Genomic DNA, 57,250 nt, shown 5'->3' with positions numbered 1-57,250 from the left:
GATGCGTCACAAAGACCTCGTGCGCGACGCCGTCGCGGCTGCCCTCGGCCTCGACACACTGAGGTTCGACTACGCGATGGTCGTGCACGAATGGCCGCTGGTGGAGGCCGCGATCCTTGCCCGCATCGACCGTGGACTTCATCTCGATCGGCGAGTCGGCGGAAGATCTCGCTGACACGCCGACTGCGCTCGGCGAGTCGCACGGTGCATCCGCCGACCCGCAGCGCGGCCCGCGCTGCGGGGCCGACCCGATACGCTGGAGGGCGTGACTTCAGAGAATCCCTTCGGACAAGTGCTCGTCGCGCTCGTCACGCCGATGACGGCGGACGGCGAAGTGGATTGGCCCGGGGTCGAGAAGCACATCGATCACCTCATCGAGGGCGGCGCCGACGGCATCGTCGTCACGGGCACCACCGGCGAGACGAGCACGCTCACCGACCCCGAGAAGATCCGCCTGGTCGAGGTCGGCAAGGATGTCGCCGCGGGCCGCGCCAAGATCATCACGGGCGGTGGGTCGAACGAGACCGCCCACGCGATCGAGCTCTACAAGCACTCCGAGCGCGTCGGCGCCGACGGCATCATGATCGTCACGCCGTACTACAACAAGCCCACGCAGGCGGGCATCCTGACGCACTTCCGCATGGTCGCCGACGCCACCGACCTGCCCGTCATCCTCTACGACATCCCCGGTCGCACCGGCGTGCCCATCAAGTACGAGACGATCCTGCGCCTCGCCAAGCACCCGAACATCCTCGCCGTGAAAGACGCCAAGGGCGACTTCTCCGAGGTGAGCCGGGTGCTGAACCAGACCGACCTCATGTACTTCTCCGGCGACGACGCCAACGTGCTGCCGCATCTCGCGATCGGCGCGACGGGCCTCATCGGCGTCACTGCGAACATCGCGCCGGCGCCGTACCGCACGATCGTCGACGCCGTGAACCGCGGCGACCTCGCCACGGCGACAGCCGCCCACCAGCAGCTCGAGCCGCTCGTGCGCGCCACGATGACCCACGTGCCGGGCACGGTCGCGGCGAAGTACATCCTGCACGGCCTCGGTCGCATCTCGAGCCCGCGCGTGCGCCTGCCGCTCGTCGGCCCCGAAGAGTGGGAGGCCGCCCTCATCGAGGACGAGATCGATCACGTGCAGGGCATCCCGGGCGTCGACTTCCACAACTTCCGCCCCGACCGCAACGCCGCTGCCGGCGGCGCGCTGCCGAAGGTCGCGGGAACCACCCGCTGAACGAGCGGATGCCGCGGCGGGCACCTGCCCGCATCGACCTCCGCCCCGAGACATCCGCCGGTCACAGGGCCGGCACCGAACTGAACACCGCAACAGAAGGAGGGCACATGCCCGACGTCGTCATCGATCCCGCCCCGCTCGAGGCCGGAACGCTCCGCATCATCCCCATCGGCGGCCTGGGGGAGGTCGGCCGCAACATGACCAGCTACGAGATCGACGGCAAGATCCTCATCGTCGACTGCGGCGTGCTGTTCCCCGAAGAGCACCAGCCGGGCGTCGACCTGATCCTGCCCGACTTCGGCTTCCTGAAGTCCCGCCTCGACGACATCGTCGGCGTCGTGCTCACGCACGGCCACGAGGACCACATCGGCGCGGTGCCGTACCTCCTGAAGCTCCGCGGCGACATCCCCCTGATCGGTTCGCAGCTGACGCTCGCGCTCATCGAGGCGAAGCTCAAAGAGCACCGCATCAAGCCCTACACGCTCACGGTGAAAGAGGGCGGGCGCGAGACGATCGGCCCGTTCCGCCTCGAGTTCATCGCCGTCAACCACTCGATCCCCGATGCGCTGGCCGTGGCGATCAAGACGGACGCGGGCACCGTGCTCGCGACCGGCGACTTCAAGATGGACCAGTTGCCGCTCGACGGCCGCCTCACCGACCTGCGCGAGTTCGCGCGTCTCGGTGAAGAGGGCGTCGACGTCTTCATGGTCGACTCCACGAACGCGGATGTCCCGGGCTTCACGCCGCTCGAGCGATCGATCGGTCCCGTGCTCGACGAGGTCATCAACCGCGCCCCGCGCCGGGTCATCGTGGCCAGCTTCTCGAGCCACGTGCACCGCGTGCAGCAGGTGCTCGACGCCGCGTGGGCGAACCACCGTCGCGTGGCGCTCCTCGGCCGCAGCATGGTGCGCAACATGACGATCGCCGCCGACCTCGGCTACCTGAAGGTGCCCGAGGGCGTGCTCATCGACTACAAGAAGGCCGGCAACGTTCCCGACGACGAGATCGTCTACATGTCGACCGGTTCGCAGGGCGAGCCGATGGCCGTGCTCTCGCGCATGGCCAACCGCGACCACCAGATCGAGATCGGCGAGGGCGACACGGTGATCCTCGCGTCGAGCCTCATCCCGGGCAACGAGAACGCGGTCTACCGCGTCATCGACGGCCTCACGAAGCTCGGCGCGAACGTCGTGCACAAGGCGAACGCGAAGGTGCACGTGTCGGGCCACGCGGCCGCCGGCGAGCTGCTCTACTGCTACAACATCCTGAAGCCGAAGAACGTGCTGCCGATCCACGGCGAGTACCGGCACCTCTTCGCGAACGCGAAGCTCGCGCAAGACACCGGCATCCCCGAGAAGAACACCTTCATCGGCGAGAACGGCACCGTCTACGATCTGCGCGGCGGCGTGCTCAGCCCGGTCGGCCAGCTCGACCTCGGCTTCGTCTACGTCGACGGCTCGACGGTCGGCGAGATCACCGACGCCGATCTGAAGGACCGCCGCATCCTCGCTGAAGAGGGCTTCATCTCGGTCATCGTCGTGGTCGACGCCTCGACGGGCCGTGTCATCACCGGTCCCGAGATCCACGCGCGCGGATTCGCCGAAGACGACTCGGTGTTCGACGACGTCAAGCCGAAGATCATCGACGCCCTCGCCGAGGCGGCTCGCAACGGCGTGCGCGACTCGCACGCGCTGTCGCAGATCGTGCGCCGTGTGCTCGGCGGCTGGGTCAACCGCCGGCTGCGTCGTCGCCCGATGCTCGTGCCGCTCGTCATCGAGGCGTAGCCCGCGCTCTGCACGCTACGAACGGCCCGTCCTCGGACGGTCCGTTCGCCGTTTCTGCGCGCGCGGACGCCGGGTGTCGGGGATGACCCCGAATCCTCCCTGAGAAGGATTCCGCCGCCGTCGCCGACTCCATAGGGTGGGTGAGATGCCCGGCGGCCCCTACGCCCGGGCGACCCGATGAAGGAGTGCCGTGGGCGTCTGGCGCAAGTGGATCTTCCCGACGATTCGAATCGTGCTGGTGGCGGTGATCGCGATCGCACTCGCGAAACTCGCGTTCTTCCCCGATCGCGCCGAGGCCGACGCTGAGACGCTCTCGCCGACGGGGAGCGTGTCCGAGCCGCAGGTTCCGGTCGCGCGCGGTTCGATCGCCAACGACGTCGTGCTGACCGGCACGGTCAACGCGGATGCCGCGGCGCCCGTGAAGGCGACCGGCACCGGGGCCGTCGACGAGGTGTTCGCCGCTGCCGGACAGCAGGTCGCCGCCGGGCAGAAGCTCTACGACATCAAGGTGACCGACGAGGTGGAACCGACCGAGACGGTCGGGCCCGACGGCATGCCGACGATGACGGCGCCGAAGCCCTCGTTCCACTTCGAGAAGGTGCTCGCCCCCACGGCAGGCGTGCTCTCGTCGCTCGATGTCATCACTGGACAGCCCGTCGCGACGGGAGACGTGACCGGGCAGGTGGCGCCGCCGAGCTTCAACGTCACAGCGACCCTCAGCCCCGAGCAGCAGTACCGGCTGACGAGCGCGCCGACCGAGGCCCTCGTGACGATCGCAGGCGGGCCCGCCCCGTTCACGTGCGGTGGCCTCGTGATCTCGACGCCGTTGTCCGGCGCCGGGGCCGGTGGCGGCGCGGGAGGAGCGGGCGCCGGAGCGGGCGCCGGTGCGGCGGGTGCGGGCGCTGAGGCATCCGGTGGCACGACGGTTCGCTGCATCGTGCCTGGTGACGTCCGCGTCTTCCCGGGGCTCTCCGCCCAGGTGAAGATCTCGGCGGGCAGTGCCGCCGACGTGCTCGTCGTGCCGATCACCGCGGTCGAGGGCGGAGCTGAGACGGGTGTCGTCTGGCTCGTGACCCCTGACGGCGAGCGCGTCGAGCAGCCGGTGAAACTCGGGCTGAGCGACGGCACGCAGGTCGAGGTCGTCGAGGGCGTCGGCGAGGGCGACCAGGTGCTCCAGTTCGTGCCGGGTGCCCCGGGCGAGGCCGGCCAGGAGGGCTGCGTCCAGTCGCCCGACGGCATGATGATGTGCGGGACGCTCACGAAATGACGCTCGTCGAGGCACGCGGCGTCGGCCGCACCGTCGAGCTGCCCGACGGGCGGCCGCTCACGATCCTGTCGGGGGTCGACCTCACCGTCTCCGAGGGCGATCGGGTCTCGATCGTCGGCCGCTCGGGTTCGGGCAAGTCGACGCTCCTGAACCTCCTCGGCCTGCTCGATGCGCCGACCGAGGGCGAGCTCGCCTTCCTCGGCCACGATGTGCGCCGCATCGGGAGCGGTGCCCGCGACCGCCTGCGCGGCAGCGAGGTGGGCTTCGTCTTCCAGCAGTTCAACCTGCTCCCGGGCCGCACCGCGCTCGAGAACGTGCAGACGCCGCTGCTCTACTCGGGCGGCCGCGAGTTCTGGCGGCGCGAGCGCATCGCGCGCGACATGCTCGAGCGCGTCGGGCTGGGGGAGCGGCTCACGACGAAGCCCGAGCGGTTGTCGGGCGGCGAGCAGCAGCGCGTGGCGATCGCCCGCGCGCTCGTGCGCAAGCCACGACTCATCCTCGCGGACGAACCGACCGGCGCGCTCGACCTCGAGACGGGCGCCGAGGTCATGGCGCTCATCGAGGCCGTCGCCGCCGAGACCGGCGCCGCGCTCGTGACGATCACGCACGATCCGACGATCGCGGCGCGATCGAACCGCCACTTCCTGCTCCGCGACGGCAGGCTCGAGTCGGCGGATGCCGCAGGCGACGTGCAGAGCGACGGCAACGCGAACGTCGCTGATGCTGATGCTGATGCCGATATCGACGCCCAGGTCGAGGCCGTGGCATGACCGGCTGGCTGACCCGCACGGCGACGGGCATCGTGAGCACGATCGTCGAGGCGCTCGAAGAACTGCGCATCCACCGCGGTCGGGTACTGCTGTCGCTCATCGGAGTGGCCGTCGCCGTCTGCGCCCTCACGACGGTGGTGGGCGCCGGGGCCATCGCCGAGCAGGCGGGCCGGGAGATGTCGGAGCGGTTCGGCGGCCGGCCGGCGACCGTCTCGATGAACGTCGGCACCGGCAGCGGTGCGACCGACAACGAGGCGGTGGCCGCGGCGTGGCAGACCACGCTCGAGCGGCACGGCATCGACTATGCGAGCCGGTCCGGCTACGGCACTCTCACGGTGCAGTTCGTCGACGGCGCGGTGCCGGTCGCGATGCAGGTCGTCGACCCCGACTACGGGGTGATGCACCGCGTGCGGGTGATGGAGGGTGCTTGGTTCACCGACCGCGACGGCGATCGCCTGGCGCCGGCGCTCATCGTCAACGAGGCCTTCTGGGAGCGCATCGGAAGCCCCTCGCTCGCGACGCACCCGACGGTCGAGCTGGTCGGCAACGGGCAGGTCACCGGCGTCATCACGGGCGTCACGCCCGCGCAGAGCGAGTGGGAGACCGAACCCGCCGCATTCATCCTGACCGACTCGTTCCTCCCGCGGCAGCCCGAGACCGCCGATCCGATGATGGGCGCGTACGCGCCGTCATACGAGATGTGGGTCCCCGACGGGTCGGCCGACGAGCTCACCGAATCGGTGAAACGTGCGTTCGAGTCGGAACTCGGCGACGGCGCCACGGTCGACGGATGGCGCAGTGACTACGCCGCTCAGGAGGGCGACCCGTTCCTGCCGATCAAGCTCATGATCGTCGGCGTCGCCGTCGTCATCCTGCTGCTCGGCGCGCTCGGACTCCTCACGATCGCGCTCGTCACCGTGCGCGGGCGCATCCGCGAGATCGGCATCCGGAGGTCGTTCGGGGCCACTGCCGGGCGCGTCTTCTTCTCGGTGCTCATGGAGACCGTCGTCGGCACGTTCGTCGCGGGCGTCGTCGGCGTCGGTGCAGCGATCGCGCTCGTGCGCAGCCCGCTCATGGGCATGGCCCTCGGCGGCGCCGAGGTGCAGGACATGCCCGGATTCCCGGTCGAGGCGGCACTGATCGGCATCGGCGCCGCCGTCGCGGTGGGCGCACTCGCCGGGCTCCTGCCGGCCCTCGGCGCAGTGCGGGTGAAGGTGATCGACGCGATCCGGTTCTGAGCCGCCGCCGACGAGCGCCACGGATGTCGCGCCGCCGATGTCGCAGCTCGGGCGCGCGCAACACGAAACACCGACGTAACACCCGGCCCGTAGCATCCGGGCATGGCGGCATTCACCGTGCGCCCGGCCACCCCCGACGACGGCTCGTTCCTCGCCGACATGGTGGTCGAGGCCGCGAACTGGCGATCGGGCGGCACCCGGCCGCGACCGACGGTGCTCGCCGACCCCGCCTCGCGCGGCTACATCTCGGGATGGCAGCGCCCGGCCGACCGCGGCGTCGTCGCCCTCGACGGTGATGGCCGACCGGTCGGTGCCGCCTGGTACCGGCTCTTCGCGGCCGACGCGGCGGCCCACGGCTTCGTCGCGGTCGGGGTGCCCGAACTGATCATCGGCGTGCGGCCGCTGTGGCGCGCGCAAGGCGTCGGCCGCGCCCTGATGCAGTCGCTGGCGGAGACCGCGCGTGCGGCGGGATTCGCCCGACTCGCCCTGAGCGTCGAGCACGGCAACTTCGCCGTCTCCCTCTACCGGTCGGAGGGTTTCACCGTCGTCGCCTCCGATGCCGGGCGGGACACCATGGTGCGTTCGCTGGCCTGAGCTCAGCCGCTCGTTCCCGCTGATTTCGAGGGTCGAATCGCACATCGGATCGCGAACACTCGCGCCGGGCTGTCGCCCAGTGCGGGCGGCCGGCCGTAGCCTTGTCGACATGGCTACGAGCACCAGGTCGAACGGGCGTGCCTCGGGCGCGTCCTCGCGTGCTTCGAGTTCCCGAACCGCGCCCACGAAGAAGCTGCCGGCCGCGAGCACGCGCGCCGCCGCGACGAAGAAGGCGCCCGCCGCACCCGAGGGGCCGAACCTCTTCGTGCGCGCATGGATGGGTCTCGCGCACCTGACCGGCGGAGCCGCCCGCGCGCTCGGGCCCGAGACGCTCTCGAAGGAGGAGCGTCGCGACGGCCTGCCGTTCTTCATCGTCGTGCTCGCCATCGTCGGCGCCGTCGTCGAGTGGTTCCTCATCAACGAGCCCGTCGCCCAGACGCTCGACTCGTGGACCTTCGGCCTCCTCTTCGGCCGGGTGGCCTTCGCGCTGCCCGTCGTCATGCTGATCTTCGCCGTCTGGTTGTTCCGGCACCCGAGCTCCGTGCACGACAACACCCGCATCGGCATCGGGCTCGGCCTCCTGCTCCTGACCGTCTCGGCGCTCTGCAACATCTTCGGCGGCCAGCCCGAGCCGCGCGAGGGCATGGCCGTGCTCGCGCGGGCCGGAGGCATCCTCGGCTGGATGGTCGCCGCGCCGCTCACGGCGCTCATCACCGAGGCCGGCGCGACCGCCGTCGTGATCGTGCTGCTGCTCCTGTCGCTGCTCATCATCACGAAGACGCCGCCGAACCGCATTCCTGCGCGGTTCCGTGAACTCTACGAATGGCTCTTCGGCGCGACCCACGACGAGCCCGTCACCGAGGTCGGCCCGAAGCCCACGAAGCGCGAGCGCAAGAAGTCGGTGCAGACCGAACTCGACGGCATCGACGCCCTCGGCGACGGCGACGACGAGGAGCCGAAGGGCGGCATGCTGCCGTGGTGGCGCCGCAACGACTCCAACCGCGAAGAGGACCCCGCGTTCGAGGCCAACGGCGTCGAGGGGCTCACCGAGGTGTTCGGGGCGGGATCCGCGGCCGGCAGCTTCGAGACGCCGCTCGAGGGCGTCGGCCAGCCCAGCTACAACACCGAGGTGATCGGCGACCTCGAGCGCGCCGAATCGGCGCTGCAGCAGTTCACGGGCGACGTGCCGCGCGGCGGCACCGGGCTCCGGGGCGACGATGCAGGGGCCACGAACGTGCTCGCGGCCTTCGATCTCGCGGGCGACGCGGGCGATGCCGCCGGCCTGCCGGGCTCCGGCGCACCCGAGGCGTCGGAGTTCGATGCGGAAGCGGCATCCGAACCCGATCGCCCCTACAGTCTGCCCGCAGCGTCGACGCTCGCCGCCGGCGCCCCCGCGAAGAAGCGCTCGCAGGCCAACGACGACGTCGTGCGCCAGATCACCGGCGTGCTCGAGCAGTTCGGCGTCGACGCGAAGGTCACGGGCTTCTCGCGCGGCCCGACGGTCACGCAGTACGAGATCGAGCTCGGCCCGGGCGTGAAGGTCGAGCGCGTCACCGCACTGTCGAAGAACCTCGCCTATGCCGTCGCCTCGAACGAGGTGCGCATCCTCTCGCCGATCCCGGGCAAGAGCGCGATCGGCATCGAGATCCCGAACGCCGACCGCGAGATCGTGACCCTCGGCGACGTGCTCCGCTCGGGCAACGCCGCGAACGCGACGCACTCCATGACGATCGGCGTCGGAAAGGACGTCGGCGGCGGCTACGTCGTCGCGAACCTCGCGAAGATGCCGCACCTGCTCGTGGCCGGCTCCACCGGCTCGGGCAAGTCGAGCTTCGTGAACTCGATGATCACCTCGCTCCTGATGCGCGCGAAGCCGTCGGACGTGCGCATGGTGCTCATCGACCCGAAGCGCGTCGAGCTCGCCCCGTACGCGGGCGTGCCCCACCTCATCACGCCCATCATCACGAACCCGAAGAAGGCCGCCGAGGCGCTCTCATGGGTCGTGAAGGAGATGGACATGCGGTACGACGACCTCGCGTCGTTCGGGTTCCGCCACATCGACGACTTCAACAAGGCCGTCGTGGGCGGCGAGATCGTGCTGCCCGCCGGCTCCGAGCGGAAGCTCAAGCCCTACCCGTACCTGCTCGTCGTCGTCGACGAGCTCGCCGACCTCATGATGGTCGCCCCGCGCGACGTCGAGGACTCGATCGTGCGCATCACGCAGCTCGCCCGCGCCTCCGGCATCCACCTCGTGCTCGCGACGCAGCGGCCGTCGGTCGACGTCGTCACGGGGCTCATCAAGGCCAACGTGCCGTCGCGACTCGCGTTCGCGGTCACGAGCGTCACCGACTCGCGCGTCATCCTCGACCAGCCGGGCGCCGACAAGCTCATCGGGCAGGGCGACGCGCTCTTCCTGCCGATGGGCGCCTCGAAGCCGCTCCGCGTGCAGGGCGCGTGGGTCAGCGAAGACGAGATCGAGCGGGTCGTCAAGCACGTCACCCGGCAGGCTCGTCCCGAGTACCGGCAGGATGTCGCGGAATCCGCCCCCCGCAAAGAGATCGACTCCGACATCGGCGACGACCTCGAGCTGCTGCTCGCCGCCGCCGAACTCGTCGTCTCGACCCAGTTCGGTTCGACGTCGATGCTGCAGCGCAAGCTCCGCGTGGGCTTCGCGAAGGCCGGGCGCCTCATGGACCTGCTCGAGTCGCGAGAGATCGTCGGCCCGTCCGAGGGCTCGAAGGCGCGCGACGTGCTCGTGACCGCCGAGCAGCTGCCCGGGGTGCTCGCACGTCTCCGCGGCGAGGAGCCGGCCGCCGCCCCCGCAGCGCGGCCACCGGCTGGCGTCGCCCCGGCGCTGGCACCTGCTCCGGCGCAGACCGGTCCGCTCGGAGGCGGCATCGCGCCCACCGAGGCGTACGACGCCCCCGACGCCCGCTACGACGATCCTGTGGCTCGAATGAGCGAGGGCCTGCCCGAGGTCGAGGGCGACACCGACGAGGACGCCTGGGGCCTCACCGGGCGCGACTGAACCCGGGACGGTTCCACGCCGGCCGAGACGATCGTGGGCCGTTCCGTGGAGCCGCGCGGCCGGTAGTCTGGCCGTATGACCTCTTCCGCCGGCACGCCCGCGCGATCGGCGAACTGGAACCTTCCGAACGCGATCACCGTCGTCCGCATCCTCATGGCTCCGCTGGTCTTCTGGCTGCTCCTCGCCGACGCGGGAGCCGACGGCCCGATGCGCTGGTGGGGCGCCGTGATCTTCATCGTCGCGATCTCGACCGACTGGGTCGACGGGTGGCTCGCTCGTTCCCGCGGTCTGGTCACCGACCTCGGCAAGATCCTCGACCCGATCGCCGACAAGCTCCTCACGAGCGGTGCCCTGATCTGCCTCTCGATCCTCGGCGAGCTGTGGTGGTGGGTCACCATCGTCATCGTGGTGCGCGAGGTGGGCATCACCGTGTGGCGCCTCGTCGAGCTGCGCCGCGGCAACGTGGTGCCCGCGTCGTCCGGCGGCAAGCTCAAGACCCTCGCGCAGTCCGTCGCGATCTCGCTCGCCCTCGTGCCGCTGTGGACGATCGTCGGCGACTGGATCCTCTGGCTCAATTGGGCGACGATGGCGGCCGCCCTCGTACTCACCCTCTGGTCGGGACTGCTCTACGTGCGCGACGCCGTGCGCCTCGCACGCGCGCCTCGCGAGGCGAGCTGAGACGAGCGAGCGGATGCCTCGTGCCACCGGTGACCCGGCAGCCCGGCTCATCGCCGAGCTCACCGAGCGCGGCCTGCGGGTGGCCGTCGCGGAGTCGCTGACGGGCGGGCTCGTCGTCGCCGAACTGACGAGCGTGCCCGGGGCATCCGTCGTGGTCAGCGGCGGCGTCGTCGCCTACGACACCTCGGTGAAGCGGTCGGTGCTGGGCGTCGACGCCGGGCTGCTCGGAGCCGTGGGCGCCGTGCACCCCGAGGTCGCCCGGCAGATGGCCGACCGCGTGCGCACGACGCTCGCGGTCGACGGCCGCGCCGCCGATCTCGGCATCGCGACGACCGGAGTCGCGGGGCCGACCGGTCAAGACGGCAAGCCGCCGGGCACGGTCTTCATCGGCGTCGCATTCGGTGGTGACGTCGAGGCGATCGAACTCGCGCTCCGCGGCAGCCGCGCGGAGATCCGCACCGCGACCGTGCACGCCGCCATCGCGGCGGCGCTCGCGCGAGTCGGAGGAACTTCTCCGAAGTCGGCGGAATAGTCTTCGTGAACACCCTGTTACATGTGGCAGGTTCACACGAAAGCCCCAGTGTGCAACGCTAGATTGGTATCACGGAGAGTCGGCTAGACTGACGCTCCCGTTTCCGGCTCCGGGGGAGCCGCAGGCAGAGAGAAGGAGGTTCCCGATGGTCCTGGTTCGACAGGAGATCGGCGATGTGCTGAGGGACTTCCGCCTGCAGAAGGGTCGTACCCTTCGTCAGGTCGCGTCCAAGGCCAGCGTCGCGCTCGGCTATCTGAGCGAGGTGGAGCGCGGCCAGAAAGAGGCGTCCTCCGAGATTCTCGCCTCCGTCGCCGACGCACTCGACACGCCCATCTCGGTGATCATGCACGAGGTCGGCGACCGCATCGCAGTGCTCGAGGGCCTCTCCGTGGTGCCCGACAGCCTGCCCGACGAGCTCGTGGCGGAGTTCGACGCCGACCTGATGGTCCGCTGAAGACTCCACGCACGCAACGCAGATCGGCCGGTCCTCGGACCGGCCGATCGTCTGTCCAGAGGTGATCGGGTGAAGCAGAGCGAGTTCCAGGCGGCGGTCGCGGAGGAGTTCGGCGTCGGCTACGGCGGCGCGATCGTCGGCGATCTCGTGCTCACCGCGCTCGGCGGCCGCACGGCCCGTGAGGCGCTCGCCACCGGGGTGCGGCCGCGCGAGGTCTGGCTCGCGCTCTGCGAGGCGACGGATGTCCCGGAGGAGCGCCGCCACGGCGCCGGTCGCCCGGTGCCCGGGGAGACGCGCGCGCCGCGACAGCCGTAGACGACGGCCTGCCGTCGCGCCGCGATCCGGATCGACGCTCGCATCCGCGTCCGAAGGCGTGTTCGACACGCGGGCGTTTCTTCGAACATGCGTTCGGGAGCTGGGGTAGGCTCCTCAACAGCAGGAGCTCCAGTGCAGCTGTCCACATCCAGGTCGAGATCGGCGTCGGATGTCGGTGGCCGACCATACGGTCGATGCAACGGAACACACCGCAAACGCCTTGTCGCAAGACACCGCGAGCCAGCACCCGCCGGTCAGTGCCCGCAACGTGGAACGACAGCCTAGAGGCAGCCGCAATCGAGCAAGAAGGAGCCCCACCCATGGCATCAGCAGCAGACCGCGAGAAGTCACTCGAGACCGCCCTCGCGCAGATCGACCGCCAGTTCGGCAAGGGCTCGGTCATGCGCCTCGGCAGCGAAGATCGCGCCCCCGTCGAGGTCATCCCCACCGGCTCGATCGCGCTCGACGTCGCGCTCGGCATCGGCGGGCTTCCGCGCGGCCGCATCATCGAGATCTACGGTCCCGAGTCGTCGGGTAAGACGACGCTGACCCTCCACGCCATCGCCAACGCGCAGCGCAACGGCGGCATCGCCGCGTTCATCGACGCCGAGCACGCGCTCGACCCCGAGTACGCGAAGAAGCTCGGCGTCGACATCGACGCGCTCCTCGTCTCCCAGCCCGACACGGGTGAGCAGGCGCTCGAGATCGCCGACATGCTCGTGCGCTCCGGCTCCATCGACCTCATCGTCATCGACTCGGTCGCGGCGCTCGTGCCCCGTGCCGAGATCGAGGGCGAGATGGGCGACTCGCACGTCGGCCTCCAGGCCCGCCTCATGTCGCAGGCGCTCCGCAAGCTCACGGGTGGTCTCAGCCAGACGAACACCACGATGATCTTCATCAACCAGTTGCGCGAGAAGATCGGCGTGTTCTTCGGCAGCCCCGAGACGACGGCCGGCGGCAAGGCGCTGAAGTTCTACGCGTCGGTGCGTCTCGACATCCGCCGTATCGAGACCCTGAAAGACGGCACCGACGCCGTCGGCAACCGCACGCGCGTCAAGGTCGTGAAGAACAAGATGGCGCCGCCCTTCAAGCAGGCCGAGTTCGACATCCTGTACGGCGTCGGCATCTCGCGCGAGGGCAGCCTCATCGACTACGGCGTCGACCAGGCCATCGTGAAGAAGTCGGGTGCGTGGTACACGTACGACGGCGACCAGTTGGGTCAGGGCAAAGAGAACGCCCGCAACTTCCTGCTCCAGAACCCCGACATCGCGGCCGACATCGAGCAGAAGATCCTCGTGAAGCTCAACATCGGCCAGCCGGCAGGTACTGCGGCGCCGGCGAACGTCGAGCCCATCGCACCGAAGCTCGGGCGCAAGGGCGCCTGAGTCCGAACCACGACATGACCGGGGTGAGTCAGACATGAGCGACGCATCATCAGAACGACTCGCCCCGGTCACGTACCTGCCGTGGGCGAAGGCCGAGGCGACGCAGCCCGCTGCGGCATCGCGTAGCCGTCCCACGACCGAACCCGATGAGACCGAGGCACCCGTTGCTGCGGCGAGGAGTCGCCCGAAGGCCGACGGAGCGCGTGGTCGCCTTCGTTCGGTCTCGCGCGGCGAGACCTGGGCGGAGTCAGCCGGGTCGGCGGAGTCCGAAGAGCCGGAAGAGACCGGCGCGGAGCGCGATGAGCGCATCGACCGGCTCGTCATCTCACGGCTTCGCCGCTCGGCGCTCTCGGTGTCAGAGGTGCGCGCGGTGCTCGTCGAGCACGGGCTCGACGACATCGAGGTCGAGGAGTGGATCGAGCGCTACGAACGGCTCGGCTACCTCGATGACGCGAAGCTCGCCGAACAGGTGGTGCACAGCCACGGCGTACGTCGGGGCCGGGGCAGCGGCGCGATCATGCAGGAGCTCGGTCGTCGCGGCGTCGACAACGCGCTCGCACGGGCAGCGGTCGAAGATCTCGACCCCGAGACAGAACTCGAGAACGCGCGTGCCGTCGCCGAGCGCCGGGCTCGTCAGTTGCGCGGACTCGACCGTCAGACGGCCGAACGCCGGCTGTCGGCGTTCCTCCAGCGACGGGGGTATCCCGGCGACGTCGTACGTGAGGCGGTGTCGGCGGCACTCGCAGCCGAAGGCTCGTAAACTGGTGCGATCATGAGCACCATTCACGACGTCTCCAGCGATGAGATGGCCGGCGACCAGCTCGCCGAAGCGGCAACGACGCCGCGAACGTACGAGGTCCGCACCTTCGGGTGCCAGATGAACGTGCACGACTCCGAGCGGCTCTCAGGCTCGCTCGAGGCCGCGGGCTACGTGCCCGCCGATGGCGCCGAGCCTGACATCGTGGTCATCAACACCTGCGCGGTTCGCGAGAACGCCGACAACAAGCTCTACGGCAATCTCGGCCACCTCGCGTCGGTCAAGCGCCGCCACGAGGGCATGCAGATCGCCGTCGGGGGATGCCTCGCGCAGAAGGACAAGAACGTCATCCTCGAGAAGGCGCCGTGGGTCGACGTCGTCTTCGGCACCCACAACATGGGTGCCCTCCCGAGCCTGCTCGAGCGTGCCCGTCACAACGCCGAGGCGCAGCTCGAGATCCTCGACTCGCTCGAGGTCTTCCCGTCGACGCTGCCCACGAAGCGCGACTCCAGCTACAGCGGCTGGGTGTCCATCTCGGTCGGCTGCAACAACACCTGCACGTTCTGCATCGTGCCGGCGCTCCGCGGCAAGGAGAAGGACCGCAGGCCGGGCGACATCCTCGCCGAGATCCAGGCGCTCGTCGACGACGGAGTGGTCGAGATCACCCTGCTCGGCCAGAACGTGAACTCCTACGGCGTCGAGTTCGGCGACCGGCAGGCGTTCGGCAAGCTGCTCCGGGCGGCGGGACGGATCGAGGGGCTCGAGCGCATCCGCTTCACGAGCCCGCACCCGGCGGCGTTCACCGACGACGTCATCGACGCGATGGCCGAGACGCCGAGCGTCATGCCGCAGTTGCACATGCCGCTGCAGTCGGGGTCCGACCGCATCCTCAAGGCGATGCGCCGCTCCTACCGTTCCGAGAAGTTCCTCGGCATCCTCGACCGCGTGCGCGCACGCATCCCGAACGCCGCGATCTCGACCGACATCATCGTGGGCTTCCCCGGTGAGACCGAAGAGGACTTCCAAGAGACGCTCCGCGTCGTCGAGGCGGCCCGTTTCGCGTCGGCGTTCACCTTCCAGTACTCCATTCGCCCCGGCACGCCCGCGGCCACCATGGACGAGCAGGTGCCCAAAGAGGTCGTGCAGGAGCGATACGAACGGCTCCTCGCGCTGCAGGACCGCATCTCCTGGGAGGAGAACCAGCGCCTCATCGGCCGGCCCGTCGAGGTGCTCGTCGCCACCGGCGAGGGTAAGAAAGACGCAGAGACGCACCGCCTGAGCGGTCGCGCCGAAGACAGCCGCCTCGTGCACTTCGAGGTTCCCGCCGGATCCGAGCTGCCGCGCCCGGGCGATGTCGTCTCCGTGACCATCACGCAGGCTGCGCCGTTCCACCTCATCGCCGACTCGCTCGACGACGCGCCGCTCCGCATCCGCCGCACTCGTGCGGGCGACGCATGGGATCGCGCACAGGCCGAGAGCTGCGGCGTGCCCGCGGCGCCCGGAGCATCCGCTGCCGGTCGCGTCTCGCTCGGCCTGCCGGCCATGCCTGCGCGCGGCACCGAGCCGCTCGTCGCGCCCGGCGTCGGCACGATGCCGATCTACGACCCCGCCGACGGCCAACGCTGACGTGACGCTCATCGCGATCGTCGGTGCGACCGGCACGGGGAAGTCCGCGTTCGCACTCGACCTGGCCGAGGCCTACAGCAGGGTCGGACGCACGGCCGAGGTCGTGAACGCCGACGCGATGCAGCTCTACCGGGGCATGGACATCGGCACGGCCAAGCTCCCGCTCGCCGAACGGCGCGGCGTGCCGCACCACCTGCTCGATGTGCTCGACGTGGTCGACGAGGCATCCGTCGCCGAATACCAGTCGGCTGCGCGCGCCGCGGTCGACGACGTGATCGCGCGCGACGACGTCGCGCTGCTCGTCGGCGGCTCCGGCCTGTACGTCTCCTCGGTCATCCACGACTTCCGCTTCCCTGGCACGGATGCCGCAGTGCGCGCACGGCTCGAGGCGGAACTCGCCGAACGTGGACCGGGCATGCTCCACGCGCGGCTCCGCGAGATCGACCCCGAGACGGCGGCGAGCGTCGACGCGCAGAACGGTCGGCGGCTCGTTCGCGCGCTCGAGGTGATCGAGGTGACGGGCGAGCCGAAGGCCGCTCGGCTGCCCGACGAACCCGTGCCGTGGCGTCGCCACGGCATCGTGCACCTCCGCAGCGATCGCTCGACGCTCGTCGAGCGCCTCGACGCGCGCGTCGAGGGCATGTGGCGCGACGGCCTCGTCGACGAGGTTCGCGGGCTCGTCCCAGCCGGCATCGAGCGGGGGGTGACCGCGAGCAAGGCCATCGGCTACGCCCAGGCGCTCGGCGAGATCACGGGTCGACTCTCACGCGCCGAAGCCGTCGCCGAGACGCAGCAGCTCACCCGCACCTATGCGCGCCGGCAGGTGAGCTGGTTCAAGCGCTATCGTGATGCGGTCACGATCGACGCCGACGACGCGGTGGCACGTGGCACCGAACTCGCGCGGATCGTAGCGGTCGACTGATCGGATGGCATTCCGTTGCGGGCTGGCCGAGGGCGCGCCGGATCGCAGCCATAGACTGATCGGATGGCATTCGATCTGCGGTTCACCAAGGGCCAGGGCACCGGTAACGACTTCGTGCTCTTCAGCGACCCCGAGGGCGAGTCGGAACTCACCCCCACCCAGATCGCAGCGGTCTGCGACCGGCGGTTCGGTGTCGGCGCCGACGGCGTCATCCGCGCCGTGCGCTCGGCGAACCTCGACGCGGGCGCCGCGTCGCTCGCCGAAGACCCGCGGGCCGTGTGGTTCATGGACTACTGGAATGCCGACGGCACCGTCTCCGAGATGTGCGGCAACGGCATCCGCGTCTTCACGAGCTACCTGATCGATCAGGGTCTCACCGACCTCGGTGTCGACGACTCGATCGCGATCGGCACCCGCGCCGGCGTTCGCACCGTGCGCCGCACGGTCGCGGGGTTCGAAGCCGATCTCGGCGTCTGGCGCCTCGACGGCGGCGAGCCGCTCGTGCGCGGCAAGAGCCTGCCCGTCGCCCGGCCGGGCCTCGGCATCGACGTCGGCAACCCGCACGTCGTCGTCGCCCTCGCCGATGACGACGAACTCGACGGACTCGATCTCGCCTACCAGCCGGTCATCGAACCCGAGCCCGAGGCGGGCGCCAACATCGAGTTCGTCGTACCTGCCGAGCCCCTCGTCGAAGACGGCGTCGGCCGCATCCGCATGCGCGTGCACGAGCGCGGCTCGGGCGAGACGCTCTCATGCGGCACCGGCGCTGTGGCATCTGCCCTCGCCGTGCGGTATTGGGCCGGAGCGGCCGCTCCCGACCGTTGGCGCGTGCAGGTGCCGGGCGGGGTGCTCGGCGTGCGCATGTTCCACGCGGCCGATGGGGAGCACGCGGCACTCTCGGGCCCGGCGGAGCTCGTCTTCGACGGCGTCCTCAGCCTCGCCTGAGTCGCCAGCCCGGTAGGTCGGGCAGCGCGTTCGACGAGCACCCGCCGTCAGCGAGCGGATGCCGCGGCGCTCACCTCGAGCACCCGGAAGCCCTTGTCCTGCGCCGCCCGGTCGATGTCGAGCCCGAGCTCGTCGCCGATCCACTTCTGCAGCGACTCCGCGCCGAGGTGCTTCGCGACGACGAGCCACGCGCTCGCATCGTCTTCGAGGCGGGGGAGCCAGTGCTCGAGCATGGCGTGCAGCTCGGCCTTGCCCACCCGGATCGGCGGGTTCGACAAGATGCCGGCGAAACGGACGTCGGCGGGAACATCGCTCGGCAGCACCGCGTTGACATTGGTGATGCCGACGCGTGCGGTGTTGCGCCGCACGAGGTCGAGGGCGCGTTCGTTCACGTCGACGGCCCACACCGTGGCATCCGGTGATCGGAGCGCGAGTGAGATCGCGATCGGTCCCCAACCGCAGCCGAGGTCGAGCAGGTCACCGCTCGCCGGCGGTGCGGGCGCGCGGTCGAGCAGGATGCGCGTGCCGGTGTCGAGGTGCTCGGGACTGAAGACGCCGCCCGAGGTCGAGAGCGACAGCTCGCGGCCGGCGAGCGTCACGGAAATGGTGCGGAGAGTGGCCTCGCCGCCCGGACGAGAGGAGAAGTAATGGTCGGAGGCCATACAGGGGAACCTATCGCAGCGATGGGAACTAGGGTTAACGCGATGAATGACGCCGAACAGAACTCCGCAGACGACGCCGTCGAGCGGGTGCTCAAGGGTGCAGAGACCAAAGCCGGCGTGACCCGCTTCGGGTCCGATTCCGCCGAGGCGCTCATGTCGCCCGACTCGGTCGACCTGTTCGGCTCCGACACCGACGGCGAGCAGTACGACCGCGAGGCACGGGCCGGTCTGCGCCGCGTCGGAGGACTCTCCACCGAACTCGAAGACGTCACCGAGGTTGAGTATCGGCAGCTGCGTCTCGAGAACGTCGTGCTCATCGGCGTGTACTCGCAGGGCTCGCAAGACGAAGCCGAGAACTCCATGCGAGAACTCGCCGCCCTCGCCGAGACCGCGGGCGCGCGCGTGCTCGACGGCGTGCTGCAGCGCCGCCCGCACCCCGACCCCAGCACCTACCTCGGCCGCGGCAAGGTCGACGAGCTGCGGCACATCGTCGCCTCGCTCGGCGCCGACACGGTCGTCGCCGACACCGAGCTCGCGCCGAGCCAGCGGCGTGCCCTCGAAGACGCCATCAAGGTCAAGGTCATCGACCGCACGGCCGTCATCCTCGACATCTTCAGCCAGCATGCGAAGAGCCGTGAAGGCAAGGCCCAGGTCGAGCTCGCACAGCTCGAGTACCTGCTGCCGCGACTGCGCGGCTGGGGCGAGTCGATGTCCCGCCAGGCCGGTGGCCAGGTCGGCGGGGCCGGGGCGGGCATGGGTTCCCGCGGCCCCGGTGAGACGAAGATCGAGCTCGACCGCCGCCGCATCCACTCACGCATGGCGAAGCTCCGCAAGCAGATCGCGAACATGAAGCCGGCCCGTGAGGCTAAGCGGGCCAACCGCAAGCGAAACGCCGTGCCGTCGGTCGCGATCGCGGGTTACACGAACGCGGGCAAGTCGAGCATCCTGAACCGCATCACCGGCGCCGGGGTGCTCGTCGAGAACGCACTGTTCGCCACGCTCGACGCGACCGTGCGACGCAACACCACGGCCGACGGCCGCGTCTACACGATCGCCGACACCGTCGGCTTCGTCCGCAACCTCCCGCACCAGCTCGTCGAGGCGTTCCGCTCGACGCTCGAGGAGGTCGGCGACTCCGACCTCATCGTGCACGTCGTCGACGCCGCCCATCCCGACCCCGCCGGACAGATCGCCACGGTGCGAGACGTCATCGGCGAGGTCGGCGCGCGTGACATCCCCGAGCTCATCGTCTTCAACAAGGCCGACCTCGTGACGCCCGAAGACCGCCTCGTGCTGCGCGGGCTCGAGCCCGGCGCGATCTTCGCCTCCGCTCGCACCGGCGAGGGCATCCCCGAGGTGCTCGAGGCCATCGCGCGCATGATGCCCGACCCGGCCGTCGAGATCGACCTGCTCGTGCCGTACGACCGCGGCGACGTCGTGTCGACGCTGCACGAGACCGGTCGCGTGCTCTCGATCGAGTACGACGAGGACGGCACCCGCGTGCGAGCGCTCGCGTCACCCGAGCTGGCCGGCCAGCTCGAGGAGTTCTCGGCGACCTCCGCAGGTCGCTGACCCTTCTCGCGTCACTGTGCGTCACAGTCGTGACATCACCGTGCACCCCGCGTATCGTCGCTCCTGATCGATCAGTGACCGGCCGAAGCAGGTCACTTGGAGCGACCGCCGAGCCCGGCACCCGCCCGCGACATCCACCCGCCGTTCCGGCCGGGGGAACGCGGCCTGCCGTGTTCTTCCCGTTGCCGCTCGCCACGCAGGAGCACCATGGCATCGACCGCAACCGACGGCTCTTCCCGTGGGAGCTCGCCGCGGGCACGCGCCGTTGCATCGACCGCAACCGACGGCTCTTCCCGTGGGAGCTCGCCGCGGGCACGCGCCGTTGCATCGACCGCAACCGACGCATCGGGCGCAGACTGTACGCCCCGACTGCCGGTCTCCTTCGAACTCTTCCCGCCGCGCACCGATGCGGCAGCGCTCGCCCTCGGCCGCACGATCGACCGGCTCGCCGAGGTCGACCCCGCATTCATCTCGGTCACGTTCGGCGCCGGGGGAAGCTCGCGTGCCCGATCCCTGACGGTGCTCCGCTACATGCTCGAGCACACCCATGTCGAGCCGATGGCCCACCTGACCTGCGTGGGCTCCTCGCACCTCGAGGCCAACCGCCTCGTACGCGAGTTCCTCGACGCCGGCATCACGAGCTTCCTTGCCCTGCGCGGCGACCCGCCCGCTGATGCCGACCCCGATGCGGGCATCGGCGACCTCGGCAGCGCAGCAGAACTCGTCCAGCTCATCCATCGGGTGCAGGAGGAGCGGGAGCCGTTCGCGCAGGTCGGGGTTCCCGGTAACCCCGGCGCCTCGCGCATCAGGGCCCGGCCCCGGCCCGAGCGCGTCGCGGTCGCGGCGTTCCCGACGGGACATCCGCGGTCGCGGAACCTCGGGCACGACGTCGACACGCTCCTCGCGAAGGAGATCGCCGGCGCCAACCTCGCGATCACGCAGCTCTTCTGGCGGGCCGACGACTACTTGGGCTTCGTCGAGCGCGCTCGAGCGGGCGGCGTCACGATCCCGATCCTTCCGGGCATCATGCCCGTCACGACGCCCTCGCGTCTCGCCAGGCTGACGGAGCTGACGGGCGTCGAACCGCCCGCATCGCTCTCCATCGACCTCGAGATCGAACCGGATGCCGCCGGGCAGACGGAGCTCGGCATCGCCTTCGCCACCCGGCTCGCCGCCGAGGTGATCGCGGGCGGTGCACCCGGCCTGCATCTCTACACCTTCAACCGCCATGAAGCCGTGCTCGACGTCGTCGACCGGCTCGGACTTCGAACCGACCGGTTCGCCGATGAGAGGAACACCGCACGATGACCACCCCCGCACCCGCCTTCCCCGACGCGACCATCCTGGGCTACCCTCGAATCGGTCGCCGCCGCGAGCTCAAGCGGGCCGTCGAGGCGTTCTGGGCCGGCTCGATCACCGCCGAGGAACTCGAGAACCAGGCCGCCGAACTGCGCGCGGCGACCCGGGAGCGCCTGGCCGCCCTGGGCCTCGCCCGCACCGGCTCTGCGATCCCCGAGACGTTCTCGTTCTACGACCAGGTGCTCGACGCCGCCGTCGCCGTCGGCGCGGTTCCGGCGCGCTTCGCCGCCCTGGCGGACGAGCAGGGGCGACTCGACCTCGCCGCCTACTTCACGATCGCCCGCGGTGTCGGCGACGACGCCCCGCTCGAGATGACGAAGTGGTTCGACTCGAACTACCACTACCTCGTGCCCGAGATCGGCCCCGACACCGTGTTCTCGCTGCACGCCGAGCGCATCCTCGCCGAGTTCGCCGAGGCGAAGGCGGCTGGGTTCACGACTCGGCCCGTGATCGTCGGTCCCGCGACCTTCCTGCTCCTCGCGAAGGCAGCCGACGGCGCCCCGGCCGGCTTCGCACCGATCGACCGCCTCGCCGATCTCGTGCCCGTCTACGCAGCGCTGCTCGAGCAGCTCGCCGCCGCCGGTGCGGAGTGGGTGCAGCTCGACGAGCCCGCTCTCGTGAGCGAGAGCATCGATGTCGATCGCGCTCGGGTGATCGAGTCCGTCGGCATCGCCTACGACGCGCTCGGCGCACTCGATGCCCGCCCGTCGATCTTCGTCGCGGCACCGTACGGCTCGCTCGATGACGCCCTGCCCGCGCTCGCTGCGACCCCGGTCGAGGCGATCGGCCTCGACCTCGTGCGCGGCTCGCTGCCCGAGGGCCTCGACCCCGTCACGGCCGAGTCGCTCGCGGCGAAGACCCTCGTCGCGGGCGTCATCGACGGCCACAATATCTGGCGCGGCGACCTCGCCGCAGCCTTCGATCGGGTCGCGGCCGTGCAGCACCTCTCCGCGGCCGTGTCCGTCTCGACCTCGACGTCGCTCCTGCACGTGCCGCACGACGTCGCCGATGAAGACGAACTCGACGCCCGACTCGTCTCGTGGCTCGCGTTCGCCGACCAGAAGGTCGGCCAGGTGGCCGTGCTCGGTCGCGGTCTCGTCGAGGGACGCGACGCGATCGAGGGCGAGCTCGCCGCGGCATCCGCAGCTCTCGCCGACCGCGACGCCGCACCCGGCGTGCGCGAGCCGTCGGTGCGCGACCGTCTCGCGGGCCTCGCCGAGCAGGACTTCGCCCGCGTGAGCTACGACGAGCGCGTCGCGGCGCAGGAGTCGCTGGGGCTGCCCGAGCTGCCGACCACCACGATCGGGTCCTTCCCGCAGACGGCCGAGATCCGCCGGGCGCGCGCCCGGCTCGTGAGGGGCGATCTGTCGGCTGCCGACTACACGGCGCTCATGCGCGCCGAGATCGAGCGCGTCGTGCGGCTCCAGGAGGAGCTGGGCCTCGACGTGCTCGTGCACGGCGAGCCCGAACGCAACGACATGGTGCAGTACTTCGCCGAGCTGCTCGACGGCTTCGCGGTCACGAAGCACGGCTGGGTCCAGTCGTACGGCTCCCGCTGCACGCGACCGTCGATCCTCTGGGGCGACGTCTCACGGCCCGCGCCGATGACGGTCGAGTGGTCGAGCTACGCCCAATCGCTGACCGAGCTGCCGATGAAGGGCATGCTCACCGGCCCGGTGACGATCCTCGCCTGGTCGTTCGTGCGCGACGACCAGCCGCTCGGCGACACCGCGCGCCAGGTGGCGCTCGCGCTCCGCGATGAGATCACCGACCTCGAGACCGCGGGCATCCGCATCATCCAGGTCGACGAGCCCGCCCTTCGCGAGCTGCTGCCGCTGAAGCTCGCCGATCAGCCCGCCTACCTCGACTGGTCGGTCGGCTCGTTCCGCCTCGCGACCGGCGGTGCCGTACCCGGCACGCAGGTGCACACCCACCTCTGCTACTCGGAGTTCGGCGTCGTCATCGACGCGATCAAGAACCTCGACGCCGACGTCACCTCGATCGAGGCGGCGCGAAGCCGCATGGAGGTCGTCGACGACCTCGAGTCGAGCGGCTTCGACCACGGCATCGGCCCGGGCGTGTACGACATCCACTCGCCGCGCGTGCCCGGCGTCGCCGAGGTGCAGGCGCTCCTCGAGCGTGCCGCGGGCGCGATCCCGGCGAACCGGCTCTGGGTCAACCCCGACTGCGGCCTGAAGACCCGCGGGTACGACGAGACCGTCGAGTCGCTGCGGCACATCGTCGAGGCGACGGTCGCGGTGCGCGCCGAGCTCGCCGCTCCGGTGCTCGCCGGCTAGCACGATCAGAGCGGATGTCGCGGCTCGCGGCATCCGCTCCACGATCCGAGCGGATGTCGCGGCTCGCGGCATCCGCTCGGCTCATGCCGGGGTGATGCACAGGAGCGACGCGTACCGTCGAGGCATGCAACTCGCGGTCCACGAATCCGGCGGGGGTGCGCGCACCGCGATCCTCATCCACGGCATCATGTCGGACTCGCGCGCCTGGCATCGCGTCACCGCGGAGCTCGAAGCGCAGGGATTCCGCGTGCTCGCGGTCGACCTCGCCGGCCACGGCCGCAGCCCGCGGGCGGTGCACTACTCGCCCGCCGGTTGGGCCGGCGACGTCGTCGAGACGCTCGAGCCGCTCCTCGACGGTCCGCCCGACATCGTCATGGGCCACTCGCTCGGCGGGCTCGTCGCGAGCCTCGTGGCCGACCGGCTCGCTCCGCGAGCGGCGATCTACATCGATCCGGCCTTCTCGTTCCCGAAGGGCGTCAAGGGCTGGGCCTTCAAGGCCTTCTTCGCCGTCGCGCCGCGGCCCAAGCGGTCGGCACTCGTGCGGATGAACCCGAAGTGGAGCGCCGTCGACGTCGACATCGAACTCGCGACGCTGCGCGACTGGGACAAGCGCACGATCCTCGGCTTCACCGACACCCGGCCGCTCGTGCCGCCGGCCCGGCTCGTGGCGCCGACGCTCGTCGTGCTCGCCGAGAAGAGCCTGCTCATCACGGCGAAGGTCGCCCGCCAGCTGCGTCATCAGGGCATGACGGTCGAGACGGTGCAGGGCACCGGGCACACCGTGTTCCGCGACGATCACGCCGGGTTCATGGACGCCGTGCTCGGGTGGCTGCGCGAACTCGCGCCGGCGACGCCGGAACCCGTGCCGGTCGGCATCCGTTCCGCCGTATAGCGGGAGTCATCCGCTCGGTCGTCAGACGGAGCGCAGCACCGCGACGATCTTGCCGAGCACCTCTGCGTGGTCACCGACGATCGGCTCGAACGCACTGTTGCGGGGGAGCAGCCAGGTGTGCCCGTCGCGCTGGCGGAACACCTTGACGGTGGCCTCGCCGTCGAGCATCGCGGCGACGATCTCGCCGTTCTCGGCGGTGCGCTGCGACCGCACGACGACCCAGTCGCCGTCGCAGATCGCGGCGTCGATCATGGAGTCGCCGACGACCTTCAGCATGAACAGCTCGCCCTTGCCGACCAACTGCCGGGGGAGGGGGAAGACCTCGTCGACCTGCTGCTCGGCGGTGATGGGGACGCCCGCGGCGATGCGCCCGACGAGTGGCACCATCGCCGCATCGCCCACCGGCGTGGGGTCGGACTGCGTGGCAGGCCGATCGGTCACGCCGGGCAGCTCGATGAGCACCTCGAGCGCGCGAGGCCGGTTGGGATCGCGTCGGAGGTAACCGGCGAGCTCGAGCTGGTTCAGCTGGTGGGTCACGCTCGACAACGAGGAGAGCCCGACGGCGTCGCCGATCTCGCGCATGCTCGGCGGGTAGCCGCGGCTCGACACCGAGCGCTGGATCATCTCGAGGATGGCGATCTGCTTCGCGCTCAGACTCTTGCGGCGGCGAGGCCTGCCTGCTGCCTGCACGTCGTCGATGTCGGTGCTCAACGTCTCCGCCCCTCGTAGCGGCCGCGAGGCCGGATGTCGGTGGTGTCTGGTCGACTGTCTTCCAGACATTCGAAACTGTATCCGTCTCGCGTGCGTGCGGCAAACATCTGTTCGAGTGTGTCGGAGATCCGGTTCCCCGGGTTTCCGGAGTTCGATCCTTGCATTGTTCGAAATTCGAATGTATGTTCGGAACAGAGTTTCGCATCCGGTCCTCCCGGCCGAGGGCCGGATGCGACTCCTACAGGAGGTGTGACATGAGCGCAGCGATCGCAACGACCGGCTTCCAGGCCTCGCGGGCCCTCCCGCGCGACTTCGACACGAGTGTGCGAGCTCAGGGCGTGTACACGCAGACCGGCGTGGCGCAGGCGCCGAGCGCCGTGGTGCGCACCCGCCTTCGCCTGACCCGCCGCGGTCGCGTCGTCTTCACCGTGCTCGCAGCGCTTCCGCTCGTGGTCTGGGTCCTCGTGCTCGTCCTCGGCTCGGGCGCCGCCGCCGCCGACGTCGACTCCGCGGGAGCGACCTTCGAATACGTCACGGTCGGTCAGGGGGATTCGCTCTGGGCGATCGCCGAGGCGATCGACCCGAGCGGCGACGTGCGCGAGGTCATCGCCGAGATCGTCCGGCTCAACGGCCTCGACGACGCGGTCGTCGAACCCGGGCAGCGTCTTGCGCTGCCGCTCGCTCCGTGACGATCGTCTGAAACACGGCGCCGGGCCTCGTTAGGCTTGCAGGGTGACGAGTCTCGAAGACCTCCCCATCCGCGACGACCTCCGTGGTCGAGCCCCCTACGGGGCTCCCCAGAAGGCCGTTCCGGTCGCACTCAATGTCAACGAGAACACGCATCCGATTCCCGAGAATGTCGCGCACGACGTCGTGGCCCGCGTCGCGGCGGCGATCATGACGCTCAACCGGTACCCCGACCGCGAGTTCTCCGCACTGCGCCAGGCCCTCGCGGATTACCTCGGGCACGGCCTCGACCCTGCGCAGATCTGGGCGGCGAACGGCTCCAACGAGGTGCTGCAGCACATCATGCAGGCCTACGGCGGGCCGGGTCGTTCAGCGCTGGGATTCGCGCCGACGTACTCGATGTACGGCCTGCTCGCCTCGGGCACCGGCACCGAGTGGATCACCGCCGGCCGCGACGACGAGTTCGAGCTCAGCCCCGCGACGGCCGTCGCGGCAGTGCGAGAGCACGACCCCGACATCGTGCTGCTCTGCGCGCCGAACAACCCCACGGGCACTCCGCTCTCGATCGAGACGATCGAGGCGGTCGCCGACGCCGCCCGCGGCATCGTCGTCGTCGACGAGGCGTACTTCGAGTTCGCCGAACCCGGCACCCCGAGCGCACTCACCCTGCTCGCTGGGCGGCCGCGACTCCTCGTCTCGCGTACCATGAGCAAGGCCTTCGCATTCGCCGGCGCGCGCGTCGGCTATCTCGCCGGAGACCCTGCGGCGATCGATGCGCTGCGCCTCGTGCGCCTGCCGTACCACCTGTCTGCCCTGACGCAGGCGGCGGCCCTCGGTGCCCTCGCCCACTCCGACGAGATGCTGGCGATGGTCGACGAGATCCGCGCGCAGCGCGAGCGCATCTCGGCCGAGCTCGCCCGGCTCGGATTCCTCCCGTACCGCAGCGGTTCGAACTTCGTGCTGTTCGGCGGCGTCGACGACCCGCATGCGGTGTTCGAGCAGCTGCTCGCGCGCGGCATCCTGATCCGCGAAATCGGCATTCCCGGCCACCTGAGGGTCACCGCGGGAACGGAGGCCGAGACCACGGCCTTCCTCGAAGCGATCGCCGTATCGGCCCCGAATAGGATTGCCTCATGACCGCATCGAGCCCTTCGCGCACTGCCCGGGTGCAGCGCGAGACGAGCGAATCCAGCATCGACCTCTCGATCGACCTCGACGGCACGGGGTCGAGCGACATCGAGACCGGTGTCCCGTTCTACGACCACCTGCTCACGGCGTTCGCGAAGCACTCGCTGACCGACCTCACGGTGCGGGCGAGCGGCGACCTCGAGATCGATGTGCACCACACGGTCGAAGACGTCGGCATCGTGCTCGGGCAGGCCATCAGGCAGGCGCTCGGCGACAAGCGGGGCATCTCGCGCTACGGCGACGCACTCGTGCCGCTCGACGAGGCGCTCGCGCAGGCGGTCGTCGACATCTCGGGCCGCCCATTCCTCGTGCACACGGGCGAACCGGTCGGTTTCGAGTACCACCTCATCGGCGGCCACTTCACCGGCTCCATGGTGCGGCACGTCTTCGAGGCGATCGCGTACAACGCGGCGCTCACCGTGCACGTGACCGTGCTCGGGGGCCGCGACCCGCACCACATCGCCGAAGCGGAGTTCAAGGCGTTCGCGCGTGCCTTCCGTCAGGCCAAGGCGTTCGACCCGCTGGTGTCGGGCGTGCCGTCGACCAAGGGTGCGCTGTGACGCGCAGCCGTCGCGTCGTCGTGCTCGACTACGGTTCGGGCAACGTGCACTCGGCCGCGAAGGCGCTCGAGCATGCGGGTGCAGAGGTCACCGTCACCGCCGATCGTGCGGCGGCGCTCGAGGCCGATGGACTGCTCGTGCCCGGCGTCGGCGCCTTCAAGGCGGTCATGGACCAGTTGCAGGCGGTGCGCGGCGGCGAGATCATCGACCGCCGGCTGGCGGGCGGTCGCCCCGTGCTGGGCATCTGCGTCGGCATGCAGGTGCTCTTCGAGCACGGCGTGGAGCGTGGAGTGGACACCGAAGGCCTCGGCGAGTGGCCCGGATCCGTCACCGAGCTCCCGGCCCCGGTGCTGCCGCACATGGGCTGGAACACCGTCGAGGCCGGCGAGGGCTCCGCGCTCTTCGCCGGCATCGAAGACGAGCGGTTCTACTTCGTGCACTCGTTCGCGGCGCAGGAGTGGTTGCTCGACGTCGAACCGCCGTTCCCCGCGCCGACGCTGACGTGGGCCGAGCACGGCAGCCGGTTCCTCGCCGCCGTCGAGAACGGCCCCCTGACGGCGACCCAGTTCCACCCCGAGAAGTCGGCGGAGGCGGGCATCCGCCTGCTCTCCAATTGGCTCGGCACCCTCGGCTGAGCCGTTCGACCGTCACATGCACTCGGCTCCGACACGGTCGGACTAGGATGCTGTGACTGTGCCGACTCGCAAGGCGCGACCGCGATGACTAGGACAGTGAATGAGTGAATTCAACAAGACCCCCCGCCTCGTGCTGCTTCCGGCGGTGGACGTCGCCGGCGGCAAGGCGGTTCGCCTGACCAAGGGCGAGGCCGGCACCGAGACCAGCTACGGCGACCCCGTCGACGCTGCCGTCGATTGGGCCGATCAGGGTGCGGAGTGGATCCACCTCGTCGACCTCGATGCCGCGTTCGGACGCGGCTCGAACGCGAGCGTGCTGAAGAAGACCATCCGTCAGGTGCGCGGCGTCAACGTCGAGCTCTCGGGCGGCATCCGCGACGACGAGTCGCTCGAGCACGCGCTCGAGATCGGCGCGAAGCGCATCAACCTCGGCACGGCGGCCCTCGAGAACCCCGAGTGGGCGGCATCCGTCATCGCGCAGTACGGCGAGGCGATCGCGGTCGGCCTCGACGTGCGCGGCACCACCCTCGCGGCTCGCGGCTGGACCCAGGACGGCGGCGACCTCTGGCAGGTCATGGAACGCCTCGAGGAAGCCGGTGCCGCTCGCTACGTCGTGACCGACGTCACGAAGGACGGCACCTTGCAGGGCCCGAACATCGACCTGCTCCGTCAGGTCATGGAGCGCACGCACCGTCCGGTGGTCGCATCGGGCGGCATCTCGAGCCTCGACGACATCGTCGCGCTCCGCGAACTCGTGCCGCTCGGCCTCGAGGGCGCGATCGTCGGCAAGGCGCTCTATGCGGGTGCGTTCACGCTCGTCGAGGCATTGGACGTCGCTTCGCAGTGAGCGCCGATGCGGGTGGGGGCCAGGCCGACTCCGCCGGCGTGCCGTGGGCCGGGCGTTCGTTCCAGCCCAACACGCACGCCGCCGACGACGGTCGTGCGCCCGAGGCTCTCGTCGCCGCGCTCGACGCCTTCCGTACCGGCGGCGCCGGGCAGGCGCCCGTGGTCGCGGAGTTCGCGCGATCGCGCCTCCTGATCCCGCTGCTCGCCGATCTCGGCGACGGTGGGTCCGAGGTCGGCGCCCACGGCCTCGCGGTCGACAAGAGCCAGGAGCTCTCGATCGTGACGGTCGAGGGCCCCGACGGTCGCAAGGTGCTGCCGGTCTTCGCGTCGGTCGAGGCGATGTCGCGGTGGAATCCGATCGCGAGGCCCGTGCCTGCAGACGGTGTGCGGGTCGCGCTCGCCGCCGCCGACGACGGCACCGAACTCGTCGTGCTCGATCCGGGTTCGGCGACCGAGTTCGTGCTCCGCCGGCCGGCGGTCTGGTCCGTCGCGCAGGGCAACGAGTGGCTGCCGCCGTTCGAGTCGCCCGTCGTCGGCGAGGCCTTCCGGAACTCGATCGGGCGCGAACTCGCCGTGCTCGGCGTGACCCTGTTGCCGGGTGATCCGACCGGGCGTCTCCTCGGGCCCGAGCTCATCGTCCGCCTCGAACTCGTCGCCGGCCTGAGCCGTGACGAGCTCGACGCCATCACGGCGCGGCTCGCACGGCGGTGGGCGGCCGACGACGTCATCGCGACCTCCGTCGACTCCCTGACCGTGAAGCTCGTCGGCACGCCCGTCGGCTGAGCACGACGCGGGCTGCCAAGCGGTGTCCTGCGCGACCGGCCGTTGACCGCGCCCGCGAAGCGGCGCACAATCGGTGGTGTGCGCTCGGCGCACGGAATCCAGGTGCGCCATGACCGATGCGAACACGAGGAGCGACAGCGGCTCCGACGACCGGGCAGCGGATGCCTCGTACGACGCGATCATCGAGGCATCGGGTCGCCATGCGCGCGCCTGGCTGTCGGGTGTCCGCGAGCGACCGATCCCGCCGCAGGCGAGTGCGGACGACATCAAGGACCGCCTCGGCCGCGAGTTGCCCGAGGCGGGGGAGCCCGAACTCGAAGTCATCGCGCGCCTGGCCGAGGGCGTCGAGCCCGGTCTCATCGCGATCGGCTCGCCGCGCTTCTACGGCTGGGTGATCGGCGGCACGCAGCCCGTCGCGCTCGGCGCCGACTGGCTGGTGTCGGCGTGGGACCAGAACACGGGACTCCGCGCGATCACGCCAGGGGCTGTCGCCGTCGAGGAGCTCGCCGGCGAGTGGCTCCTCGACGTGCTGGGCCTGCCGCCGCAGAGCGATGTCGGCTTCACAACGGGCGCCACCATGGCCCAGTTCTCGTGCATGGCGGCCGCGCGGAACGAGGTGCTGCGCAGGGCCGGATGGGGCGTCGAGGCCGACGGGCTGACCGGCGGGCCGGCCATCAGGTTCATCGCGGGCGAGGAGCGGCACGGCACCATGGACCTCGCGGCGCGGTACCTGGGACTCGGCGCGCCGATCACGGTGCCGTCCGACGAACAGGGCCGCATCCGCGTCGACGAGTTGTCGAGGGCGCTCGCCGACGGCGAGGGGCCGGCGATCGTGGCACTGCAGGCCGGCAACATCCACTCGGGTGCGTTCGACGACTTCACCGGGGCGATCGCGGCCGCCCACGCGGCGGGAGCATGGGTGCACGTCGACGGTGCGTTCGGGCTGTGGGCGGCCGCGTCGCCGTCGCTCCGCCACCTCACCACGGGGTACGAGGCCGCCGATTCATGGTCGACCGATGCCCACAAGACGCTCAACGTGCCATACGACTGCGGCATCGCGATCGTGCGCGACCCGGCCGCGATGCGGCGCGCGCTCGGCATGCATGCGAGCTACCTGCAGGCCACGGAGGTCGGCGCCGATCCGCACGAGAAGGCGCCCGAGCTCTCGCGTCGGGCCCGCGGCGTGCCGACCTGGGCGGTGCTCCGCTCGCTCGGCCGAGCGGGTGTCGCGCAGCTGATCGACGGCCTCGCCGAGGCGGCGCGCGGCATCGCCGACGGCGTCGGCGCCCTTCCCGGCGTGGAGGTGCTGAACGACGTCGTCTTCACCCAGGTCTGCATCGCGCTCGACACTGACGCGGCGACCGAGGCGCTCAGCGAGCGCCTCTGGAACGAGGGTGAGGTGCTCGCCATGACGTCGCGCTGGCAGGACCGTGCCGTCGTGCGCTTCTCGGTGAGCAACTGGCGAACGGATGCCGCAGAGGTGCGCCGAACGGTCGACGCCGTCGCCCGTGCGCTCGAGGCGCTCGAGGCCGAGCGCCCGCCGGTCGAGTAGCGCCCGACGAAGGAGGACGCGTATCGAGACCCTGCTGTCGGCGGCATCCGCTTGAATGGAGACATGACGGAGGCGCTCGATGCGTTCTCGCCCGCGACGCGAGCGTGGTTCACCGAGTCCTTCAGCGCGCCCACCACCGTGCAGAACGGTGCGTGGCAGGCCATCTCGCGAGGCGAGCACTCGCTCGTCGTCGCCCCGACCGGTTCGGGCAAGACCCTCGCGGCCTTCCTATGGGCGATCGACCGGTTGCATCATGAGGGCGCCGATGCCGAGTCGACGGGCACGCGCGTCATCTACCTGTCGCCACTGAAGGCCCTCGGTGTCGATGTCGAGCGCAACCTCCGCGCGCCCCTCGTCGGCATCGCCCGCACCGCTGCGGCGCACGGCATCGAGGTGCCCGAGGTCTCGGTGGGGGTGCGTTCGGGCGACACCCCGCCCGCTGAGCGGCGACGGCTCGCGACGCACCCGCCGGAGATCCTCATCACGACGCCCGAGTCGCTGTTCCTCATGCTCACGTCGGCGGCGCGTGAGACGCTCCGCGGGGTCCAGACGGTGATCGTCGACGAGATCCACGCGCTCGCCGGCACGAAGCGCGGCTCGCACCTCGCGCTGTCGCTCGAGCGGCTCGACGAGCTCACCGCCGCGCCGGTGCAGCGCATCGGGCTCTCGGCGACCGTGCGGCCGCATGAAGAGGTCGCACGGTTCCTCGGAGGCACCCGAGCGGTGACGATCGTGGCACCGGCCTCGGGCAAGAAGTTCGACCTGCGGGTGACGGTGCCGGTCGACGACCTCTCCGACCTCGCCGGCGAGACGAGCGCGGGTTCGGTGTGGCCGCATGTCGAGGAGGCGATCCTCGACGAGGTGCTCGCGCACCGTTCGACGATCGTCTTCGCGAACTCCCGGCGCCTCGCCGAGCGGTTGACGGCACGGCTCAACGAACTGTGGGCCGAACGCACCGCGATGGCAGTCGAGGCACCGCGCGACGTGACGGTCGAGGGACCGTCGGCAACGATCCCAGTGTCGGCGACGGTGTCGGCGCCGGCAACGGCGAGACGGACGCCGGCAGAGGCCGTCGGCGCCTCGGGCACCACGGCCGGCGCGGGGCCCGTGATCGCCCGATCGCACCACGGCTCGGTGAGCAAAGAGGAGCGCGCCCTCGTCGAAGACGACCTCAAGTCGGGCCGCCTGCGCTGCGTCGTGGCGACGTCGAGCCTCGAGCTCGGCATCGACATGGGTGCGGTCGATCTCGTCATGCAGGTGGAGTCCCCGCCCTCGGTGGCGAGTGGTCTGCAGCGGCTCGGCCGCGCCGGGCACCAGGTCGGCGAGGTCTCGAAGGGACTCATCTTCCCGAAGCACCGCGCCGACGTGCTGCACTCGGCGGTCGTCGCGGAGCGCATGATCAGCGGGGCGATCGAAGAACTCCGCATCCCGGCGAACCCGCTCGACGTGCTCGCCCAGCAGACGATCGCGGCCACGGCGCTCGACGAGTGGGACGTCGAGGCGTGGTTCGAGCTCGTGCGCCGTGCCGCGCCCTACGCCGCGTTGCCCCGCTCGGCGTTCGACGCGACCCTCGACCTGCTCGCCGGACGCTACCCCTCCGACCGCTTCGGCGAGCTGCGCGCCCGCATCGTATGGGATCGCGACTCCGGCACGATCGTCGGACGGCGGGGCGCCCAGCGCCTCGCGGTCACGAGCGGCGGCACGATCCCCGACCGGGGACTGTTCGGCGTGTTCATGATCGGCGAGGCCGGGCCTGGCCGCCGCGTCGGCGAGCTCGACGAGGAGATGGTCTACGAGTCGCGGGTCGGCGACGTGTTCGCCCTCGGGGCCACGAGCTGGCGTATTCAAGAGATCACGCACGATCGGGTGCTCGTCGCCCCGGCGTTCGGCGAGCCGGGGCGCCTGCCCTTCTGGAGGGGCGACGGCATCGGCCGCCCCGCCGAACTCGGGGCGGCGATCGGCGGGTTCATCGCTGAACTGTCGGGCGCACCGACATCCGACGCCCTTGCTCGCAGCCGTGCCGCCGGGCTCGACGAGCGCGCCGCCACGAACCTCGTGAAGTTCATCGACGACCAGCGCGCGGCGACCCGCGTGGTGCCCGACGCGACGAACCTCGTGGTCGAGCGCTTCCGCGACGAGCTCGGCGACTGGCGCATCGTGCTGCACTCGCCGTACGGCATGCGCGTGCACGCGCCGTGGGCGCTCGCGATCGGCGCTCGCGTGCGCGAGCAGAGCGGCGTCGACTCCAACGCCGTCGCGAGCGATGACGGCATCGTGCTCCGCATGCCCGACACGGGCGACGATCCGCCGGGTGCCGAGATCTTCGCGTTCGAGCCCGCCGAGCTCACCGAGCTCGTCACGGCGAACGTCGGGGGGTCCGCCCTGTTCGCGGCGCGGTTCCGAGAGTGCGCGGCTCGTGCGCTCATCCTGCCGCGGTCGAACCCGGGCAAGCGTTCGCCGCTCTGGCAGCAGCGGCAGCGGGCGTCGCAACTGCTCGAGGTCGCACGCGACTTCCCCGAGTTCCCGATCGTGCTCGAAGCCGTGCGCGAGTGCCTCCAAGACGTGTACGACCTGCCGGCGCTGACCCGGCTCGCCGAGCGCATCGAGCGACGTGAGCTGCGATTCGTCGACGTCACGACCGAGTCGCCGAGCCCCTTCGCCTCGAGCCTGCTGTTCGGCTACGTCGGCGCCTTCATGTACGAGGGAGACGCCCCGCTCGCCGAGCGGCGGGCCGCGGCGCTCTCGCTCGACCCGGCGCTCCTCGCCGAGCTGCTCGGCACGGTCGAGCTGCGAGAGCTGCTCGATCCCGAGGTGGTCGACGAGGTCGAGCGCATGCTCCAGCGCGTCCACCCCGATCGCCTCGCGCGCGGCGCGGAAGGCGTCGCCGACTTGCTCGGCGACCTCGGTCCGCTCACCGCCGACGAGGTCGCGGCGCGGCTCGACGACGAGACGGATGCCGCGGCGGCCCTCGCGGCACTCGTCGAGGCACGCCGTGCGGCGCCGGTGAGCTTCGGCGGCCAGTCGTGGTTCGTCGCCGTCGAAGACGTCAGTCGACTGCGCGACGCACTCGGCGTCCCGATCCCGCCCGGCCTGCCCGAGGTGTTCGGCGAGGGGGTGCGCGACCCCCTCGGGGATCTCGTCGCGCGCTACGCCCGCACGCACGGGCCGTTCACGGTGGCGGCGGTGGCGGCGCGGTTCGGCATCGGACAGGCCGTGGCATCCGCTGCCCTCGCCCGGCTCGGCGGTGAGCGCCGTGTCGTCGAAGGCGAGTTCCTGCCGCACGGCTCCGGACTCGAGTGGTGCGACAGCGGCGTGCTGCGTCGAATCCGGCGGCGCTCGCTCGCGGTGCTCCGCAACGAGGTCGAGCCGGTCGAGCCGCGCGAGTTCGCGCGCTTCCTGCCGGCGTGGCAGCACGTGGGCGGCAAGCTCAGCGGCGTCGACGGCGTCGCCGCGGTGATCGAGCAGCTCGAGGGCGCGCGCATTCCCGCGTCCGCGTGGGAGGCGTACGTGCTGCCCGCCAGGGTCGCCGACTACCGGGCGGGCATGCTCGACGAGCTGACCGCATCGGGCGAGGTGCTCTGGGCCGGCACCGGGTCGCTGGGCGGCGACGACGGGTGGATCAGCCTGCATCTCGCCGAGACCGCCGAGCTCACCCTGCCGCCCCCGGCGGAGGCGCCCCTCGATCCGCTCGAGTCCGAACTCATCGCGGTGCTCGGGGGCGGCGGAGGGTTCTTCTTCCGACAGTTGGCCGAGGCCGTGGGCTCCGAAGACGACCGCGCGCTCGCCGACGCGCTCTGGCGCCTCGTCTGGGCGGGCCTCGTGACCAACGACACCTTCGCCCCGGTGCGCGGCATGCTCGCCGTCGGCGGAGCGCACAAGACCACCGCGCCCACCCCTCGCGCCCGCCTCCGGGCGGGTTCGCTCTCGCGACGCTCGCTCGCGGCCACCGTGCAGGCCGGACGCACGGCGGCGGCGCGGGCGAACCCGGCGAGGGCCGCCGGCCGTTGGTCGGTGCTGCCGCTCGCGAGCGCGGCGGCGACGCCCCGCGCGCACGCCCTCGGCGAGGCCCTGCTCGAGCGGTACGGCATCGTCACGCGTGGTTCGGTCATGGCGGAGGCGCATGTCGGCGGATTCGCGCTCGCCTACCGCACGCTCTCGGGCTTCGAGGACTCGGGCCGAGTACGGCGCGGCTACTTCATCGACGGCCAGGGCGGGGCGCAGTTCGCGACCGGTGCCGCGGTCGACCGGCTCCGTGCTGCGCCGAAGGGCGACGCGGTCGCACTCGCGGCGACCGACCCGGCGAACCCGTTCGGCGCCGCCCTCGACTGGCCGGAGCTCTCCGGTGACAATGCGCACCGCCCCGGTCGCAAGGCCGGCGCCTTCGTCGCGATCGTCGACGGCGAGGCGGTGCTCTACCTCGAACGCGGTGGGCGCACCACCCTCGTCTTCACCGACGACGAGACGGCGCTCGTCGCGGCGACCGCGGCGCTCGCCGCCGCGCTCACCCGAGGGCGCACCGAGCGACTGCGGGTCGAGACGGTCAACGGCGGCGTCGTCTTCGGCTCGGTGCTCGATCGCCCGCTCCGGGCGGCGGGGTTCCGCGAGACGCCGAGAGGGCTCCGCTTCGATGCCAGGAGCTGACGATGCCAGGAGCTGACGATGCCAGAGGGTGACACCGTGTACCGGGCCGCTCGCCGGCTCGATGAGGCGCTCGCCGGTCGCACGGTGACCCGCACCGACTTCCGCGTGCCCGCGCTCGCCGAGGTCGACCTGGCCGGCGAGCCCGTGCATTCCGTCGCGAGCCGCGGCAAGCACCTCCTGATGCGCATCGGCGAGGTCGTCGTGCACTCGCACCTGAAGATGGAGGGGGAGTGGCGCGTGTTCCGCCCGGGTGAACCGTGGCGACGGCCCGTCTGGCAGGCGCGCGCGATCATCGACGTGCCGGATGCCTCGGCCATCGGCTTCGACCTCGGCACCCTCGAGCTGTTCGGCACCGCCGACGAGACCGAGCGGCTCGCCTATCTCGGCCCCGACCTGCTCGGTCCCGACTGGGATGCCGAGGAAGCCGTGCGCCGGCTCGCGAGTTCGCCCGAGACGCCCGTCGCCGTGGCCCTCGCCGAGCAGCGCAATCTCGCGGGGCTCGGCAACGTCTACGTCAACGAGCTGTGCTTCCTCCGCGGCATCCTGCCGGCCCGGCCCGTCGGCGACGTCGAGCTCGTACCACTCGTGGCGCTCGCGAACCGGGTCATCCGTGCCAACCGCGATCGTGCGGTGCGCACGACGACCGGCGACACGCATCGCGGCCGGCAGCTCTGGGTCTACGGCCGAGGCGGCGAGGCCTGTCGGCGTTGCGGCACGCTCATCGAGCACGGGCGCCTCGGGCGCACCGAGCTCGAACTGCGCGAGACCTGGTGGTGCCCGAACTGCCAGCGCTAGCGCGCAGTCAGCCAGCCGCCTGGTCGGTCTCGATGCTCGGACCCGTTCAGGTCAGCGGCCGGTCGATCAGCTGACCGGGCCCGTCCACTTCTCGCCGGGACCCTTGCCGATGGGATCGGGAATGACGGAGGCCTCGCGGAACGCGAGCTGCAGTGAACGCAGGCCGTCGCGCAGCGAGCGCGCGTGCATGTCGCTGATCTCGGGAGCGCCGGCCGTGATGAGCCCCGCGAGCGCGTTGATGAGCTTGCGCGCCTCGTCGAGGTCGATCTGATCTTCGGGGTCTTCGGCCAGCCCGACCTTCACGGCGGCGGCGCTCATGAGGTGCACGGCGGCGGTCGTGATGATCTCGACTGCGGGGACCTCGGCGATGTCGCGGGTGGCGCCCTCGACCGTGGTCTCGTCTGAACTACTGTTCACGGATTTCCTCTGCTAGACTACTTCGGGCTCCGGGGCTTCACCCCGGTACGAAAGTGGAGATTCTCCCACCCGCGCATACCGCTTCATCAAGGTTACCGGGTCATTGCACTCCGCTCCCACGTCGCAAGACGGGGGAGTAGGTAGGGTGCCGCATGAAAAAGCACGGTGGGATTCCGTGCACGCATGCGTGGATTTCTCCTTTCGTCGTCGGGCGGCATCCGCCTTCCGACCGAGCGAAACAGCTTGAGTAGAGGAGAACACGCATCAGCGATCCCCGTACAAACGACCGTATCCGCGTCCCCGAGGTTCGACTCGTGGGGCCTGCCGGAGAGCAGGTCGGCGTCGTGAAGATCGAGGTGGCCCTGCGGCTCGCGCAGGAGGCCGATCTCGATCTCGTCGAGGTCGCTCCGAACTCGAAGCCGCCGGTCGCGAAGATCATGGACTACGGCAAGTTCAAGTACGAGGCTGCGCAGAAGGCGAAAGAGGCCCGGCGCAACCAGGCGAACACCATCCTCAAAGAGGTCCGGTTCCGTCTCAAGATCGACAAGCACGACTACGAGACCAAGATGAAGCGCGCCATCGGCTTCCTCAAGGCCGGCGACAAGGTCAAGGCGATGATCCTCTTCCGCGGTCGCGAGCAGTCGCGCCCCGAGATGGGCGTCCGTCTGCTCCAGCGCTTCGCGGAAGACGTGGCCGAGTTCGGCACGGTCGAGCACAACCCGACGATCGATGGCCGCAACATGGTCATGGTGATCGGACCCCTCAAGAACAAGGCCGAGGCCAAGGCCGAAGCCAATGCACAGCGTGCTGCAGCGAAGGCGCGACCGGCGGCTGACGCCCCGGCCGACGGCGACGCGCAGACGGCCGAGCCCGTCGAGGGCTGAGCCAAACATCCCCGTCCGTCACTCGCGTGACGGCAGAACCAAGGAGAAATACGAGATGCCGAAGCAGAAGACCCACTCCGGGTCCAAGAAGCGCTTCAAGATCACCGGCAGCGGCAAGATCAAGAAGCAGCAGGCCGGTATGCGCCACAACCTCGAGGTCAAGTCCTCGAAGCGCAAGGCCCGTCTGAACCAGGACAAGATCGTGTCGGCTCCCGACGCCAAGGTCATCAAGAAGCTTCTCGGCCACTGAGCCGGCAGCATAGACAGCCGATTCAGGCCCATTAAGGAAGAAACAGAGTCATGGCAAGAGTGAAGCGGGCGGTCAACGCCCACAAGAAGCGCCGGGTCATTCTCGAGCGCGCCAGTGGTTACCGCGGCCAGCGTTCGCGTCTCTACCGCAAGGCCAAGGAGCAGGTCACCCACTCCCTCGTCTACGCGTACCGCGACCGCCGCCAGAAGAAGGGCGACTTCCGTCGCCTCTGGATCCAGCGCATCAACGCCGCGTCGCGTGCGAACGGCCTCACGTACAACCGCCTGATCCAGGGCCTCGGCCTCGCAGGCATCCAGGTCGACCGTCGCATCCTCGCCGACCTCGCGGTCAACGAGCCCGCGACGTTCGCCGCGCTGGTCGAGTCGGCCAAGCAGGCGCTCCCGGCCGACACGTCGGCCCCGAAGACCGCCGCGTAAGCAGCGACTTCACCTTCGAACGGCCCGGCACCTCTGCTGCACAAGCAGGGTGCCGGGCCGTTCCGCGTTCCCCCAATAGAATTGGAGGCATGCTCGAGAATCCCCGATCGCCGCGCGTGCGCGCAGTAGCGAAGCTCGCCCGCAAGGCAGCACGTGCCGACAGCGGGATGTTCCTGCTCGAGGGCCCCCAGGCGGTCGCCGAGGCGCTCACCTTCCGTTCCGAACTGGTCGTCGAGCTCTTCGCGACGCCGAGCGCGCTCGAACGCCACCCCGAGATCGCCGAGGCCGCGGTTTCCTCCGACGTGGAGATCGAGTTCGTCACCGAAGAGGTGCTCGACTCGATGGCCGACACGGTGACGCCGCAGGGCTTCGTGGCGATCTGCCGCCAGTTCCCGACCGCGGTGAAAGACGTGTTCGCGGCGAAGCCGAAGCTCGTCGCGATCCTCGAAGAGGTGCGCGATCCCGGCAACGCCGGCACCATCGTGCGCGCGGCCGATGCCGCGGGCGCCGACGCCGTCATCTTCACCGGTCGCACCGTCGACCTCTACAACCCGAAGGTCGTCCGATCCTCGACGGGGTCGATCTTCCACCTCCCCGTCGCCATCGGCACCGAGCTCGCCGACGTGCTCGTGCGGGCACGGGCCGCCGGCCTCACGGTGCTCGCCGCGGACGTCAAGGGCGACGACCTGCTCTCCGCCCGCAACGACGGAGTGCTCGCCGGGCCGACCGCCTGGGTGTTCGGCAACGAGGCCAGAGGACTGCCCGACGAGCAGCTCGAGCTCGCCGATCGAGTGGTCACCGTGCCGATCTACGGGCACGCGGAGTCGATGAACCTCGCGACCGCGGCATCCGTCTGCCTCTACGAGAGCGCCTTCGCGCAGCGCAGCGCTGATCACGGTTAGGTAACCACTGCTCGGCAGCTTGTCGCGACACCGCCGCTGGCCGTAACTTGGGGACATGGAGCCCACGCAGCCTGCCCCGCCGACCTCCAACATCTCGGTGCGTCGCGGTGAGCCGCTCGTCGTCGTCGACCACGTCGACAAGCACTTCGGCGAGTTGCACGTGCTCAACGACATCAACACGGTCGTCAACCGCGGCGAGGTCGTCGTCGTGATCGGCCCGAGCGGGTCGGGCAAGTCGACGCTCTGCCGTGCCATCAACCGCCTCGAGACCATCGACTCGGGCTCGATCGCGATCGACGGCGTGAAGCTGCCCGAAGAGGGCGCGGCGCTCGCGAAGCTGCGTGCCGACGTCGGCATGGTGTTCCAGTCGTTCAACCTGTTCGCACACAAGACGGTCCTCGAGAACGTCACCCTCGCGCCCATCAAGGTGAAGCGGATGTCGCGCAAGGCCGCCGAGGCGGAGGCGATGAAGCTCCTCGAGCGGGTGGGCGTGGCGAACCAGGCCAAGAAGCTCCCGGCCCAGCTCTCCGGCGGCCAGCAGCAGCGTGTCGCCATCGCCCGTTCGCTCGCGATGAACCCCAAGCTCATCCTCATGGACGAGCCGACGAGCGCGCTCGACCCCGAGATGATCAACGAGGTCCTCGACGTCATGATCGGTCTGGCCAAAGACGGCATGACCATGATCGTCGTCACGCACGAGATGGGCTTCGCCCGGAAGGCCGCCGACCGGGTGCTCTTCATGGCCGACGGCAAGATCGTCGAAGAGGCGACGCCCGCCGAGTTCTTCGACAATCCCCAGTCCGAGCGTGCACAGGACTTCCTGTCGAAGATCCTCGAGCACTAGACCTGCGCTGCCACGAGCGGCGAGGAACCACCACACAGGAGAAGAGGCAGAGACATGAAACGCATGAGATTCGCACTCGTCGCAGCAGCTGCGGTGTCGGCGCTCGCGCTTGCCGGCTGCGCCGGCGGCGGCGGGGAGGCCACCGAGGAGCCGACGGCTGAGCCCGCGCCCACGTTCGCGGCCGGCAGCACCATGGAGAAGCTGTCCGAGGCCGGCAAGGTGACGATCGGCACGAAGTTCGACCAGCCGTTGTTCGGTCTCGTCGGCCCCGACGGCGTGCCCGTCGGATTCGACGTCGAGATCGCCAAGATCATCGCGAGCGAGCTCGGCATCGACGAAGAGAACATCACCTGGACCGAGACGGTCTCGGCGAACCGCGAGCCGTTCATCGAGAACGGCCAGGTCGACTTCGTCGTCGCCACGTACACGATCAACGACAAGCGCAAGGAAGTCATCTCCTTCGCCGGGCCGTACTACATGGCCGGCCAGTCGATCCTCGTGCTCGCCGACAACGACGACATCAAGAGCGAAGACGACCTCGTCGGTCAGCCGGTCTGCTCCGTCACGGGTTCCACCCCGGCCGCGAAGCTCGCCGAGATCGGCGCCGAGCCCGTGCTCACCGACACGTACTCCAACTGCCTCGAGCCGCTCCGCAGCGGCGCCGTCGTCGCAGTGTCGACCGACAACGTCATCCTCGCGGGTCTCGCGGCCCAGAACGAGGGCGAGTTCAAGGTCGTCGGCGAGCCGTTCACCGAAGAGCCCTACGGCATCGGCCTGACGAAGGACGACACCGACTTCCGCATGTGGATCAACGACGTGCTCGAAGAGGCCTACGCAGACGGCCGCTACGAAGAGGCGTGGAACTCCACCGCCGGAACCGTGCTGCCGTACGTCGAGCCGCCGGCTCCCGACCGCTACTGATCGGAACGCGGCCCGGGGCGAGCATCGTCCGGGCCGCGTGCCCTCCCCACTGACCGGAACGGAGACGCGTGGACGCCGTCATCGAGAACCTGCCGACGTACTGGCGCGGCTTCAGCATGACCTTGCTGCTGCTCGGCGTGAGCGGCCTCTCGGCGCTCGTGCTCGGCACGATCATCGCGGCGATGCGCATCTCGCCGGTGGCCTCACTGCGCGGCTTCGCAACGGTCTACACCGAGCTCGTGCGGAACACCCCGCTGACCCTCGTGCTCTTCTTCTGCGCGGTCGTGCTGCCCATCCTCGGATCGCGGCTCGAATTCGCAACGGCGGCGATGATCGGCCTCGCGGTCTACACCTCACCGTTCGTGGCCGAGGCGCTGCGGTCGGGCATCAACGGCGTGCCGATCGGGCAGGCGGAGGCCGCGCGGAGCGTGGGCCTCGGTTTCGGACAGACCGTGGGCCTCATCGTGCTGCCGCAGGCCTTCCGCATGACGATCCCGCCGCTCATCAACGTCTTCATCGCCCTCACGAAGAACACCTCAGTCGCGGGCGCCTTCTTCGTCTTCGAGCTGTTCGCCGGCACGCGTGAACTCGCGAACGCGAACGGCGATGCCGTCATCGCGATCCTCCTCGGTGCAGCGACCTTCTATCTTGCGATCACCATCCCGCTCGGTGCGGTCGCAGCCCAACTCGAGCGCAAATGGGTGGTGCAGCGATGAGCGGAACGAGCGTCCTCTTCGACGCCCCGGGCCCGAAGGCGCGTCGTCGGTCGCTGATCTCGTCGATCGTCGCCGGCGTCCTCATCCTCGCCGGCCTCGCCTGGATCGTGATGACCCTCGCGGCGCCGCGCGAGAGCGGCGGCATCACGCTTCCCGGCTACTTCGACCCGAGTCGATGGGACATCTTCGCCGACCCCGCCTTGTGGAGCCGCATCCTCACCGCCGGCGTCTGGGCCACGCTCAGTGCGGCGCTCACGGCATCGGTGTTCGCGATCGCACTCGGCATCCTGCTGTCGCTCATGCGGAGCTCCGCCATCGCGTGGATCAGGATCCCCACCGCGGTCGTGCTCGAGTTCGTGCGCGGCATGCCCGTGCTGCTCATGATGCTCTTCATCCTCCTCGTGCTGAACACCGGTGCCTTCTGGGCGGTCGTCGCGGCGCTCTCGCTCTACAACGGCGCGATCATCGGAGAGGCGCTCCGAGCAGGGCTCGCCGCACTGCCGCGCGGGCAGCGCGAAGCCGGACTCAGCCTCGGCATGCGTCCGTTGCAGTCGAAGATGCTCGTCGAGTTCCCGCAGGCGTTCCGCCAGATGCTGCCGATCATCGTCGCCCAGCTCGTCGTGCTCCTGAAGGACACCTCGCTCGGAGCGATCGTCGGCTACGTCGAGCTGCTGCGGTTGAACATGTACCAGCTCGCGACCTTCTACGGCAACCGATACCTGTTCTCGTTCTTCATCGTCACCCTCGTGCTGTACCTGATCATGAACCTCTCACTGTCGTGGTTCGCACGCTGGCTCTCGAAGCGCACGGCATCGAAGTCGAGCGGGACGAAGCTCGATCCCGACAACCCGAATCAGGCGATCCTGGTCGCCGAGGCGTCGGCGGCGGCGCGGCAGATGGGGAACGCTCCCGGCAGGATCTGACACGGGGCGTCGCATCGCGCCGGTAGACTCGGTTCTCGTGTCCGAGCCCCGTGAAATCACCGAGAGCGCCGTCCAGACGGCGGTCGATGCAGCCCTCGCGGCCATCGCATCGGCCGGCGACTCCGCCGCGCTGAAGCAGGTCCGCACCGAGCACACGGGCGAGAAGTCCGCCCTCGCGCTCCTGAACGCCGAACTCCGCAACGTCCCGAACGAGCAGAAGGCCGCACTCGGCAAGCTCGTCGGGGGTGCCCGCGGCCGGGTGAACCAGGCGTTCGCCGCCCGCGAGTCCGAGATCGTCGAGGCCGAGGCGGCCGCACAGCTCGCGGCCGAGACGGTGGATGTCACGGCGCTCGCGTCGCGATACCGGCCGGGCGCGCGGCATCCGCTCTCGCTGCTGCAAGACCGGGTCTGCGACGTGTTCACCGGCATGGGCTGGGAGGTCGCCGAGGGTCCAGAGGTCGAGAGCGAGTGGTTCAACTTCGACGCGCTCAACTTCGACGCCGACCACCCGGCGCGCGCCATGCAGGACACCTTCTTCGTCGACCCGCCCGAGTCGCACCTCGTGCTCCGCACCCACACGAGCCCGGTGCAGATCCGCTCGATGCTCGAGCGCGAGCTGCCGCTCTACGTGCTGGCACCGGGCCGCGTGTACCGAACCGACGAGTTCGACGCCACGCACCTGCCCGTGTTCATGCAGTTCGAGGGCGTCGCCGTCGACAAGGGCCTCACGATGGCGCACCTGAAGGGCACCCTCGACCACTTCGTGAAGTCGATCTTCGGCGACGAGGCGAAGATCCGCCTGCGCCCGAGCTTCTTCCCCTTCACCGAGCCGTCGGCCGAGCTCGACTTCTGGCACCCGACCTTCAAGGGCGGCGCTCGCTGGATCGAGTGGGGCGGCTGCGGCATGATGCACCCCAATGTGCTGAGGGCGGCCGGCATCGATCCCGAGGTCTACACCGGGTTCGCGTTCGGCATGGGCATCGAGCGCGGGCTCATGCTCCGCAACGACGTGCAGGACATGCGCGAAATGGTCGAGGGAGACATCCGCTTCTCCCAGCAGTTCGGAATGGTGGTCTAGAAGATGCGAGTTCCACTGAGCTGGCTCGCCGAGTACGTCGAGCTCGTGCCCGGCACGACGCCTGAAGACGTGCACGCCGCACTCGTCAAGGTCGGCCTCGAAGAGGAGGACGTGCACACGTTCGACCTCGAGGGCCCGATCGTCGTGGGCGAGGTGCTCGAGTTCGTCGAGGAGCCGCAGTCCAACGGCAAGACGATCCGCTGGTGCCAGGTGCGCGTCGCCCCCGAGGGTGAGACGGCGGCCGACGGCGGCGACGCCGTGCACGGCATCGTCTGCGGTGCCCGCAACTTCTTCGTCGGCGACAAGGTCGTCGTGACGCTGCCGGGCGCCGTGCTGCCCGGCCCGTTCCCGATCGCCGCCCGCAAGACCTACGGTCACGTCTCCGACGGCATGATCGCCTCGGCGCGCGAGCTCGGCCTCGGTGAAGACCACGACGGCATCCTGCGGCTCTCGACGCTCGGCATCGACGCACCCGTCGGCACCGACGCGATCACGCTCCTCGGCCTCGACGACGCCGCGATCGAGATCAACGTCACGCCCGACCGCGGCTACGCGTTCTCCATCCGCGGTGTCGCTCGCGAGTACGCGCACGCCACGGGGGCCCGCTTCCGCGACCCCGTCGAGCAGGCTGTGCCGGCGGATGTCTCCGATGACGCGTTCTCCGTCGTGATCGACGATGCGGCTCCGATCCGCGGCAAGATCGGCTCCTCGGTCTTCGCCACGCGCATCGTGCGCGACGTCGACGCCTCCCGCCCGACGCCGGCGTGGATGATCGCACGGCTGAAGCTCGCCGGCATCCGCTCGATCTCGCTGCTCGTCGACATCACGAACTACGTCATGCTCGAGCTCGGCCAGCCGATCCACGGCTACGACCTCGACCAGCTCCGCGGCGGCATCGTCGTGCGGCGCGCCACGGTGGGGGAGAAGTTCACCACGCTCGACGGCAAGGAGCGCACGCTCCACGTCGAAGACCTCGTCGTCACCGACGACCGCGGCCCGATCGGCCTCGGCGGCGTCATGGGCGGCGCGGAGACCGAGATGGGCGACGAGACGCGCAACGTGCTCGTCGAGGCCGCCAACTGGGACCCGGTGTCGATCGCGCGCACCGCACGTCGCCACAAGCTGCCGAGCGAAGCGGCCAAGCGCTACGAGCGCGGCGTCGACCCCGAGATCGCGGCCGCGGCCGTCTCCCGTGTCGCGCAGCTCATGGTCGACCTCGCCGGCGGCACCGCCGATGCAGGCGGCTCGCTCATCTCGACCGCGCCGGCGCGCGAGGCGATCCTCCTTCCCGCGGGCTTCGTCTCGTCGATCATCGGCGTCGAGTACACCGAAGACGAGGTGCACGATGCCCTCGCCGAGATCGGCGGCGTCATCACCGCCGTCGACGGCGGCTTCTCGGTCGTGCCGCCGGCCTGGCGACCCGACCTGACCGGCCGCGAAGAGCTCGCCGAAGAGGTCGCCCGCCTGATCGGCTACGACCGCATCCCGTCGGTGCTTCCCGTCGCGCCGCCCGGTCGCGGGCTCACCCGCTCCCAGCGCCTGCGCCGGCGCACCGCTGACACGCTCGCCGCAGCCGGATCGGTCGAGGTGCTCTCGTTCCCGTTCGTCTCCGAGGCCGACAACGCCGTGTTCGGCAGCGCCGACGGTGCCCCCGTGGCATCCGTGCGCATCGCGAACGCCCTCGACCAGACGGTGCCGTTCCTGCGTCGTTCGCTCGTGCCCGGCCTGATCGGCGCCGCGCGTCGCAACCTCTCGCGGGGTCTCACCGACCTCGACCTGTTCGAGATCGGCACGGTGTTCCTGCCCGAGCCGGGGCGCAGCTACGGGTCGCTCGAGCTGCCGGCGGGCAACGCGAAGCCGAGCGACGAGCTGCTCGCGGCGCTCGACGCCGGCATCCCGCCGCAGCCGCGCCATCTCGGTGCGCTCATCCTCGGCGACACCGTGGCGAAGCAGCCGGGTCAGCCCGCGGTTCCGGCCGGTATCGCGGATGCGCTCGACATCGTGCGCCAGGTCGAGCTCGCGACCGGTGCCCGTATCGACGTTTCGCAGGGTTCTCACCGGGCGATGCACCCCGGACGCACGGCCGAGCTGCGCGTCGACGGCACGCTCGTCGGCTTCGCCGGTGAACTGCTGCCGGCGCTCGCGATCGAAGCCGACCTGCCACGCGTCGTCGCGGTCGTCGAGCTCGATCTCGACGCCGTCATCGCGCTGACCGATGCCGCTCTGGAGGCGCGCACGATCGACACGATGCCCGCCGCGACGCAGGACCTCTCGCTCATCGTGCCCGTCGGAGTCGCGGCCGCGGAGGTCGCCGCGGCGATCCGCGAGGGAGCGGGCGCGCTGCTCGAGCAGCTCTCGATCGTCGACGACTACCGCGGCCAGGGCGTGCCCGCCGACGCGAAGAGCCTGACGTTCGCGCTCAGGTTCCGCGCCGACGATCGCACATTGACGGCCGCGGAGGCGAGCGAGGCGAAGCTCGCCGGTGCGGCGCTCGCGAACGAGCGCTTCGGGGCGACCATCCGCGAGTGAACCCTGTCGCCTGATCCGCTGATCGCGCGCGATTCCGAGGAGATCTACGATTCAGAGGGTGATCGAGCTCCGATCCGCCCTCGGAATCGCAGATCTCCTCGTTTCGGAGATGGCCGCGACGCCAGCCGGTCATGCGTTTGCGCAGCGCGACCTGCCCCGGCTAGGGTCGCTTGTATGTCCGCCGCTCGGTTCGCAGCCCCCGCACGCATCTCGCGTGTCGTCGTGGTGCGCAGCCGACGTCGTGGCGAGCGCCGACTCTAGGCGACCCCGGCATGCGGCAACGAAGCCGAAGCAGGTGTCGCCGGAGCCATCCCTCGACCTCCTCGACCATTCAGGTCGTGAGCGTCGCCGGGAGTCACTCGACCACTCCGACCTTTAAGGTGGAACCATGACGTTCACCGTCGCCGTTTCCGGCGCGTCCGGCTATGCCGGAGGCGAGATCCTTCGCCTCCTCGCCGATCATCCCGATTTCGACGTGCGCACCGTGACCGCGCACTCCAACGCCGGCCAGCCGCTCATCGCGGTGCAGCCGCACCTGCGCAGCTACACGCACCTCACCCTGAAGGACACGACGGCCGAGAACCTCGCCGGTCACGACATCGTGTTCCTCGCGTTGCCGCACGGGGCTTCCGGTGCGATCGCCGCGCAGCTCCCGGCCGAGACCCTCGTCATCGACTGCGGTGCCGACCACCGCCTCGAGAGCAAGTCCGATTGGGCCGCGTTCTACGGTGGCGACTTCCACGGGGCGTGGACGTACGGCGTGCCCGAACTGCCGCGCCTGTCGGGCACGCAGCGCGACCGGCTCGCGAAGACGAAGCGCATCGCGGCCCCGGGCTGCAACGCGTCGACCGTCGCACTGTCGCTCGCGCCCGGCATCCGCGCCGGGGTCATCGAGGCATCCGATGTCGTGTCGGTGCTCGCGGTCGGCCCCTCCGGAGCCGGCAAGAGCCTGAAGGCGCACCTGCTCGGTTCCGAACTCCTCGGATCGGCGAATCCCTACTCGGTGGGCGGCGTGCACCGGCACATCCCCGAGATCCAGCAGGCACTGCGCTGGGCGGGGGGTGGCAACCCGACCATCTCGTTCACTCCGGTCATCGTGCCGATGTCGCGGGGCATCCTCGCGACGTCGACGGCGCGCATCGTGCCCGGCACGGATGCCTCGGCGGTCCGTGCCGCGTGGGAGGACGCCTATGCCGGCGAACGCTTCGTGCAGTTGCTGCCCGAGGGCCAGTTCCCGCGCACCGCCGACGTGCTCGGCGCCAACACCGCGCTCCTCGGTCTCCAGGTCGACGAGAACTCGGGCCGCGCCGTCGTGGTCGCTGCCGTCGACAACCTCGTGAAGGGCACCGCGGGTGCCGCCATCCAGTCCGCGAACATCGCACTCGGGCTCACCGAGTCGACCGGGCTGCCCGTGAACGGAGTCGCCCCGTGACCGTCACCCAACCGCAGGGATTCGAAGCCGCCGGCATCGCGGCGGGCATCAAGCGCTCGGGAGCACTCGACCTCGCACTCGTCGTGAATCGCGGCCCGGCGCAGGAGGCCGCAGTCGTCTTCACCTCGAACCGCGCGCAGGCGAACCCGATCATCTGGTCGAAGCAGGTCGCGGCAGACGGCATCGTCTCGGCGATCGTGCTGAACTCCGGCGGCGCCAACTGCTTCACCGGCGCCGAGGGCTTCCAGGTCACGCACCGCACAGCCGAGGCCGTCGCGTCGGGCCTCGGCATCGCGGCCGGCGACGTGCTCGTCTGCTCGACCGGTCTCATCGGCGACCAGCTCGACGGCGAGGTGCTCGAAGAGGGTGTCGTCTCGGCGATCGCCCGTCTCTCGACCGACGGCGGCGACGACGCGGCTCGCGCGATCATGACGACCGACACGACGCCGAAGCAGGTCGTCGTCGAGGGTGACGGCTGGTCGATCGGCGGCATCGCGAAGGGCGCGGGCATGCTGGCACCCGGCCTCGCGACGATGCTGGTGGTCCTCACGACGGATGCCGCGTTGCCGGCCGGTGCCCTCGACCTCGCGCTCCGCTCCGCCACGCGCGTGACCTTCGACCGGCTCGACTCCGACGGCTGCATGTCGACGAACGACCAGGTCTCGTTGCTCGCCTCCGGTGCCTCGGGCGTCACGCCCGATCTCGCAGAGTTCACCGCGGCCCTCACCGAGGCCTGCCGGAGCCTCGCGATGCAACTTCAGGCGGACGCCGAGGGCGCGAGCCACGACATCGCGATCGAGGTCGTCGGTGCGGTGACCGAAGACGATGCGGTCGAGGTCGGCCGTTCCGTCGCCCGCAACAACCTCTTCAAGGCGGCGATCTTCGGCAACGACCCCAACTGGGGCCGGGTGCTCGCCGCGATCGGCACCACGAGCGCGCCGTTCGACCCGTACCTCGTCGACGTCTCGATGAACGGGGTGCGCGTCTGCCACGCCGGTCGCCCTGACGCCCCGCGCGATCAGGTCGACCTCACGCCGCGTGCCACGCACGTGCTCATCGAGCTGCATGCCGGCGAGGCATCCGCCACCATCTTCACGAACGATCTCACGCACGACTACGTGCACGAGAACAGCGCCTACGCGAGTTGAGCATGAGCGACGAGACAGAATCAGAAGACACGAACGACGCCGCCGCGAAAGCCCAGGTGCTCATCGATTCGCTGCCCTGGCTGAAGCGATTCCACGGCGAGACGATCGTCGTAAAGTTCGGCGGCAACGCCATGGTCAGCCCCGAGCTGCAGCGGGCGTTCGCGGAAGACATGGTCTACCTGCGGTACGCGGGCATCAAGCCGGTCGTGGTGCACGGCGGCGGCCCGCAGATCTCGGCGATGCTCGAGCGGCTCGGCATTCCGAGCGAGTTCCGCGGCGGCTACCGCGTGACGACGCCCGAGACGATGGACGTCGTGCGCATGGTGCTCTCGGGCCAGGTCAACCGTGAACTCGTCTCGCTCATCAACGAGCACGGGCCGCTGGCGTCGGGCCTGTCGGGCGAAGACGCCGGGCTCTTCACGGGTCGACGGCGCGGCGCGGTCGTCGACGGCGAAGAGGTCGACCTCGGGCTCGTCGGCGACGTCATCGCCGTCGACCCGGCCGCGGTGCTCGCCGAGCTCGACGCCGAGCGCATCCCCGTGGTCTCCTCGATCGCACCCGACGGCGACGTCACCGGGCAGTCGCTCAACGTCAACGCGGACTCGGCAGCAGCATCGCTCGCGGTCGCGCTCGGCGCGGCGAAGCTCGTGATCCTCACCGACGTCGCGGGCCTCTACCGCGACTGGCCGAACCGGGACTCGCTCGTCTCGGTCATCGACGTGCCCTCGCTCATCGAACTGCTGCCGAGCCTCGAGTCGGGCATGATCCCGAAGATGGCTGCGTGCCTCGAAGCCGTCGAGGGCGGTGTCGCGAAGGCCGCGATCATCGACGGCCGCGTGCCGCACTCGATCCTCCTCGAGGTCTTCACGCAATCGGGCATCGGCACGGAGGTGGTGGCGGCATGAACGACTGGCAGCTGCGGTTCGACCAGCGCATCATGCGCTCCATCGGCATGCCGCTCGCGAAGCTCGAGCACGGGTCGGGTGCGTGGGTGACGGATGCCGCGGGCACGACGTACCTCGATTTCCTCGCCGGTATCGCGGTCAACTCCCTCGGCCACGCGCATCCCGTCTTCGTCGAGGCGGTGACGGCACAAGCGTCGAAGCTCGCGCACGTGTCGAACTACTTCACGACCGAGCCCGCGCTCGAACTCGCCGAGCGGCTCGTGCGCCTCGCCGGTGCCGGGCCCGACGGGCGCGCCTGGTTCGGCAACTCGGGCGCAGAAGCCAACGAGGCGGCGTTCAAGCTCGCCCGCCTGAACAACTCCGGCGGCGCGCGCACCCGCGTGATCGCGCTCGTCGACGCCTTCCACGGGCGCACGATGGGGTCGCTGGCCTTGACCGGCAAGCCGCACATGCGGGCGCCGTTCGAGCCGATGGCCGGGGGAGTTGAGCACATCCCCGCCACGATCGAGGCCCTCGAGGCATCCATCGACGACGCGGTCGCGGCCGTCTTCGTCGAGCCCATCCAGGGCGAGGCCGGCGTCGTCGAGCTCCCGCCGGGCTTCCTCGAGGCCGCGCGCGAGCTGACGCTCCGCCATGGCGCGCTGCTCGTCATCGACGAGATCCAGACCGGTGCCGGGCGCACCGGCGAGTGGTTCGGATTCCAGCACGCCGGCATCACGCCCGACGCGATCACTGTCGCGAAGGGCATCGGCGGCGGCATGCCGATCGGCGGCCTCATCACCTTCGGCCGCGCCTCCGGGCTCTACCAGAAGGGCCATCACGGATCGACGTTCGGCGGCAATCCGCTCGCGACCGCCGTCGCGAACGCCGTGCTCGGCGAGATCGAGCGCGCCGGCCTCGTCGACAACGCCGCCGTGCGCGGCCCGCAGTTGCGCCGGCGCATCGAGGCGATCGGTTCGCCGCTCGTCGAGGGCACGCGGGGCCGCGGACTCCTCGTCGGCGTGGCGCTCTCCGCGCCGGTCGCCGGCGACGTCGTCGCCCACGCCATGCGTCACGGCCTGATCGTGAACGCCGCCAACGACACCACCATCCGCATCGCGCCGCCGCTCATCATCGGCGATGCCGAGATCGACGAGTTCGAGACGCGCTTCACTCGCGCCCTCGCCGATGCTCACCCGTACTGACCCGACCGACCTCCCCACGAACGGACGCACCACATGACCCGCCACTTCCTCCGGGACGACGACCTGACCCAGGCCGAGCAGACCGAGATCCTCGATCTCGCGGAGCAGCTCAAGGCCGACCGCTGGTCGCAGACGCCGCTCGCCGGCCCGCAGACCGTCGCCGTGATCTTCGACAAGTCCTCGACGCGCACGCGCGTGTCGTTCGCCGTCGGCATTGCCGACTTGGGCGGCTCGCCGCTCATCATCTCGACCGCGAACAGCCAGCTCGGCGGAAAGGAGACCCCCTCCGACACCGCTCGCGTGCTCGAGCGCATGGTCTCGGCGATCGTGTGGCGCACCTATGCCCAGTCGGGGCTCGAAGAGATGGCCGCGGGCACCACGGTGCCCGTCGTCAACGCGCTCTCCGACGACTTCCACCCGTGCCAGCTGCTCGCCGACCTGCTCACGATCCGCGAGCACAAGGGCCGGCTCGCCGGGCTCACGCTCACCTTTCTCGGCGACGGCCGAAGCAACATGGCGCAGTCCTACCTGCTCGCCGGCGCCACCGCGGGCATGCACGTGCGCGTCGCGGCTCCGGCGGAGTTCGCCCCCGAGGCATCCGTCGTGGCCGATGCCGAGCGCATCGCGGCGACCACCGGCGGTTCCGTCGCCGTCGTCACCGACGCTCGCGAGTCCGTCACGGGCGTCGATGTCGTCGTCACCGACACCTGGGTGTCGATGGGCAAAGAAGAGGAGAAGGCGCATCGCGTCGCCACCTTCGGCTCATACCAGGTCGATGCCGAACTCATGTCGCTCGCGGCATCCGATGCCGTGTTCATGCACTGCCTGCCCGCCGATCGCGGCTACGAGGTGAGTGCCGACGTGATCGACGGCCCGCAGTCGATCATCTGGGACGAGGCCGAGAACCGCCTGCACGCGCAGAAGGCGCTGCTCGTATGGCTGCTCGCGAGGAAGGACGCCTGATGAGCGACGTGAACGGCACCGACGACCACACTCGCGCCGACGACGCGACCGACGCGCACGGCACCAACGAGGGCTCGCTCTGGGGCGCTCGATTCGCGAGCGGTCCGTCGCCCGAGCTGCAGCGGCTCTCGAAGTCCACCCACTTCGACTGGCAGCTCGCGGGCTACGACCTCGCGGGATCCCGTGCGCACGCTCGCGCACTCGCTGCGGCGGGGTATCTCGAAGCCGATGAGCTGGAGGCCATGCTCGCCGGGCTCGACACCCTCGAGGGCCGAGTGATCTCGGGCGAGATCGTCGCAAGCGATGCCGATGAGGACGTCCACGGGGCCCTCGAGGCGGCGTTGATCACGATCGTCGGCCCCGAGCTCGGCGGCAAGCTCCGCGCGGGCCGCAGCCGCAACGACCAGATCGCCACGCTCGTGCGCCTGTACCTGAAAGACCATGCGGCGACCATCGGGCGCGACCTCGTGCACCTCATCGACGCGCTCGCCGCGCAGGCCGATGCGCACCGCACCGCGATCATGCCGGGGCGCACGCACCTGCAACACGCGCAGCCTGTGCTGCTCGCCCACCACCTGCTCGCCCACGCGTGGGCGCTCTCGCGCGATCTCGAGCGGCTCGTCGACTGGACGAAGCGAGCGGATGTCTCGCCATACGGCGGGGGAGCCCTCGCCGGGTCGACGCTCGGTCTCGACGCGGCATCCGTCGCCCGCGACCTCGGCCTCGCCCGTCCCGCCGAGAATTCCATCGACGGCACCGCGAGCCGCGACGTCGTCGCCGAGTTCGCGTTCGTGACGGCGATGATCGGAATCGATCTCTCGCGATTCGCGGAGGAGATCATCCTCTGGAACACCCGGGAGTTCGGCTTCGTCACGCTGCACGACGGCTACTCGACCGGGTCGTCCATCATGCCGCAGAAGAAGAATCCCGACATCGCCGAGCTCGCGCGGGGCAAGTCGGGCCGTCTCATCGGCAACCTGACAGGGCTCCTCGCGACGCTGAAGGCGCTGCCGCTCGCGTACAACCGCGACCTGCAGGAGGACAAGGAGCCCGTCTTCGACTCCGTCGAGACGCTCGAGGTGCTGCTGCCGGCGTTCACGGGAATGGTGGCGACGCTGACCTTCCACACCGAGCGCATGGCCGAGCTCGCGCCTGCCGGGTTCTCCCTGGCCACGGATGTCGCGGAGTGGCTCGTGAAGCGGCGGGTGCCGTTCCGCGACGCCCACGAGATCACCGGCGCCCTCGTCCGGTACGCCGAGGAGCACTCGCTCGAGCTCGACGAGGTCGACGACGCAGCCCTCGCGACGATCTCGCCGCACCTCACGCCCGAGGTGCGGGAGGTGCTGACGGTCGAGGGATCCGTCGCGAGCCGCGACGGCATCGGCGGCACGGCGCCGGTGCGCGTCGCCGAGCAGTTCTCCCAGCTCGCCGACCGCGTGCGGCATCTCGTCGGGAGCCTCCCTGAGGCGCACAGCCCGGCGGCGCACAGCGCGGAGGCGCGCAGCTGAGCGGACTCGTCACCCCCGACCGGGAGTTCTTCGCACAGGACCCCGTCGTGCTCGCACCGCTCCTCCTCGGAGCGGTGCTGAGCTACGACGCCCCCGACGGACGGGTGGCGATCCGGCTCTCGGAGGTCGAGGCGTACCGAGGCGTCGGCGAGGATCCCGGTTCCCATGCATTCCGTGGCCGCACCCCGCGCAACGAGGTCATGTTCGGTGCGCCGGGGCACCTGTACGCGTACTTCAGCTACGGCATGCACGTCTGCCTGAACATCGTCGCCCGGCCCGCCGGAACCTCGTCGGGCGTCCTGATGCGCGGGGCCACGATCGTCGACGGACTCGAGCTCGCGAGGAGCCGTCGGCCCGGTGTGAGCGATCGCGACCTCGCCAGGGGCCCCGGCAGGCTCGCGAAAGCCCTCGGAGTGCCGCTGGAGGCGGGCGGCAGCGATCTGCTGTCCCCGCCGTTCGCGCTGCAAGTGCCTGCGTCGCCCCTGCATTCCGCGAGCGGCCCGCGCACGGGCGTCGGCGGTGAAGGCGGCGGGTCGCAGTACCCGTGGCGGTTCTGGCTCCCCGGCGACGAGGGCGTCTCGCCGTACCGGCGCCACAAGCTCGCCGCGGAGTGAGCAGCGCGGGCGCGCGACATCCGCTGCGCTCGACGAGGCTCAGCTCAGCGCGAGATGCACGACGAGTGCGCCCGCGCAGGCCCAGATGAGGCTCGCGAAGGTGCCGATGATGAATCGTTCGCGCGCTTCAGGTGCCTCGAGTTCCGTGAAGCGCCCCACGCCCTTGATCGCGACGACGATCGCGAGCGCTTCCGGGAATCCGGCGATGATCGCGCCGGCCGAGGCGACGCGTTCGAGCACGCCGATCGTGAGCCCGCCGCGCAGCACCTCGCGCCTGGTGGCGGCCTGCACGCCGCGATGCTCCTCGTCCGCCGACCGTTTCTCGGCGACGATGATGCCGCCGTGGAGGCCGGGTGCGACGGTGCCGCCCATCGCGAGGTCGAGCGCCGTGGCCGCGGCCGGGCTGCCGCCGAAGACGGCGACGGTGAGGCCGAGCACGGTGATGAGGGGGGCCAGGCCGAACTGGGCCGGCCCGGTCGCCGATGCCGCTGCGAGCAGCGCGACGCCGAGCGTGCCCGCCGCGAACCAGATGTAGGCACGGCGCGGTCGCAGGTAGGCGAGCACCGAGAGTGCCGCTGCGGCGACCAGTGCCATCACCAGGGCGGACCAGGTGATGGCATCGGCGATGACGAAGAGGTTCATGCGCGGGCTCCCGTCGAGCTGTCGAGGTTCTCGAGCAGCCTAGCGAGCGCCGGCACGGCGTCGAGCTCCGCACGGATATTGGCCGACTTCATGCGCGAGCTGATCGCCGGCGCGCTCACGCCGAGCTCGTCGGCGATCTGCGACTGCATGGCACCTGCCACGATGCGGTCGTAGACCTCCCAGCCCTGTTCCGATCTGCGCTCGCGCAGGAGGAGGGCGAGCTTGAACAGCGACTCGACGTGTTCGGCATCGTCGTGCGCCGCCTCGATTGCGAGCCGGGGCGAACTCTTCTTCGCACGCTCGACCGCGTCGCGAGCGGCGAAGAACGCCTCTCCGCTCGCCTCCCGGATGTCCGACGGAAGCGGGTCCCGCACGTCACCGCATCCGATGCCGACGCTCCAGGCGCCGTCGCGGGTGAGTTCGAAGACGACCTCCACGACAGTGCGAGCGTCGCGGGTGAGCAGCTGGATCTCGTCTCCGGCGTTGCGCGCGACCGGCAGGAGCAGCTTCTCGCCGTGGTCGCGCTGGATGCGGTCGCGCTCGGCGCCGGCGAGATCGGCGTTCGTGCGGCTCGCGACCTGGTCTGCGGTGACGACGATCATGTGGCTCCTTCAGGTTGCAGCCTTCATGTGGTAGTGAATAAGCATACAACATTAATCACGAATCGGTTAGAGATGGAACCTAATCCACTCGCTGATACCCTGACGGAGTGTCAGACCCAGTGATCCTCGAATCCCAGCAGAACGACGCCTCCTTCGCAGACGTCTGGGAGGAGCTCGTCTGGCGCGGCCTCGTGCACGTGTCGACCGACCAGGCTGCGCTGAAAGAGCTGCTCTCGGGCGAGCCGATCACGTATTACTGCGGGTTCGACCCGACAGCACCGAGCCTGCACCTCGGCAATCTCGTGCAGCTGCTGACGATGCGCCGTCTTCAGCTCGCCGGTCACAAGCCGCTCGGCCTCGTCGGCGGTTCGACGGGCCTGATCGGCGATCCTCGGCCGACGGCCGAGCGCACGCTGAACACGAAGGAGACCGTCGCCGAGTGGGTCGGCTACCTGCAGGGCCAGGTCTCGCGGTTCCTCTCGGGAGAGGGCGACAACGCGGTTCGGCTCGTCAACAACCTCGATTGGACCGGCGGGCTCTCCGCCATCGACTTCCTGCGCGAGATCGGCAAGCACTACCGCGTCGGCACGATGTTGAAGAAGGATGCGGTGGCGTCGCGCCTGAACTCCGACGCCGGCATCAGCTACACCGAGTTCAGCTACCAGATCCTGCAGGGCTTCGACTACCTCGAGCTCTACCGCCAGTACGGCTGCGTGCTGCAGACGGGCGGCAGCGACCAGTGGGGCAACCTCACGAGCGGCACGGATCTCATCCACAAGGTCGAGGGCGCGAGCGTTCATGCGATCGGCACCCCCCTCGTCACGAACTCCGACGGCACGAAGTTCGGCAAGAGCGAGGGCAACGCCATCTGGCTGGATGCCTCGATGTGCAGCCCGTACGCGTTCTACCAATTCTGGCTCAACACCGACGATGCCGACGTGATCTCGCGCCTGAAGATCTTCACGTTCCTCAGCCGGGAGCGCATCGAGGAGCTCGAGTCCCTCGTCGCGACCGAGCCGTTCAAGCGCGAGGCGCAGAAGGTGCTCGCGACCGAGGTCACCACCCTGGTGCACGGGGCGGAAGCCACGCAGGCTGTGATCGATGCATCGCGCGCGTTGTTCGGCCAAGGTGATCTCGCCGCGCTCGACCCCGCGACCCTCGAGGCCGCGCTTCGCGAGCTTCCGAATACCACGGCGGCGACGGATGCCTCGATCGTCCAGCTCCTCGTCGACACCGGGCTCGTTTCGAGTCAGAGCGAGGGCCGGCGCGCTGTTGCCCAAGGTGGAGTGTCGCTGAACAACGTGCGCATCGACGATGACGCCGCGACGCTCGACGGCTATGTCGAGGCCGGCGGCATGGCCGTGCTGCGCCGGGGCAAGAAGACCCTCGCGGGGATCTTCGTCGGATAGTCGCCGCAGACCTCGTTCCGGGCCCCGGTCATTCATGTCGATGAGTGCCCGGGGCCTTGTGTTTTAGGGGTTTGTGGGTGCGACACGCCCGGGTTGCATGGGTGATTTGCGGTTGGTTGTGGTGTCCGCGTAAAGTAATCCTTCGTTGCCCCACAGGAGCGCAGAGCGGGATTGCTGAGATGCGTCTGGTTCTGATCCTCAAGTTGGCACGATGATCCCAAGCTTGT

At 70.1% G+C, this 57,250-nt stretch carries 53 protein-coding genes (1 of these 53 cut by a window edge); 48 read left to right on the top strand and 5 right to left on the bottom strand.

Annotated elements, in window-relative coordinates; genetic code table 11:
- The 17 genes from ASD23_RS19350 to dapF all read left to right on the top strand — a co-directional run.
- A protein-coding gene (locus tag ASD23_RS19350; protein WP_235507785.1) for a DUF559 domain-containing protein crosses the window boundary here: on the top strand, nucleotides 1–175 show its 3' end. The gene continues 329 nt to the left of window position 1, outside the view; only the last 175 of its 504 coding nucleotides appear in the window; its start codon lies beyond the left edge, outside the window; it ends in the stop codon at nucleotides 173–175.
- 90 nt (nucleotides 176–265) lie between these two features.
- Nucleotides 266–1,240, top strand: coding sequence for a 4-hydroxy-tetrahydrodipicolinate synthase (gene dapA / locus ASD23_RS15890; protein ID WP_082571588.1), 975 nt, complete (start codon nucleotides 266–268; stop codon nucleotides 1,238–1,240).
- A gap of 107 nt (nucleotides 1,241–1,347) precedes the next feature.
- Complete coding sequence (locus ASD23_RS15885) at nucleotides 1,348–3,024, top strand: ribonuclease J (protein WP_056013597.1); 1,677 nt, start codon at nucleotides 1,348–1,350, stop codon at nucleotides 3,022–3,024.
- Between the two features lie 190 nt (nucleotides 3,025–3,214).
- Nucleotides 3,215–4,291: a hypothetical protein gene (locus ASD23_RS15880; protein ID WP_056013592.1), complete on the top strand. Its 1,077-nt coding sequence runs from the start codon at nucleotides 3,215–3,217 to the stop codon at nucleotides 4,289–4,291.
- Complete coding sequence (locus ASD23_RS15875; RefSeq protein WP_082571587.1) at nucleotides 4,288–5,061, top strand: ABC transporter ATP-binding protein; 774 nt, start codon at nucleotides 4,288–4,290, stop codon at nucleotides 5,059–5,061. Before ASD23_RS15880 ends, ASD23_RS15875 begins: the two co-directional genes overlap by 4 nt.
- Entirely contained in the window at nucleotides 5,058–6,299 is a 1,242-nt protein-coding gene (locus ASD23_RS15870) for an ABC transporter permease (RefSeq protein ID WP_056013588.1), read from the top strand. The genes ASD23_RS15875 and ASD23_RS15870 overlap by 4 nt, the downstream gene beginning before the upstream one ends.
- A 102-nt stretch (nucleotides 6,300–6,401) precedes the next feature.
- Nucleotides 6,402–6,893 (top strand): GNAT family N-acetyltransferase, encoded by a 492-nt coding sequence (locus ASD23_RS15865; RefSeq protein ID WP_056013585.1) that lies wholly within the window; start codon nucleotides 6,402–6,404, stop codon nucleotides 6,891–6,893.
- A gap of 109 nt (nucleotides 6,894–7,002) precedes the next feature.
- Nucleotides 7,003–9,921, top strand: a complete 2,919-nt coding sequence (locus ASD23_RS15860) for a DNA translocase FtsK (RefSeq protein WP_056013580.1) — start codon at nucleotides 7,003–7,005, stop codon at nucleotides 9,919–9,921.
- A gap of 75 nt (nucleotides 9,922–9,996) precedes the next feature.
- Nucleotides 9,997–10,599 carry a CDP-diacylglycerol--glycerol-3-phosphate 3-phosphatidyltransferase gene (pgsA, locus tag ASD23_RS15855; RefSeq protein WP_056013575.1) on the top strand — a complete coding sequence of 201 codons (603 nt, stop codon included), beginning with the start codon at nucleotides 9,997–9,999 and terminating at the stop codon, nucleotides 10,597–10,599.
- A gap of 13 nt (nucleotides 10,600–10,612) precedes the next feature.
- Complete coding sequence (locus ASD23_RS15850; protein WP_056013573.1) at nucleotides 10,613–11,131, top strand: CinA family protein; 519 nt, start codon at nucleotides 10,613–10,615, stop codon at nucleotides 11,129–11,131.
- A 145-nt stretch (nucleotides 11,132–11,276) separates the two neighbouring features.
- Complete coding sequence (locus tag ASD23_RS15845; RefSeq protein ID WP_056013571.1) at nucleotides 11,277–11,585, top strand: helix-turn-helix domain-containing protein; 309 nt, start codon at nucleotides 11,277–11,279, stop codon at nucleotides 11,583–11,585.
- 69 nt (nucleotides 11,586–11,654) lie between these two features.
- Nucleotides 11,655–11,900 (top strand): DUF3046 domain-containing protein, encoded by a 246-nt coding sequence (locus ASD23_RS15840; RefSeq protein WP_056013569.1) that lies wholly within the window; start codon nucleotides 11,655–11,657, stop codon nucleotides 11,898–11,900.
- Nucleotides 11,901–12,220: 320 nt separating this feature from the next.
- On the top strand, nucleotides 12,221–13,285 hold the full coding sequence (gene recA, locus ASD23_RS15835; RefSeq protein WP_056013564.1) for a recombinase RecA: 1,065 nt from the start codon (nucleotides 12,221–12,223) through the stop codon (nucleotides 13,283–13,285).
- Nucleotides 13,286–13,319: 34 nt separating this feature from the next.
- On the top strand, nucleotides 13,320–14,045 hold the full coding sequence (locus ASD23_RS15830; protein WP_056013562.1) for a regulatory protein RecX: 726 nt from the start codon (nucleotides 13,320–13,322) through the stop codon (nucleotides 14,043–14,045).
- A 45-nt stretch (nucleotides 14,046–14,090) separates the two neighbouring features.
- Nucleotides 14,091–15,668, top strand: coding sequence for a tRNA (N6-isopentenyl adenosine(37)-C2)-methylthiotransferase MiaB (gene miaB / locus ASD23_RS15825; RefSeq protein WP_115962865.1), 1,578 nt, complete (start codon nucleotides 14,091–14,093; stop codon nucleotides 15,666–15,668).
- A gap of 1 nt (nucleotide 15,669) precedes the next feature.
- A complete protein-coding gene (gene miaA, locus ASD23_RS15820) occupies nucleotides 15,670–16,590 on the top strand; it encodes a tRNA (adenosine(37)-N6)-dimethylallyltransferase MiaA (protein ID WP_056013559.1) in 921 nt (306 codons plus the stop codon).
- Nucleotides 16,591–16,653: 63 nt separating this feature from the next.
- Nucleotides 16,654–17,535, top strand: a complete 882-nt coding sequence (dapF, locus tag ASD23_RS15815; protein WP_056013557.1) for a diaminopimelate epimerase — start codon at nucleotides 16,654–16,656, stop codon at nucleotides 17,533–17,535.
- A gap of 47 nt (nucleotides 17,536–17,582) precedes the next feature.
- On the opposite strand, the gene ASD23_RS15810 is transcribed toward dapF, so the two are convergent.
- Nucleotides 17,583–18,197 carry a class I SAM-dependent methyltransferase gene (locus ASD23_RS15810; protein WP_056013551.1) on the bottom strand — a complete coding sequence of 205 codons (615 nt, stop codon included), beginning with the start codon at nucleotides 18,195–18,197 and terminating at the stop codon, nucleotides 17,583–17,585.
- A gap of 42 nt (nucleotides 18,198–18,239) precedes the next feature.
- Here ASD23_RS15810 and hflX point away from each other — a divergent pair, with 42 nt between their 5' ends.
- From hflX to ASD23_RS15790, 4 genes are all read left to right on the top strand, one after another.
- On the top strand, nucleotides 18,240–19,769 hold the full coding sequence (gene hflX, locus ASD23_RS15805; protein ID WP_056013548.1) for a GTPase HflX: 1,530 nt from the start codon (nucleotides 18,240–18,242) through the stop codon (nucleotides 19,767–19,769).
- Between the two features lie 207 nt (nucleotides 19,770–19,976).
- Nucleotides 19,977–21,077, top strand: coding sequence for a methylenetetrahydrofolate reductase (locus ASD23_RS15800; RefSeq protein WP_082571586.1), 1,101 nt, complete (start codon nucleotides 19,977–19,979; stop codon nucleotides 21,075–21,077).
- Nucleotides 21,074–23,425 (top strand): 5-methyltetrahydropteroyltriglutamate--homocysteine S-methyltransferase, encoded by a 2,352-nt coding sequence (gene metE / locus ASD23_RS15795; RefSeq protein ID WP_056013545.1) that lies wholly within the window; start codon nucleotides 21,074–21,076, stop codon nucleotides 23,423–23,425. The genes ASD23_RS15800 and metE overlap by 4 nt, the downstream gene beginning before the upstream one ends.
- 124 nt (nucleotides 23,426–23,549) lie before the next feature.
- Nucleotides 23,550–24,317 (top strand): alpha/beta fold hydrolase, encoded by a 768-nt coding sequence (locus ASD23_RS15790; protein WP_056013542.1) that lies wholly within the window; start codon nucleotides 23,550–23,552, stop codon nucleotides 24,315–24,317.
- Between the two features lie 21 nt (nucleotides 24,318–24,338).
- On the opposite strand, the gene lexA is transcribed toward ASD23_RS15790, so the two are convergent.
- Nucleotides 24,339–25,016, bottom strand: coding sequence for a transcriptional repressor LexA (gene lexA, locus ASD23_RS15785; protein ID WP_056014891.1), 678 nt, complete (start codon nucleotides 25,014–25,016; stop codon nucleotides 24,339–24,341).
- A 266-nt stretch (nucleotides 25,017–25,282) separates the two neighbouring features.
- Here lexA and ASD23_RS15780 point away from each other — a divergent pair, with 266 nt between their 5' ends.
- The 9 genes from ASD23_RS15780 to ASD23_RS15740 all read left to right on the top strand — a co-directional run bounded on the left by ASD23_RS15780 (nucleotide 25,283) and on the right by ASD23_RS15740 (nucleotide 36,715).
- Complete coding sequence (locus ASD23_RS15780) at nucleotides 25,283–25,717, top strand: LysM peptidoglycan-binding domain-containing protein (RefSeq protein ID WP_082571584.1); 435 nt, start codon at nucleotides 25,283–25,285, stop codon at nucleotides 25,715–25,717.
- A gap of 43 nt (nucleotides 25,718–25,760) precedes the next feature.
- On the top strand, nucleotides 25,761–26,852 hold the full coding sequence (locus tag ASD23_RS15775) for a histidinol-phosphate transaminase (RefSeq protein ID WP_056013539.1): 1,092 nt from the start codon (nucleotides 25,761–25,763) through the stop codon (nucleotides 26,850–26,852).
- Nucleotides 26,849–27,463 (top strand): imidazoleglycerol-phosphate dehydratase HisB, encoded by a 615-nt coding sequence (gene hisB, locus ASD23_RS15770; protein WP_056013533.1) that lies wholly within the window; start codon nucleotides 26,849–26,851, stop codon nucleotides 27,461–27,463. Before ASD23_RS15775 ends, hisB begins: the two co-directional genes overlap by 4 nt.
- A complete protein-coding gene (gene hisH, locus ASD23_RS15765) occupies nucleotides 27,460–28,098 on the top strand; it encodes an imidazole glycerol phosphate synthase subunit HisH (RefSeq protein ID WP_056013530.1) in 639 nt (212 codons plus the stop codon). Before hisB ends, hisH begins: the two co-directional genes overlap by 4 nt.
- A gap of 100 nt (nucleotides 28,099–28,198) precedes the next feature.
- The gene (priA, locus tag ASD23_RS15760) at nucleotides 28,199–28,945 is read left to right on the top strand and encodes a bifunctional 1-(5-phosphoribosyl)-5-((5-phosphoribosylamino)methylideneamino)imidazole-4-carboxamide isomerase/phosphoribosylanthranilate isomerase PriA (protein WP_056013528.1); all 747 of its coding nucleotides are present in this window, start codon (nucleotides 28,199–28,201) and stop codon (nucleotides 28,943–28,945) included.
- Nucleotides 28,942–29,727, top strand: coding sequence for an SseB family protein (locus ASD23_RS15755; protein WP_056013525.1), 786 nt, complete (start codon nucleotides 28,942–28,944; stop codon nucleotides 29,725–29,727). The genes priA and ASD23_RS15755 overlap by 4 nt, the downstream gene beginning before the upstream one ends.
- Nucleotides 29,728–29,836: 109 nt before the next feature.
- Nucleotides 29,837–31,279 (top strand): pyridoxal phosphate-dependent decarboxylase family protein, encoded by a 1,443-nt coding sequence (locus ASD23_RS15750; protein WP_082571583.1) that lies wholly within the window; start codon nucleotides 29,837–29,839, stop codon nucleotides 31,277–31,279.
- 63 nt (nucleotides 31,280–31,342) lie between these two features.
- On the top strand, nucleotides 31,343–35,920 hold the full coding sequence (locus ASD23_RS15745; protein ID WP_056013522.1) for an ATP-dependent helicase: 4,578 nt from the start codon (nucleotides 31,343–31,345) through the stop codon (nucleotides 35,918–35,920).
- 18 nt (nucleotides 35,921–35,938) lie between these two features.
- Nucleotides 35,939–36,715 (top strand): DNA-formamidopyrimidine glycosylase family protein, encoded by a 777-nt coding sequence (locus ASD23_RS15740; RefSeq protein WP_056013519.1) that lies wholly within the window; start codon nucleotides 35,939–35,941, stop codon nucleotides 36,713–36,715.
- A 66-nt stretch (nucleotides 36,716–36,781) separates the two neighbouring features.
- Here ASD23_RS15740 and ASD23_RS15735 read toward each other — a convergent pair whose 3' ends face one another.
- On the bottom strand, nucleotides 36,782–37,132 hold the full coding sequence (locus ASD23_RS15735) for a DUF1844 domain-containing protein (RefSeq protein ID WP_056013514.1): 351 nt from the start codon (nucleotides 37,130–37,132) through the stop codon (nucleotides 36,782–36,784).
- Nucleotides 37,133–37,395: 263 nt separating this feature from the next.
- Here ASD23_RS15735 and infC point away from each other — a divergent pair, with 263 nt between their 5' ends.
- From infC to ASD23_RS15650, 17 genes are all read left to right on the top strand, one after another.
- On the top strand, nucleotides 37,396–38,016 hold the full coding sequence (gene infC / locus ASD23_RS15730; RefSeq protein WP_082571582.1) for a translation initiation factor IF-3: 621 nt from the start codon (nucleotides 37,396–37,398) through the stop codon (nucleotides 38,014–38,016).
- 55 nt (nucleotides 38,017–38,071) lie between these two features.
- Nucleotides 38,072–38,266, top strand: a complete 195-nt coding sequence (gene rpmI / locus ASD23_RS15725; RefSeq protein ID WP_022893409.1) for a 50S ribosomal protein L35 — start codon at nucleotides 38,072–38,074, stop codon at nucleotides 38,264–38,266.
- Between the two features lie 50 nt (nucleotides 38,267–38,316).
- Nucleotides 38,317–38,703: a 50S ribosomal protein L20 gene (gene rplT, locus ASD23_RS15720; RefSeq protein WP_056013510.1), complete on the top strand. Its 387-nt coding sequence runs from the start codon at nucleotides 38,317–38,319 to the stop codon at nucleotides 38,701–38,703.
- A gap of 89 nt (nucleotides 38,704–38,792) precedes the next feature.
- Entirely contained in the window at nucleotides 38,793–39,605 is an 813-nt protein-coding gene (locus ASD23_RS15715) for a TrmH family RNA methyltransferase (RefSeq protein ID WP_056013506.1), read from the top strand.
- A 55-nt stretch (nucleotides 39,606–39,660) separates the two neighbouring features.
- Nucleotides 39,661–40,449 (top strand): amino acid ABC transporter ATP-binding protein, encoded by a 789-nt coding sequence (locus tag ASD23_RS15710; protein WP_056013504.1) that lies wholly within the window; start codon nucleotides 39,661–39,663, stop codon nucleotides 40,447–40,449.
- Between the two features lie 54 nt (nucleotides 40,450–40,503).
- The gene (locus ASD23_RS15705; RefSeq protein WP_056013501.1) at nucleotides 40,504–41,370 is read left to right on the top strand and encodes a glutamate ABC transporter substrate-binding protein; all 867 of its coding nucleotides are present in this window, start codon (nucleotides 40,504–40,506) and stop codon (nucleotides 41,368–41,370) included.
- Nucleotides 41,371–41,438: 68 nt separating this feature from the next.
- Entirely contained in the window at nucleotides 41,439–42,086 is a 648-nt protein-coding gene (locus ASD23_RS15700) for an amino acid ABC transporter permease (RefSeq protein WP_056013498.1), read from the top strand.
- Nucleotides 42,083–43,009: an amino acid ABC transporter permease gene (locus ASD23_RS15695; protein ID WP_056013493.1), complete on the top strand. Its 927-nt coding sequence runs from the start codon at nucleotides 42,083–42,085 to the stop codon at nucleotides 43,007–43,009. Before ASD23_RS15700 ends, ASD23_RS15695 begins: the two co-directional genes overlap by 4 nt.
- Before the next feature lie 37 nt (nucleotides 43,010–43,046).
- Nucleotides 43,047–44,087 carry a phenylalanine--tRNA ligase subunit alpha gene (pheS, locus tag ASD23_RS15690; protein ID WP_056013489.1) on the top strand — a complete coding sequence of 347 codons (1,041 nt, stop codon included), beginning with the start codon at nucleotides 43,047–43,049 and terminating at the stop codon, nucleotides 44,085–44,087.
- A 3-nt stretch (nucleotides 44,088–44,090) separates the two neighbouring features.
- Nucleotides 44,091–46,616 (top strand): phenylalanine--tRNA ligase subunit beta, encoded by a 2,526-nt coding sequence (gene pheT, locus ASD23_RS15685; protein WP_056013486.1) that lies wholly within the window; start codon nucleotides 44,091–44,093, stop codon nucleotides 46,614–46,616.
- Between the two features lie 388 nt (nucleotides 46,617–47,004).
- Nucleotides 47,005–48,048: an N-acetyl-gamma-glutamyl-phosphate reductase gene (gene argC / locus ASD23_RS15680; RefSeq protein ID WP_056013484.1), complete on the top strand. Its 1,044-nt coding sequence runs from the start codon at nucleotides 47,005–47,007 to the stop codon at nucleotides 48,046–48,048.
- On the top strand, nucleotides 48,045–49,196 hold the full coding sequence (argJ, locus tag ASD23_RS15675) for a bifunctional glutamate N-acetyltransferase/amino-acid acetyltransferase ArgJ (protein ID WP_056013479.1): 1,152 nt from the start codon (nucleotides 48,045–48,047) through the stop codon (nucleotides 49,194–49,196). The genes argC and argJ overlap by 4 nt, the downstream gene beginning before the upstream one ends.
- A 2-nt stretch (nucleotides 49,197–49,198) precedes the next feature.
- Entirely contained in the window at nucleotides 49,199–50,101 is a 903-nt protein-coding gene (gene argB, locus ASD23_RS15670; protein ID WP_056013477.1) for an acetylglutamate kinase, read from the top strand.
- Complete coding sequence (locus ASD23_RS15665; protein WP_056013474.1) at nucleotides 50,098–51,285, top strand: acetylornithine transaminase; 1,188 nt, start codon at nucleotides 50,098–50,100, stop codon at nucleotides 51,283–51,285. Before argB ends, ASD23_RS15665 begins: the two co-directional genes overlap by 4 nt.
- Before the next feature lie 33 nt (nucleotides 51,286–51,318).
- A complete protein-coding gene (argF, locus tag ASD23_RS15660; RefSeq protein ID WP_056013471.1) occupies nucleotides 51,319–52,248 on the top strand; it encodes an ornithine carbamoyltransferase in 930 nt (309 codons plus the stop codon).
- The gene (gene argH, locus ASD23_RS15655) at nucleotides 52,248–53,756 is read left to right on the top strand and encodes an argininosuccinate lyase (protein ID WP_056013468.1); all 1,509 of its coding nucleotides are present in this window, start codon (nucleotides 52,248–52,250) and stop codon (nucleotides 53,754–53,756) included. Before argF ends, argH begins: the two co-directional genes overlap by 1 nt.
- Complete coding sequence (locus ASD23_RS15650; RefSeq protein WP_056013465.1) at nucleotides 53,753–54,370, top strand: DNA-3-methyladenine glycosylase; 618 nt, start codon at nucleotides 53,753–53,755, stop codon at nucleotides 54,368–54,370. Before argH ends, ASD23_RS15650 begins: the two co-directional genes overlap by 4 nt.
- A gap of 39 nt (nucleotides 54,371–54,409) precedes the next feature.
- Here ASD23_RS15650 and ASD23_RS15645 read toward each other — a convergent pair whose 3' ends face one another.
- Both ASD23_RS15645 and ASD23_RS15640 read right to left on the bottom strand, forming a co-directional pair.
- On the bottom strand, nucleotides 54,410–55,012 hold the full coding sequence (locus ASD23_RS15645) for a hypothetical protein (RefSeq protein WP_056013461.1): 603 nt from the start codon (nucleotides 55,010–55,012) through the stop codon (nucleotides 54,410–54,412).
- On the bottom strand, nucleotides 55,009–55,614 hold the full coding sequence (locus ASD23_RS15640; protein WP_056013458.1) for a hypothetical protein: 606 nt from the start codon (nucleotides 55,612–55,614) through the stop codon (nucleotides 55,009–55,011). The genes ASD23_RS15645 and ASD23_RS15640 overlap by 4 nt, the downstream gene beginning before the upstream one ends.
- A 107-nt stretch (nucleotides 55,615–55,721) precedes the next feature.
- On the opposite strand from ASD23_RS15640, the gene tyrS reads away from it, so the two are divergent.
- Nucleotides 55,722–57,023, top strand: a complete 1,302-nt coding sequence (gene tyrS / locus ASD23_RS15635; RefSeq protein WP_056013455.1) for a tyrosine--tRNA ligase — start codon at nucleotides 55,722–55,724, stop codon at nucleotides 57,021–57,023.
- Nucleotides 57,024–57,250: the final 227 nt, after the last annotated feature.

Origin of the sequence: Agromyces sp. Root1464 (assembly GCF_001427265.1) — a bacterium.
Lineage (GTDB): Bacteria > Actinomycetota > Actinomycetes > Actinomycetales > Microbacteriaceae > Agromyces > Agromyces fucosus.
This window is presented reverse-complemented; position numbering and strand designations above follow the sequence as displayed.

Excerpts from the sequence above, each read along its gene's own strand:
- ASD23_RS15885 (WP_056013597.1), top strand. The coding sequence starts at position 1,348 with ATGCCCGACGTCGTCATCGATCCCGCCCCGCTCGAGGCCGGAACGCTC.
- ASD23_RS15875 (WP_082571587.1), top strand. The coding sequence starts at position 4,288 with ATGACGCTCGTCGAGGCACGCGGCGTCGGCCGCACCGTCGAGCTGCCC.
- ASD23_RS15870 (WP_056013588.1), top strand. The coding sequence starts at position 5,058 with ATGACCGGCTGGCTGACCCGCACGGCGACGGGCATCGTGAGCACGATC.
- ASD23_RS15865 (WP_056013585.1), top strand. The coding sequence starts at position 6,402 with ATGGCGGCATTCACCGTGCGCCCGGCCACCCCCGACGACGGCTCGTTC.
- ASD23_RS15860 (WP_056013580.1), top strand. The coding sequence starts at position 7,003 with ATGGCTACGAGCACCAGGTCGAACGGGCGTGCCTCGGGCGCGTCCTCG.
- pgsA (WP_056013575.1), top strand. The coding sequence starts at position 9,997 with ATGACCTCTTCCGCCGGCACGCCCGCGCGATCGGCGAACTGGAACCTT.
- ASD23_RS15850 (WP_056013573.1), top strand. The coding sequence starts at position 10,613 with ATGCCTCGTGCCACCGGTGACCCGGCAGCCCGGCTCATCGCCGAGCTC.
- ASD23_RS15845 (WP_056013571.1), top strand. The coding sequence starts at position 11,277 with ATGGTCCTGGTTCGACAGGAGATCGGCGATGTGCTGAGGGACTTCCGC.
- recA (WP_056013564.1), top strand. The coding sequence starts at position 12,221 with ATGGCATCAGCAGCAGACCGCGAGAAGTCACTCGAGACCGCCCTCGCG.
- ASD23_RS15830 (WP_056013562.1), top strand. The coding sequence starts at position 13,320 with ATGAGCGACGCATCATCAGAACGACTCGCCCCGGTCACGTACCTGCCG.
- miaB (WP_115962865.1), top strand. The coding sequence starts at position 14,091 with ATGGCCGGCGACCAGCTCGCCGAAGCGGCAACGACGCCGCGAACGTAC.
- dapF (WP_056013557.1), top strand. The coding sequence starts at position 16,654 with ATGGCATTCGATCTGCGGTTCACCAAGGGCCAGGGCACCGGTAACGAC.
- ASD23_RS15810 (WP_056013551.1), bottom strand. The coding sequence starts at position 18,197 with ATGGCCTCCGACCATTACTTCTCCTCTCGTCCGGGCGGCGAGGCCACT.
- hflX (WP_056013548.1), top strand. The coding sequence starts at position 18,240 with ATGAATGACGCCGAACAGAACTCCGCAGACGACGCCGTCGAGCGGGTG.
- ASD23_RS15800 (WP_082571586.1), top strand. The coding sequence starts at position 19,977 with ATGGCATCGACCGCAACCGACGGCTCTTCCCGTGGGAGCTCGCCGCGG.
- metE (WP_056013545.1), top strand. The coding sequence starts at position 21,074 with ATGACCACCCCCGCACCCGCCTTCCCCGACGCGACCATCCTGGGCTAC.
- ASD23_RS15790 (WP_056013542.1), top strand. The coding sequence starts at position 23,550 with ATGCAACTCGCGGTCCACGAATCCGGCGGGGGTGCGCGCACCGCGATC.
- ASD23_RS15780 (WP_082571584.1), top strand. The coding sequence starts at position 25,283 with ATGAGCGCAGCGATCGCAACGACCGGCTTCCAGGCCTCGCGGGCCCTC.
- hisB (WP_056013533.1), top strand. The coding sequence starts at position 26,849 with ATGACCGCATCGAGCCCTTCGCGCACTGCCCGGGTGCAGCGCGAGACG.
- priA (WP_056013528.1), top strand. The coding sequence starts at position 28,199 with ATGAGTGAATTCAACAAGACCCCCCGCCTCGTGCTGCTTCCGGCGGTG.
- ASD23_RS15750 (WP_082571583.1), top strand. The coding sequence starts at position 29,837 with ATGACCGATGCGAACACGAGGAGCGACAGCGGCTCCGACGACCGGGCA.
- ASD23_RS15745 (WP_056013522.1), top strand. The coding sequence starts at position 31,343 with ATGACGGAGGCGCTCGATGCGTTCTCGCCCGCGACGCGAGCGTGGTTC.
- ASD23_RS15740 (WP_056013519.1), top strand. The coding sequence starts at position 35,939 with ATGCCAGAGGGTGACACCGTGTACCGGGCCGCTCGCCGGCTCGATGAG.
- rpmI (WP_022893409.1), top strand. The coding sequence starts at position 38,072 with ATGCCGAAGCAGAAGACCCACTCCGGGTCCAAGAAGCGCTTCAAGATC.
- rplT (WP_056013510.1), top strand. The coding sequence starts at position 38,317 with ATGGCAAGAGTGAAGCGGGCGGTCAACGCCCACAAGAAGCGCCGGGTC.
- ASD23_RS15715 (WP_056013506.1), top strand. The coding sequence starts at position 38,793 with ATGCTCGAGAATCCCCGATCGCCGCGCGTGCGCGCAGTAGCGAAGCTC.
- ASD23_RS15710 (WP_056013504.1), top strand. The coding sequence starts at position 39,661 with ATGGAGCCCACGCAGCCTGCCCCGCCGACCTCCAACATCTCGGTGCGT.
- ASD23_RS15705 (WP_056013501.1), top strand. The coding sequence starts at position 40,504 with ATGAAACGCATGAGATTCGCACTCGTCGCAGCAGCTGCGGTGTCGGCG.
- ASD23_RS15695 (WP_056013493.1), top strand. The coding sequence starts at position 42,083 with ATGAGCGGAACGAGCGTCCTCTTCGACGCCCCGGGCCCGAAGGCGCGT.
- pheT (WP_056013486.1), top strand. The coding sequence starts at position 44,091 with ATGCGAGTTCCACTGAGCTGGCTCGCCGAGTACGTCGAGCTCGTGCCC.
- argC (WP_056013484.1), top strand. The coding sequence starts at position 47,005 with ATGACGTTCACCGTCGCCGTTTCCGGCGCGTCCGGCTATGCCGGAGGC.
- argB (WP_056013477.1), top strand. The coding sequence starts at position 49,199 with ATGAGCGACGAGACAGAATCAGAAGACACGAACGACGCCGCCGCGAAA.
- ASD23_RS15665 (WP_056013474.1), top strand. The coding sequence starts at position 50,098 with ATGAACGACTGGCAGCTGCGGTTCGACCAGCGCATCATGCGCTCCATC.
- argF (WP_056013471.1), top strand. The coding sequence starts at position 51,319 with ATGACCCGCCACTTCCTCCGGGACGACGACCTGACCCAGGCCGAGCAG.
- argH (WP_056013468.1), top strand. The coding sequence starts at position 52,248 with ATGAGCGACGTGAACGGCACCGACGACCACACTCGCGCCGACGACGCG.
- ASD23_RS15645 (WP_056013461.1), bottom strand. The coding sequence starts at position 55,012 with ATGAACCTCTTCGTCATCGCCGATGCCATCACCTGGTCCGCCCTGGTG.
- ASD23_RS15640 (WP_056013458.1), bottom strand. The coding sequence starts at position 55,614 with ATGATCGTCGTCACCGCAGACCAGGTCGCGAGCCGCACGAACGCCGAT.